The following is a 57,113-nucleotide window of genomic DNA, read 5'->3' as shown; positions in this document are numbered from 1 at the left end:
CTGTCATAGCCGCGATACTCAAGGCGTTTGAGCGCCTCAACCAACAGAGGGGCGGCTTCGTGATTGCCCAGAACGCCTACAATTCCACACATTAGGATTGCCCCTTATCTTTTTGTTTCTTATCCTTTTTGGCGCGCAGCATCTCAAAAAGTTTGCGCGCCATGTTGGGTTTGTTGACCTGTTCAGCCCGTGCCAGCGCCAATGCGCCATCCTCGACCGGCTTCGTGATGACAGAACCGCTTGCGGTCATCGCGTCATCGCCTACGGTGACTGGAGCGACCAGCATGGTGTTTGACCCGATAAAGGCGTTTTTGCCAATTGTGGTCTTGTGTTTCATCACGCCATCGTAGTTGCAGGTGATGGTGCCCGCACCGATGTTTGCCTTTTCGCCAACATGGGCGTCGCCCACGTAAGAGAGGTGATTGACCTTCGCGCCTTCGTCGATGATGGCGTTTTTGGTTTCGACAAAGTTGCCGATCTTGACGTCTTCGGCCAGTTCCGTGCCCGGACGCAGTCGTGCGTAGGGGCCGATGATGCCACCGCGAGAGACATGCGCCCCTTCAAGGTGGCTAAAAGCACGGATGCGCGCGCCGCTTTCCACGGTCACTTCCGGGCCAAAAAATACATGCGGCTCAATCACCGTGTCGCGGCCAATCACCGTATCAAGGCTGAGCCAGGTGGTGGAGGGATCAACCAAAGTGACCCCATCTTCCATCAGTGCCGCGCGGGCACGTGCCTGAAAGGCGGCCTCGGCCTCGGCCAAATGTGCGCGGGAATTCACGCCCATGGTTTCACTTGCGTCGCAGGACACAGCGGTTGCGGTCATGCCAGCGTCATTCGCAGCTTTCACCACGTCGGTCAGGTAGTATTCGCCCGAGGCATTGTCGTTGGATGTGGCATCCAGCAGGTCAAACAAAACTCGACTGTCGGCCAGCATCACTCCGCTGTTGCAAAAACTGATCTCGCGCACCGCTTCGCTGGCATCGGCGTATTCGACGATAGCCTTCAGGGCGTCGCCCTCCATAACCAAACGGCCGTATTTTTCCGATGTCTCTGCCTCAAACCCCAGCACAACCACCGCGTGATCCTTGCGCGCAGCACACATGTTTTCCAGCGTATCGGGCTGAATGAAAGGCGTATCACCATAAAGCACGATGACGTCGCCCTCAAAGCCCGCCAATGCGTCTTTTGCCACCATCACCGCGTGGCCGGTGCCCTTTTGTTCGGCCTGCAAAACAACTTTTGCCTCTGGATCATAGGCTTCGGCTGCGGCTTTCACGTCGTCAAACCCATGGCCCGCCACAACCACCGTGCGCTCTGGCATCAATGACGCGCCCGTCCGCATGGCATGCACCAGCATTGGCGCCCCCGCAATTTCGTGCAAAACCTTCGGCAGGTCAGAGTTCATCCGGGTGCCTTTGCCTGCGGCAAGGATGACGAGGGCGATGCTCATATGTTTTCTCTTTGTAATTGGTCTGCGCTCGTTTTATCCGGTTGGCAGAAGGGCGCAAGGGATTGCGCTATCAAAGAAGGTTGCGAGTTGTAACAGCCATTGCAGGGTATGGGCGGGTTTTCGCCCTGATTGCAACGGCCTGAGGGCGTCAGAAAGCGGGCAGGATGAAATCGGTAATTTTTGATCTGGATGGAACTTTGGCGGATACCTCCGGCGATTTGCTGGCCGCGGCCAACCATTGTTTTCGTGAGATGGGACATGGTGACGTCTTGCAGCATGGGGATGATGCAGGCGTGGCCCTGCGTGGCGGGCGCTTCATGCTGACGGCGGGTCTCAAACGTGTCGGGGCCTATGATGTCGATACGGTTGATCGCTATTATCCGGTGCTACTCGCGGCTTATGGCGAGGCCATCGCGGAACACACCACGCTTTACCCCGGTGCGATGGAGGCTGTCGAACAACTGAAAACGCTGGGTTTCGCTGTTGGCGTTTGTACCAACAAGCCCGAAGGACTGGCGCGGCAATTGCTGACCGAACTTGATGTTCTGGAGGCGTTTGGGGCCTTGGTCGGTGCAGACACGCTGCCTGTGCGCAAGCCTGACCCGGCCCCTTTGGTTGAAACTGTTCGGCGGCTTCGTTGTGATCCGCGCCAATGTCTTTTGGTGGGCGACAGCGACACCGACCGCAACACGGCGCGCGCGGCGGGCGTTCCGTCGGTTTTGGTCACCTTTGGCCCCAGCGGAGAAGATATGGCTGCATTGGAGCCAGAGGCCCTGTTAGAGGACTATGCCGCCCTGCCGAAAGTGGTTCAGGCATTGCTTGGCCCTATGTCCATCTAACGTCTGGACATTCAAAAGACTGGATTTCGAATTCTAGAATGGGAGATGCGCACATTGACGCCCATCACCCCAACCCGCAGAGTGACACAATGACAGAAGTATTCACCGGCAGTTTCACCCAGCAGGAGCCGATCCCAGAAGAGGGCATCGAAGCCGCGCTGAAGGTCATGCGTTCGGGCCGGTTGCATCGTTATAATGTGGCAGCGGGCGAGGCGGGCGAAACCGCTTTGCTTGAAAAGGAATTCGCGGATCAGCTTGGTGTGAAATACTGCCTCGCGGTCGCCTCTGGCGGCTACGCGATGGGGGCAGCCCTGCGCGCCATGGGCGTGGCACCGGGCGCGCGCGTTTTGACCAATGCCTTTACATTGGCCCCGGTGCCCGGCGCGATCGCCTCGGTCGGGGCCGTGCCGGTGTTTGTAGGCGTCACTGAACAATTGGTCATAGATTTGGACGATCTGGAAGCCAAAGCCGATCAGGCTGAGGTCTTGATGCTGTCGCATATGCGCGGGCACCTCTGTGACATGGATCGTTTGATGGAGATCTGCCGCGCCAACAATATCCGCGTGATCGAGGATTGCGCCCACACCATGGGGGCCAGTTGGCGCGGCGTCGCGTCAGGTCTGTGGGGCGATATGGCCTGCTATTCGACGCAGACCTATAAACACGTGAATTCGGGTGAAGGTGGGTTCCTTGTGTCCAACGACCCGGAGTTGATGGCCAAGGCGACCATTCTGTCCGGTTCTTATATGCTCTATGGGCGCCATTTGGCAGCACCTGATCCTTCCTATTTTGAAGAGATCAAATACCTGACGCCCAATGTTTCGGGCCGTATGGATCATCTGCGTGCCGCCATTCTGCGCCCACAGTTGCGTAATCTTGCTGCCCAATGCGCTGCGTGGAACGCGCGGTATGACACGGTGGACACTGGGCTTGCCGACACGCCCGGACTGACGCGGATCGCGCGGCCAGAAGAAGAGACCTACGTTGGATCGTCGATCCAATTTCTGCTGCTGGACTGGGAAGAAGCCAAAATTCACGAGGTCATTGCCCGCTGCGCCAAACGCGGTGTCGAACTCAAATGGTTCGGCGGCAAAGAACCTGTCGCCTTCACCTCGCGCTATGACAGCTGGCGCTATGCCCCGTCAGAACCGATGCCAAAAAGTGACCGCGTCTTGAAAGGCGTGATCGATATGCGCATCCCGCTGACCTTCTCGGTTGACGGCTGCGCCCTGATCGCGCGGATCATCAAAGCCGAAGTCAGCGCGGTGTATCAGGCTTCGTGACGCACGAAGGTTTCTAAGCGCATTCCAGTCGACTCTCTCAGCAGTAGGCCGGCGTGACGTGACGTCTCGGCCTGTTGTCGTTTGCAAAGAACGTCGCGTCGCAATCGCCGCTCGGACTTGCGCGGGCGGGCTCTCGTCTCGTATAAAATGAACAAACGTTCAATAACGGGGTTGCCCATGTTTATGCACACACTGAATTTCGATCTTGGCGAAGAGGTCAACGCGCTGCGCGAGATGGTGCATCGCTGGGCCCAAGACCGCGTGCGCCCAATCGCGCAAGAGGTTGACGCGAAAAATGAATTCCCAGCGGAACTTTGGACCGAAATGGGCGAGCTGGGGCTTTTGGGTGTGACCGTGCCCGAAGAATTCGGCGGTGCAGGCATGGGTTATCTGGCGCATGTGATTGTGACCGAGGAACTCGCGCGGGCTTCGGCCTCTGTATCGTTGTCTTACGGCGCGCATTCGAACCTTTGCGTGAACCAGATCAAATTAAACGGCAATGCCGAACAAAAGGCGAAATACCTGCCCAAACTTGTGTCTGGTGAACATGTCGGCGCACTGGCGATGTCGGAAACCGGGGCCGGATCTGACGTGGTCTCGATGCAGTTGCGGGCCGAAAAGAAGAACGACCGCTATGTGCTGAACGGCAACAAGTTCTGGATCACCAATGGCCCCGATGCGGACACTTTGGTTGTTTATGCGAAAACCGATCCAGAGGCAGGGTCCAAGGGCATCACGGCCTTTCTCATCGAAAAAGACATGACCGGTTTTTCGACCTCCAAGCATTTCGACAAACTGGGGATGCGCGGGTCAAACACCGCTGAACTGATCTTTGAAGACGTCGAAGTCCCGTTTGAAAACATTCTGGGCGAAGAGGGGCGCGGCGTGCGTGTTCTGATGTCCGGTCTGGACTATGAACGGGTGGTTCTGTCTGGCATCGGCACCGGCATCATGGCGGCGTGTCTGGATGAGGTCATGCCCTATCTGGCAGAGCGTAAGCAGTTTGGTCGCCCTATCGGGGACTTCCAACTGATGCAGGCTAAAATCGCCGATATGTACACCAAGATGAACTCAGCCCGTGCCTATACCTATGAGGTCGCAAAGGCCTGCGATCGGGGTCAAGTGACGCGTCAAGATGCTGCGGCCTGTGTGCTTTATGCCTCGGAAGAAGCCATGGTTGTCGCCCACCAGGCGGTGCAGGCCATGGGCGGCATGGGCTTTATGAATGAAACCCCAGTCAGCCGAATTTTCCGGGATGCCAAACTGATGGAGATCGGCGCAGGCACCAGCGAAATCCGCCGGATGCTGATCGGTCGCGAATTGATGGGGAAGATGGCGTAAACGCCAAAGAAATGAATTTTCAGGAGGTTACGCCGTGAAGTTGAATTCAAGTGCGATGCCATCATCCGAAGCGTTCAAGGCCAATGTTGCGGGCCATATGGAAGCGCTGAACGTCGTTTCTGAGGTCGCGCAAGCTGCTGCCTTGGGCGGCGGAGAGCGGTCGCGAGAGCGTCACATTAGCCGGGGCAAAATGCTGCCACGCGAACGGGTGGCAAACCTGCTTGATGCCGGTTCGCCTTTCCTAGAGGTCGGTGCGACAGCGGCCCATGGCATGTATGATGGCGCGGCGCCCTGTGCGGGTGTCGTGGCCGGGATTGGCCGGGTGCATGGCCAAGAAGTCATGGTGGTCTGCAACGATGCCACCGTGAAGGGCGGCACCTATTATCCGATGACCGTCAAGAAACACCTGCGCGCGCAGGAGATCGCCGAGGAATGCAACCTCCCCTGCATATACTTGGTGGACAGTGGCGGGGCGAACCTCCCCAATCAGGACGAGGTTTTCCCCGACCGCGACCATTTTGGCCGGATTTTCTACAATCAGGCCCGGATGAGCGCGAAGGGTATTCCGCAGATTGCAGTTGTGATGGGGTCTTGTACGGCGGGCGGTGCTTACGTGCCCGCGATGTCTGACGTGACCATCATTGTCAAAGAACAGGGCACAATCTTTTTGGCCGGTCCGCCGTTGGTGAAAGAGGCGACAGGTGAGGTTGTCTCTGCCGAGGACCTTGGCGGTGGCGACGTCCATACACGGCTATCAGGTGTGGCGGATTATCTGGCCGAAGATGACGCCCATGCGCTGGCTTTGGCGCGACGGGCTGTTAGCCACCTCAATCGTGCGAAGCCCACGACCGTCAATTGGCAAAGCCCCGAAGACCCTGCTTATGACCCGGCTGAAATCTTTGGTGTGGTGCCTGCTGATTTGCGCACGCCTTATGACATCCGCGAAGTCATCGCGCGGGTCGTGGATGGTAGCCGGTTTGATGAATTCAAACCGCGCTTTGGCGAGACTTTGGTGACCGGCTTTGCCCATGTCAAAGGCTGTCCGGTTGGGATCGTCGCCAACAATGGCGTGCTGTTTAGCGAAGCAGCGGTCAAAGGCGCGCATTTTGTGGAACTTTGTTCGCAACGCAATATCCCCTTGGTTTTCCTGCAGAATATCACGGGCTTTATGGTTGGCCGCAAATACGAAAGTGAGGGCATTGCGCGTCATGGTGCAAAGATGGTGACCGCTGTAGCCAGCACCAATGTGCCCAAGATCACCATGTTGGTCGGCGGTTCTTTTGGCGCAGGCAACTACGGCATGTCGGGGCGCGCCTATTCGCCTCGGTTCCTGTGGACCTGGCCGAATTCGCGGATCTCGGTGATGGGCGGCGAACAAGCCGCGGGTGTTCTGGCGACAGTCAAACGCGACGCGATTGAGCGGCAGGGCGGCAGTTGGTCCGCGGATGAGGAAGCGGCCTTTAAGCAACCGACAATTGACATGTTTGAACGTCAAAGCCACCCGCTTTATGCCTCGGCCCGGCTTTGGGACGACGGCATTATCGACCCACGCAAGACCCGCGATGTTCTGGCGCTGTCGCTGAGCGCGGCACTCTGTGCACCGATCAAACCGACGAAATTTGGTGTGTTCCGGATGTAAGCCGTTTGGGGGTTTGCCCCCAGACGCAGCCAAGCTGGGGGCCAGCCCCCAGACCCCCGGAGTATTTATGGAAAGATGAAATTCAGAGAGCCTGAAATGGACCTGAGGAGACGCCGATGTTTGACAAGATTTTGATCGCCAACCGTGGTGAAATCGCCTGCCGCGTGATGGAAACCGCGCGAAATTTGGGCGTGAAAACTGTTGCGGTATATTCGGATGCTGATGCGGGGGCGAAACACGTCGCGATGGCCGATGAAGCCGTGCATATCGGCAGCTCTGCCCCAGCGGAGAGCTATCTTAAGGGTGATGTGATCATTCAGGCGGCGTTGGGCACGGGCGCGCAGGGGATTCATCCGGGCTATGGGTTTCTGTCTGAAAACCCCGATTTTGTCGATGCGGTCGAGGCAGCGGGCCTGACTTTTATTGGTCCTTCCGCCAAGGCCATTCGCGCCATGGGCTTAAAAGATGCGGCCAAGGCTCTGATGCACGAAGCAGGCGTGCCGGTTGTGCCGGGCTATCACGGCGCCAATCAGGACGCCGGCTATTTGCAGGCGCAGGCGGATGAGATTGGGTATCCGGTCTTAATCAAGGCCGTTGCTGGCGGTGGTGGTAAAGGCATGCGTTTGGTTGAGCGCGCTGCGGATTTCTCTGACGCGTTGCAATCTGCGCAGAACGAGGCGACGACGGCCTTTGGTAACCCGGACGTCTTGATCGAGAAATACATCCAGCAACCGCGTCACATCGAAGTGCAGGTTTTTGGCGATGGCCAGACGGCAGTGCACCTGTTTGAACGCGATTGTTCCTTGCAGCGACGTCACCAAAAGGTCATCGAAGAAGCCCCCGCGCCGGACATGCCGTTGGATGTGCGCGAAGCGATGGGGCAGGCCGCCGTGCGCGCGGCAGAAGCCATCGGTTACAAAGGCGCAGGGACGGTGGAGTTCATTGTTGATGGCTCCGAAGGCCTGCGCACGGATGGCTTTTGGTTTATGGAGATGAACACCCGCCTGCAGGTGGAACACCCCGTGACGGAGTTGATCACCGGTGTCGATCTGGTGGAATGGCAGCTGCGCGTGGCCTCTGGGGAGCCGATCCCTGTGGCGCAAGAGGACCTGACGATCAACGGTTGGGCCTTTGAGGCGCGGCTTTACGCAGAAGATGTGCCAAAGGGCTTTCTGCCTGCAACCGGCACACTCAGTCATCTCGCCTTCCCGGAAGGTTGCCGCGCTGACAGCGGTGTGCGCAGCGGGGACACGATCAGCCCTTTTTATGACCCGATGATTGCCAAGGTGATCGTGCATGGGCCGTCCCGTGCGGCGGCGCTCTCCAAGATGCGGCAGGCGTTGGCGGGATGCGAAGTGGCGGGCACCGTCACCAACCTTGCCTTCCTCGGCGCGCTTTGTGCCCACGACGGTTTTGCCAAGGGTGAAGTCGACACCGGTCTGATTGCGCGGGATATTAATGCGCTGACCGCGATGGAGGCGGTCTCAGCAGAGATCACAGCCCAAGCGGCTTTGGCCGTGTCAGGCGTGTTGGACAAGCCTGCCGATGCACCGGGGTTTGTTCTGTGGCGCCCATTGCGCCATCGGGTCTATTTACGTCAAGGAGAGGAAGATATCACGACCAAGATCAAAGTCCTCTCTGAGGATCAAGTCGCGGTGGAGGTGGATGATAAAGAAGTTGTCGCCCAACGCACGCCAACCGGCTGGCGCATGGGGGGCAAGCGCGTCGCGCAGTCTGTTGTTGCAGGCGGTAAAGTCACCGTGTTTGAAAACTATGGCGTCGCCTTTAATGTGGTAGATCCTTTGGATCGTGCCGCCGCTGGTGGGGCTGCGGGCAATATTATTGAGGCCCCGATGCCGGGGCTGGTGAAAGCGGTTTTTGTCAAAGCGGGGCAATCCGTGACGGAAGGGGATCGTCTGGCGATCCTTGAAGCGATGAAGATGGAGCATTCGCTGCTGGCCGCGCGCGATGGGACCGTTGCAGAAGTGCTGGCCGAGGCAGGTGCGCAAGTGGAAGCCGGGGCGGCGCTGATCCGGCTGGAGGATGAGGAGGCTTAGGCCATGATCACGCTTCACCATGTGGCGGCATCTCGGTCGTTTCGCACGCTTTGGCTGCTTGAGGAATTGGGGCTGCCTTATGCGGTGAAACACTACAAGATCACCGATGGGTCCTTGCGTGATCCGGGCTTTTTGGCGATATCTCCTGCAGGGCGTGTGCCCGCGTTGGAAGTTGACGGAAAGGTCATTTTCGAAAGCGCGGCGATCACGCAATATCTTTGCGAATCCAGACCGTTATCGGGGCTTGCTCCGAAGCAGGATGAGGCGGAGCGGGTTGATTATCTGCAGTGGCTTTCCTTTGCCGAAACGCAAGCCAGCATCATTGCGTCGTTGAATTTGCAGATGGTCTTTTTGCGACCGCCTGCAGAGCCCTCTGTCGCGGTGTTGAAGTTGGAAGTCGCCCGCCTGAAGCTGACATTGCGCCCGCTCGAAGAATTGTTGGGTCAGCAGGATTGGCTACTTGCCAGTGGCTTTTCGGCGGCAGATACGATGTTGGGGTATAATTTGACGGCGGTGCCGTTTTTTGTGGACCTAGCAGATTTCCCAAACATCCGCGCCTATGTTGAACGTATGCAAGCACGTCCGGCATTTCAGCGTGCCAGAGCACAAGACGGGGCGCAGGAATTCTATTCTAAACCGTTCTATTCACCTGAGGATTATGCGTAAAATGCCTGAATTTGTTGAGATTTTCGAAGTTGGTCCTCGGGACGGGTTGCAAAACGAAAAGGCGCAGATTGCAACAGAAGATAAGATTGCATTGGTGGATTGCCTCAGCGCTGCGGGCTTCAAACGCATTGAAGTGGCGAGTTTTGTTTCTCCGAAATGGGTGCCGCAAATGGCGGATTCTGGCGCGGTTTTAGCCGGGATCAACCGAAAATCCGGCATTTCCTATGCGGCGCTGACACCGAATATGAAGGGCTTTGAGCGCGCGGTTGAGGCCAAAGCGGATGAAATCGCGATTTTTGCTTCGGCTTCCGAAGGGTTTTCCAAGGCCAATATCAACGCGTCCATTGCCGAAAGTTTGGAGCGTTTTGCGCCTGTGGCAGCGGCGGCACAGGCGCAGGGCATTCCGGTGCGTGGCTATGTCAGCTGCGTGACGGATTGCCCCTATGATGGAAAGACCGACCCATTGGATGTCGCGCGGGTCGCGAAGGCACTGCTTGATCTTGGCTGTTATGAAATTTCATTGGGCGATACGATTGGGCAGGGCACACCTGAAAGAATTCAAGCGATGTTGAAGGCCGTCATCGATGTCGTGCCTGTCACACAATTGGCTGGGCATTATCACGATACCTCTGGTCGTGCCTTGGACAATATCGAGACGTCGCTGGAGCTAGGGGTGCGGGTCTTTGACGCCGCTGTCGGGGGTCTTGGCGGTTGCCCCTATGCGCCGGGGGCGGCTGGGAATGTCGCGACCGAAGCGGTGGATCAACGACTGATCGCATTGGGCTATCAAACGGGGCTTGATGCGGCCATCATTTCCAAAGCAGCGGACATGGCACGCGCAATGCGGGCAGGGAGCTAGGATAGATATGTACAATACAATTTCCATTTCGACCGATGCGCGCGGTGTCGCTACTTTGACTCTGGATCGGGCTGAAAAGCACAATGCGATGTCCGCCGAGATGATGCGCGAATTGACCGAGGCCGCGAAGGCGCTGGGTACTGACAACAAGGTGCGCGTTGTGGTTCTGACGGGTGCCGGCAAATCCTTTTGCGCGGGCGGTGACCTCGGCTGGATGAAAGAGCAGATGGCCGCTGACCCGGAGACGCGCTTTGTTGAGGCGCGCAAACTGGCAGAGATGCTGCAGGCGTTGAACACACTGCCAAAACCGCTGATTGGCCGCCTGCAGGGGAACGCTTTTGGAGGTGGGGTTGGTATGGCCTCTGTCTGCGATGTGGCTATTGGCGTCGAGAGCCTGACTATGGGGTTGACCGAAACCAAGCTGGGACTGATCCCGGCGACCATCGGCCCTTATGTTCTGTCGCGTATGGGCGAGGCCATGGCGCGGCGCGTCTTTATGTCGGCGCGGCTTTTCGAAGCGGCGGAGGCTGTGACACTGGGCCTATTGGCCAAGGCGGTCCCAGCAGAGGACTTGGACGCCGCCGTTGAGGCCGAAGTCACCCCTTATCTGGCCTGTGCACCTGAGGCCGTCGCACGTGCCAAGGCGCTAGCGCGTCGCTTGGGACCTCGGATTGATGACGCAGTGATTGACCACACGATCTCTGAGCTTGTGGCCTGTTGGGATGGCGATGAAGCGAAAGAAGGCGTGGGCGCATTCTTCGAAAAGCGCAAAGCCGCTTGGGTGCAATAAATCTCATGTAGGGCCGCCATCGCGGCCTTTGTTATCGCCTAGGCCGTGCAGCATTCGTCCACGCATTGGGGAATCGAGTGTCAGTACGGCCTAGGGTGTACACCAAGGCGCGGTCTCAATTTTTTGCAAATTTTTAACCGGTGTTGCCGGGGTGGCGGCTTGCGAGCGCATCAGAACCGGATTGAAACCGGCTTTATTTGTGGGCGAAAGGCGCCTTGGTGTGGGTAAATTCAGGTTTCAAGGGCTTGCAGTGCCGGACATAGCAAAAGCGTCACACCCGGGCCAGATTTGGTTGACCCCACCCAAGGGCAGGGGTAAACCCGGCATGATCTGTACAGCCATCTGAAATGCCGTTTGTCCCGGTGACATGCCGCATGAAAGGAGCCACCCGTGGAAGAGATGCTGAGGGAATACCTTCCCATCCTCGTCTTTCTGGCCATCGCAATCGCCTTGGGCCTCGTTCTAATCCTTGCTGCTGTCGTTGCCGCTGTGCGCAACCCGGACCCTGAAAAGGTTTCAGCTTATGAGTGTGGATTTAACGCCTTTGACGATGCCCGCATGAAATTTGATGTGCGGTTCTACCTCGTGTCGATCCTCTTTATCATCTTTGACCTAGAAATCGCGATGTTGTTCCCTTGGGCTGTGGCTTTCAAAGACATCAGCATGGTGGGCTTTTGGTCCATGATGGTGTTCCTTGCTGTTCTGACCATCGGCTTTGCCTACGAATGGAAGAAAGGGGCTCTGGAATGGGAGTGATGACCGGAGTCAATACGGCTGGCGCTGACAAAGAGGTCGCGACGCAAGCCCTGAACGCAGAGTTGCAGGACAAAGGTTTTCTGCTGACCTCGACCGAGGACATTATTAACTGGGCGCGTACCGGCTCGTTGCACTGGATGACCTTTGGTCTGGCCTGTTGCGCGGTAGAGATGATCCAGCTGTCGATGCCACGCTATGACCTTGAACGCTTTGGCACCGCGCCGCGTGCATCCCCGCGCCAATCTGACCTGATGATCGTGGCTGGCACTTTGACCAACAAAATGGCCCCCGCGCTGCGCAAGGTTTATGACCAGATGCCAGAGCCGCGTTACGTGATCTCTATGGGGTCCTGCGCGAATGGCGGTGGCTATTATCACTATTCCTATTCCGTTGTGCGCGGCTGTGACCGTGTGGTGCCGGTCGATGTCTATGTGCCAGGCTGCCCGCCAACGGCAGAGGCTCTGCTTTACGGCATCCTGCAACTGCAACGTAAGATTCGCCGCACGGGGACATTGGTACGATGAGCGACGCCCTGAAAGAACTCGGTGCCCTGATCGAGGCCAAACGCGCCGATTGTGTGTTGGCTTGGGATGTGACCCACGGCGAGTTGAACGTGGATGTGGCTCCCGCCAACATTGTTGGCTTTATTGACTTCCTGAAAACCGATGCGACCTGCAAATTTACGGTTCTTGTCGATATCACGGCAGTTGACTACCCAGATCGCGTCAAGCGGTTTGACGTTGTCTATCATCTGCTGTCGATGCACCAAAACCACCGCATTCGCCTGCGCGTGTCGATCCGCGAAGACGAGATGATCCCATCCGTGACAGGCGTGCACCCCGGCGCGAATTGGTTTGAACGTGAAACCTTTGACATGTTCGGCATCATCTTTACTGGCCACCCGGACCTGCGCCGTTTGCTGACAGACTATGGTTTCCGCGGCCACCCGCTGCGCAAGGATTTCCCGACCACGGGTTACACCGAAGTGCGCTATGATGACGAGCTGAAACGCGTTGTCTACGAACCCGTCAGCCTGCCGCAAGAATACCGCCAGTTTGATTTCATGTCCCCATGGGAGGGCGCGAATTACATCCTGCCGGGCGATGAGAAAGAGGGGGCGAAATAATGGACGGCTCCAAGTTTGATGACGGCAGCGTTGACGCGCTGCAGGGCGAACAGAAAATTCGCAATTTTAACCTGAACTTCGGCCCGCAACACCCTGCGGCACACGGGGTTTTGCGTCTGGTTCTGGAACTGGATGGCGAAATTGTCGAACGTTGCGACCCACACGTTGGTTTGTTGCACCGTGGCACCGAAAAGCTGATGGAAAGCCGCACCTACCTGCAGAACCTGCCGTATTTTGACCGGTTGGATTACGTCGCCCCGATGAACCAGGAACACGCTTGGTGTCTGGCCATCGAAAAGCTGACCGGCACCGAAGTGCCGCGTCGTGGCCAGTTGATCCGCGTTTTGTTCTGCGAAATCGGCCGGGTGCTGAACCACTTGATGAACGTGACCACGCAAGCGATGGACGTTGGCGCGCTGACACCGCCGCTTTGGGGGTTTGAAGATCGCGAAAAGCTGATGATCTTCTATGAACGGGCCTGCGGTGCGCGTCTGCACGCGGCTTATTTCCGTCCCGGCGGAGTGCATCAGGATATCAACGACAAGCTGATTGATGACATCGAAGAATGGGCCATCACGTTCCCCGCGCGTCTGGATGATATCGACGGTCTGCTGACCGAGAACCGGATTTTCAAGCAGCGCAACGTCGATATTGGCGTTGTAACCGCGAAGGACGTTCAGGAATGGGGCTTCTCGGGCGTTATGGCGCGCTCTGCGGGCCTTGCATGGGATCTGCGTCGAGCGCAGCCCTATGAATGCTACGACGAGTTTGAATTCCAAGTGCCTGTCGGCAAAAACGGCGACTGCTATGACCGCTACCTGATGCGCATGGAAGAGATGCGTCAATCGGTGTCGATCATCCGCCAAGCCATTGTGAAACTACGCGAAGCGACAGGCGACGTTCTGGCGCGCGGTAAAATCACGCCGCCAAAACGGGCTGAAATGAAGACCTCGATGGAAAGTCTGATCCACCACTTCAAGCTTTACACCGAAGGTTTCCACGTGCCTGCGGGCGAGGTTTACTGCGCGGTCGAAGCGCCAAAAGGCGAGTTCGGTGTTTATCTGGTGGCCGATGGCACCAACAAACCCTATCGCAGCAAAATCCGCGCGCCGGGCTATGCACACCTGCAAGCCATGGACCACATTTCCAAAGGCCACCAATTGGCCGATGTCGCTGCCATTATCGGCACGATGGACATCGTGTTTGGGGAGATCGATCGCTAATGCTCCGCCGTCTTTATCACGAACAACCGGACAGCTTTGCTTTCACACCGGCGAACCAAGCTTGGGCCGAAGCGCAGATCACCAAGTATCCCGAAGGCCGTCAGGCCTCTGCTGTGATACCGCTTTTGTGGCGCGCACAGGAACAGGAAGGCTGGGTCACGAAGCCCGCGATTGAGTACATCGCGAACATGCTGGATATGGCCTATATCCGCGTGCTTGAGGTGACCTCTTTCTACTTTATGTTCCAGATGCAACCGGTTGGGTCCGTTGCGCATTTGCAGATTTGCGGGACGACGTCCTGCATGATCTGCGGTGCCGAAGACCTGATCGCAGTCTGCAAAGAAAAAATCGCCGCAAACCCACATGAATTGTCTGCTGACGGGAAATTTAGCTGGGAAGAGGTTGAATGTCTGGGCGCTTGTACAAACGCGCCAATGGCACAAATCGGTAAGGACTATTATGAAGACCTGACCGCCGAAGGCCTCGCCAAGATGATTGACGATATGGCCGCTGGCCAAGTGCCTGTGCCGGGGCCTCAGAACGGGCGCTATGCGGCAGAGCCATTGTCTGGCCTGACCTCCTTGACCGAATACGACAGCGGCAAGACTAAGTATAATGCGTCTGCACAGCTTGCGACTGATCTGGGTGACAGCATCAAGCGCATCGACGGTTCTGAGGTGCCTTTGACCACGCCATGGATTGGCAAAGATGGCAAGGTTGCAGGCCGCGATGCCGCTGACCCAACGCCCGCTGTGCCTAAGCCTGCGATGCCTGCCGCAAAGCAAGCTGAACTGCGCAAGAAAATGGCGGAGGAAACCACCGCCAAGCCAGATGTCAAACCGGCCGCAGAGCCAACCACACGCGAAGATGTCGCTGAAAAGCAGCCAGAGGTGCTGGACGCTGCGCGGGACGGGCAGGCAGACGATCTTAAGCTGCTCAAAGGTGTGGGGCCTAAGCTGGAACAGACTCTGAATGAGTTGGGATTCTTCCACTTTGATCAGGTCGCCGCTTGGGGTCCCGAAGAAATCGCTTGGGTCGACAGCCGGTTGAAGTTCAAAGGCCGTATCGAACGCGACGGCTGGATTGAACAGGCGAAAATCTTGGCCGAGGGCGGTGATACAGAATTTTCAACCCGGTCTAAAAAAGGTGACAAGGCCGGAGAGTAACAAAGGTGACGGGGACAGAACAGGATCAGAAATTGGCGCGCAAGGGGCGTATGGTCAGCCTTGTGATTGCCGGGACGCTGATTGTCTGGATGGCCCTTCAAATCGTGTCACCAATGATCGGATTGCCAGGCCGCTATGCCTTGCTGTTTGATTTTGCGGCACTGGCGGCCCTGTTTTGGGCGCTGGTCAACGGGTATCAACTTTGGCGCGCGCGCCAGAGTGGTGATGGAAAAGAAGAAGGGTAAAACGGGATGCTCAAGGATCAGGACCGTATCTTTACCAACCTATACGGCATGCACGAACGCACTCTTGCGGGCGCGAAACAGCGTGGTCATTGGCATGGCACGGCGGGCATCATCGAAAAAGGCCGCGATTGGATCATCGACAATATGAAGGCCTCTGGTCTGCGTGGTCGTGGCGGCGCGGGCTTCCCGACCGGTTTGAAGTGGTCCTTTATGCCCAAGGAAAGCGACGGGCGTCCGGCATACCTCGTGATCAACGCGGATGAATCCGAACCGGGCACCTGCAAAGACCGCGAGATCATGCGCCACGATCCGCATACGCTGATCGAAGGCGCGTTGATCGCCTCCTTCGCGATGAATGCTCACACCTGCTACATCTACCTGCGCGGCGAATATATCCGCGAACGTGAAGCGCTGCAGGCCGCTATCGACGAATGCTATGATGCTGGTCTTCTGGGCCGGAACGCCGCCGGGTCTGGCTGGGACTTTGACGTCTTCCTACACCACGGGGCCGGGGCTTATATTTGCGGTGAAGAGACTGCGCTGATCGAAAGCCTTGAGGGCAAAAAAGGCATGCCGCGCATGAAGCCGCCGTTCCCGGCTGGCGCGGGTCTATATGGCTGCCCGACCACTGTGAACAACGTGGAATCCATCGCGGTTGTGCCAACGATCCTGCGGCGCGGGGCCGAATGGTTTGCGGGCTTTGGCCGGGCAAACAATGCAGGTACCAAGCTTTTTGCGATCTCAGGCCATGTGAACAACCCATGTGTGGTTGAAGAAGCCATGTCGATTTCCTTTGAGGAACTGATCGAGAAACACTGCGGCGGCATTCGCGGCGGTTGGGACAACCTACTGGCGGTTATTCCGGGCGGCTCCTCTGTTCCTTGTGTGCGCGGTGAAAACATGCGCGACGCGGTCATGGATTTTGACTACTTGCGCAATGAGCTTGGGTCGGGTCTCGGTACGGCGGCTGTGATTGTCATGGACAAACAGACAGACATCATCAAAGCGATCTGGCGTTTGGCGAAGTTCTACAAACACGAAAGCTGCGGCCAGTGTACGCCATGCCGCGAAGGCACTGGCTGGATGATGCGCGTGATGGATCGTCTGGTGAAAGGCGAGGCTGATCTGGAAGAGATCGACATGCTTTGGGATGTCACCAAACAGGTCGAGGGCCACACCATCTGTGCATTGGGTGACGCGGCAGCTTGGCCAATTCAGGGTCTCATTCGCAATTTCCGCGAAGAGATCGAAGACCGCATTAAAGCTAAGAAAACCGGTCGCGTCAGCGCGATTGCGGCGGAGTAAATCGGATGCGGGGCGCGATCATTCTTCTTCTTACGGCAGCGGTGGCCACCTCTGCCTGCTCGCGTCTGAAAAAGGACGATGGCGTCCGCTTTGACGGGCAAAAGTTCCGCATTAAGGCCACCAAAGCCAGCCGCGATGATCGCAGCATGTTTGTCAGCACGGCGGCACCGGCCTCCAATTCGATTGAGGGCGCGCGCGAGGCTGCTGCCTATGGCGGCACTCGCTATTGCATTGAGCAATACGGCACATCCTTGATTGCATGGGCCCATGGCCCAGAGGCAGAGCCACTTTTTGACGGCGACCGTTTGGTGCTGGAAGGGCAGTGTAAGTGGTGAGCATGCCATTGGCATATCAGGGCGCACGTTCAAAGCGAGGCCCAGCCGCTGGTCGGCAATTCCGCGCCAATTCGGGCGTGACGGAAGGCTGTTATTGCATATCAGCCGCTCAGATCTTTGATCTGAGCCAGGCAGGGCGTCAGGATGACGCCTTCTTTGGCATGAGCGGAGAAACGATATGCGCATGATTTTGATTGCAGGCCTGATGGCAACCACCTTGATGACCAGCGCCAGTGTGGCGCAGGCCAAGCGGCCATTGGAAGAGGTGACCAGCATCACCGAGGGGCTTTTGTGGATTGGCATCGCCGATGAAATCCGTAAAACCTGCCCCAATATCTCGGCACGGATGTTCAAAGCGCTGAACCGCATCAACAATATTCATGCCGAAGCCAAATCTTTGGGCTACACGAAGACCGAAATTGATAGCTTCCGCAAAAGCGCCGCCAACAAGGCAAAGCTGCGCCGTCGCGGAGAGGCCTATCTTGAAGCAAATGGGGTTGTCTTGGATGACCCGGAAACCTACTGCGCGCTTGGCCGTGCGGAAATCGCAAAATCGAGCCAGATCGGCGCGCTGTTAAGGGCGAACTAACTATGTCTGACCTACGCAAGATCATTATTGACGACACCGAAGTGGAAGTGAACGGCGCGATGACGCTGATCCAGGCCTGTGAAGAGGCCGGGATCGAAGTGCCGCGTTTCTGCTATCACGAACGTCTGTCTATTGCCGGTAACTGCCGGATGTGTCTTGTCGAGGTTGTGGGCGGCCCGCCCAAACCCGCTGCGTCCTGCGCGATGCAGGTGCGTGATTTGCGCCCCGGTCCGGAAGGCCAGCCGCCGGTTGTAAAAACCAACTCGCCCATGGTCAAAAAGGCCCGCGAAGGCGTGATGGAATTCATGCTGATCAACCACCCGCTGGACTGCCCGATTTGCGACCAAGGTGGCGAATGTGATTTGCAGGATCAGGCGATGGCCTATGGCATGGCGGGCACACGTTTCAAAGAAGCCAAGCGCGCGGTCGATGATCTGGATCTGGGGCCATTGGTGGCCACCACCATGACCCGCTGTATTTCCTGCACGCGCTGCGTGCGGTTCACCACCGAAATTGCAGGCATCACCCAGATGGGACAAACCGGTCGTGGCGAAGACGCTGAAATCACCAGCTATCTGAACCAGACGTTGGACAGCAACCTGCAGGGCAACATCATTGATCTTTGCCCGGTGGGTGCGCTGACGTCGAAACCCTACGCCTTTACCGCGCGTCCTTGGGAATTGACCAAGACGGAATCCATCGACGTGATGGATGCCTTGGGGTCAAACATTCGGATCGACACAAAAGGTCGCGAAGTTATGCGCATTCTGCCGCGCAACCATGACGGCGTGAATGAAGAGTGGATTTCGGACAAGACCCGTTTCGTTTGGGATGGCCTGCGCCGTCAGCGATTGGATCGCCCGTATGTGCGCGAAAACGGCAAATTGCGTCCGGCCTCTTGGAGTGAGGCGCTAACCAAAGCCGCCGAGGCCATGAAAGGCAAAAAGGTTGCTGGCCTCGTTGGCGATCTTGTCTCGACCGAGGCAGCCTATGCGCTTAAGGCGCTGGTCGAAGGGCAGGGCGGCAACGTCGAATGCCGTACTGACAATGCGCGTCTGCCGATTGGCAACCGTTCTGGTTACGTGGGTACCGCCGCAATCGAAGATATCGACAGCGCCAAAGCCATCATGTTGATTGGCACAAATCCGGAAGTCGAAGCCCCAGTTCTGAACGCCCGCATCCGCAAGGCGTGGCTGAATGGTGCAAAGATTGGTGTGGTGGGCGAAAAGCTCGACCTGTCCTACGAATATTTCCATATCGGCGAAGACCGCAAAGCGCTGGAAGGCCTGTTGGGGCCAAACACCAAAGACGCCCTGGGCAAAGAAACCCTTGTGATTGTCGGCCAAGGCGCATTGCAAGAAGCCGACGGTCTCGCGGTTCTGGCGCATGCTCAGAAATTCGCGGAAATGACGGAAAGCAAGTTCATGGTTCTGCACACCGCAGCGTCCCGCGTGGGCGCAATGGACGTGGGTGCAGTGACCGAAGGCGGTTTGCTGGCGGCCACAGACGGTGCAGAGGTGATCTTTAACCTTGGCGCGGATGAGGTCGAGATCGATGCAGGTCCATTTGTGATCTATCAAGGGTCGCACGGTGATCGCGGTGCAAACCGCGCGGACGTGATCCTGCCTGCGGCGGCTTACACCGAAGAAAACGGTCTTTTTGTGAACACAGAGGGCCGCCCTCAGTTGGCGATGCGCGCGAATTTTGCGCCGGGTGAAGCCAAGGAGAACTGGGCGATCCTGCGGGCACTGTCGGCTGAACTTGGCGAGGCGTTGCCTTTTGACAGTTTGGCACAGCTGCGCACGGCGATGATCAAAGAGGTGCCGCACCTGAAGAAGGTCGATCAAGTTGTTGAAAACGAATGGCAACCGTTGGAAATGGACAAGCTGGGTGATGCGACTTTCCGCACAGCGATCAAAGATTTCTACCTGACCAACCCCATCGCGCGCGCAAGCACTTTGATGGCGGAACTCTCTGCCAACGCCAAGGCGCGTGGCGAAGCAAAGATCGCAGCGGAATAACTCGGAAGTCAGACCAGAACATGCAAAGCCTTCTTCATATCACCGCAACGACACTGGCCGCCGCCAGCCTGTCGGGCTGCGTGATGCAAGACGCGCCTGCATCGGATGTCGATCTGACTTTCGCGCCGATCTACAAAGGCGTGCGCACCGATCTGCTGGATGGCGATCTGGTGAATTTCCACGTGGAAATGCAGGGCGCGCGAAGCGGGGCAGACGTTCATGCCTACGCCGCCTGTGCCGCCGCGCAATATGCGTTGATCCGCGGCTATGGCTTTGCGCGCCACGTGCGCACGACAATTGAAACACGGGCAGACGTCTGGACTGGGGACGCGGTTTACACCGTCTCGGCCAGCTTGCCCCGTGGTCTGAAAACCATCGACGCCGAAGTTGTGGTTTCAGACTGCGCTGAAAATAGAATACCCACGGTGTGAGGACATATGGCTGACTTCTTTACCACCCCCCTCGGACTAGGCGTCCTGATCGTCGCCCAGGTTCTGGCCGTCGTTGGCTTTGTGATGATCTCGCTTTTGTTCCTTGTTTATGGGGACCGCAAGATCTGGGCGGCTGTGCAAATGCGGCGCGGACCAAACGTGGTTGGCGCGTGGGGCTTGCTTCAGACGGTCGCCGACGCGCTGAAATACATCGTGAAAGAGATCGTGGTACCAGCAGGGGCGGACAAAACTGTCTTCCTGCTTGCGCCGCTGACCTCCTTTGTTCTGGCGATGATCGCTTGGGCGGTGATCCCATTCAACGATGGCTGGGTGCTGTCAGACATAAACGTGGCGATCCTTTACGTCTTTGCGGTTTCTTCGCTGGAAGTTTACGGCGTGATCATGGGGGGCTGGGCATCGAACTCGAAATACCCGTTCCTTGGCTCTCTGCGCTCTGCGGCACAGATGATCTCTTATGAGGTTTCCATTGGCCTGATCATCATCGGTGTGATCATCACCACTGGCTCCATGAACTTCGGCGACATCGTAAAAGCGCAAGACGGCGACTACGGCTTCTTCAGCTGGTACTGGCTGCCGCACTTCCCGATGGTCTTCTTGTTCTTTATCAGCGCTTTGGCGGAAACAAACCGTCCGCCGTTCGACCTGCCAGAAGCGGAATCCGAATTGGTCGCTGGCTATCAGGTCGAATATTCCTCAACACCCTTCCTGCTCTTCATGGCCGGTGAATATATCGCGATCTTCCTGATGTGCGCGCTGACAAGCCTGCTGTTCTTCGGCGGTTGGCTCTCCCCAATCCCGGGTCTGCCAGATGGCGTTTTGTGGATGGTTGGTAAAATGGCCTTCTTCTTCTTCATCTTCGCGATGGTGAAGGCAATCACACCACGCTACCGCTATGACCAGCTGATGCGCATCGGTTGGAAAGTCTTCCTGCCGCTCTCGCTCGTTTGGGTGGTTGTGGTGGCATTCCTCGCAAAATTCGAAGCTTTCGGCGGTGCCTATGCACGCTGGGCGATTGGAGGCTGATCGGTGCGGTTGGCTACACACATAATTTCCGGAGTAGTTTTCTGGTTGTGTTCTCTCTCCAGCGCGCACGCTGATATGAGCCCGCGCCAATTTGTTCTTGGTAGTTGCCCAGAGCAATTGAAGGCCGTTGAAGCTACATTTAAAGGTTCCGAGAAGTATAGCCGAGCTGAAGACAATCCGATGATCCTTAGGTTTTGGAACCAGGATCAAATTGCTAAGAAAAAACATACATTGATCCCAAACAGTGAATCAAAAGCTCTCATGGCAGTAACTGGTCTTGCTTCCCTGAGTATAGCGAACGCCGCTAAAAGCGTTCACAAAGTAAATGCTCCGATTCCTGTTTTCGCCGACATGCTGGATCGTCAAGAAAGTCTATTGAACTGTTTACTTGAAAAGGCACACGACTTCCCCGAGGAAGCGAAATTTTTTGTTAGACACGCTAAATACTGCCAATTTTCAGAGACTCTGTCAGAATTTTCCCATGTTTTCCGAAATGGCAATCCAGAAAAACGAACTGCTGAAGAAATCTTCATAGCAGCCAACAACCCTGATCCTCTTTGTCGAGATCCAAAGGGAGCTAGAAAACAATGACCCAGATCGACTATACCCGCGCTGCCAAATATTTCCTGCTGGCGGATTTCGTCAAAGGCTTCAAGCTGGGGTTCAAATACTTCTTTGCCCCCAAGGCGACGTTGAACTACCCGCATGAAAAGGGGCCACTGTCCCCACGTTTCCGCGGCGAACACGCGCTGCGGCGTTACCCGAATGGCGAAGAACGTTGCATCGCGTGCAAGCTTTGCGAGGCGATCTGCCCGGCGCAGGCGATCACCATTGACGCCGAGCCGCGCGAAGATGGCAGCCGCCGCACCACGCGTTACGACATCGACATGACCAAATGCATCTACTGCGGCTTCTGCCAGGAAGCCTGCCCAGTGGATGCAATTGTCGAGGGGCCGAACTTTGAATTCGCGACCGAAACCCGCGAAGAGCTGTTCTATGACAAGGCGAAACTGCTTGAGAACGGCGAGCGCTGGGAAGCCGAAATCGCGCGTAATCTGGAACTGGATGCACCTTACCGATGACCGACTCTTCAAACCCATTCGAACAGATGATCAAGCAGTATCAGGACATGGCGAAATCCATGAACCCTGCGCTTGAATCATTCACGCCCAAAGGGTTTGAAAACCTGTGGCCAACGATGCCCAAAGACATGATGGAAATGTTCTTTGGCAACACCTTGAACAAAGACGGTCTGGATGCCAAAACCCGCCTGCTGCTAACGCTCGGTGCGTTGACGGTGTTGGGCGGTCAGGCCGAGGCGCAAATTCGTATGACCGTGCGCCACCTGCTGGAAGCGGGCGCAACAAAACAAGAAATCGTCGAGACCATTGGCCAGATGTCAATGTTTGCCGGCATCCCCGCCATGACCAAAGTGATGGAACTTGCACAAGAGGTCTTGGACGCAAGCGAGGAAGAAGACACATGACAATTGCAGCGCTGGCATTTTACCTCTTTGCCTTCTGCGTGATCGCAGGGGGGCTGTTGACCGTGATCAGCAAAAACCCGGTGCATTCGGTGCTTTGGCTGATCTTGGCCTTCCTCAGCTCGGCAGGCTTGTTTGTGCTGCTGGGTGCCGAATTTGTCGCCATGCTTTTGGTCATCGTCTACGTCGGTGCGGTCGCGGTGCTGTTCCTGTTTGTCGTGATGATGCTGGATGTGGATTTTGCCGAACTGAAGGCAGGCATGGCGCAATATATGCCCATCGCGATCCTGATCGGGATTGTGCTGCTGATGCAGTTTGGCCTTGCCTTCGGCGCTTGGGAAGAAGCCGAGCAAGCCGCTGACCTGCGTCAGGCGGTGGCACCCGAAGGGGTAGAGAACACCGCCGCGCTGGGTCTGCTGATCTATGAACAATATTTCCTTCTGTTCCAACTTGCCGGGCTGATCCTGCTGGTCGCGATGATCGGTGCGATTGTACTGACCATCCGCCACCGCCGCGACATCAAGCGCCAGAATGTGCTGGAGCAGATGTGGCGTGATCCAGCGGATGCGATGGAACTGAAAGACATTAAACCGGGGCAGGGCCTGTAAGGGCCTCACGGAAGAAGAAAGACCGAGGGACACACTAATGATCGGACTTGAACATTACCTGACGGTGGCGGCGACGCTTTTCGTCATCGGCATTTTCGGGCTCTTCCTGAACCGGAAGAACGTCATCATCCTTTTGATGTCGATCGAACTGATGCTGCTGGCGGTGAATATCAACCTTGTGGCCTTCTCCAGCTTCCTTGGGGATTTGGTGGGGCAGGTGTTCACACTCTTCGTTCTGACCGTGGCCGCCGCCGAGGCCGCCATTGGCCTTGCGATCCTTGTCAGCTTCTTCCGCAACCGTGGCACCATCGCGGTTGAAGACGTCAACGTGATGAAAGGCTAATTGAGCATGGAAACGATCATCCTCTTTGCGCCTCTTGTCGGGGCGATTATCGCCGGGTTCGGCTGGCGTTATATTGGCGAAACCGCCGCGCAATATGTGACCACGGGCCTGTTGATGCTGGCCGCGCTGCTGTCTTGGGTCGTGTTCCTGACACATGGCGCAGAAACCCAGCACATCCACATTCTGGATTTCATCCAATCCGGCACGCTGGATACCAGCTGGTCGATCCGTCTGGACCGCCTGACCTCTGTGATGCTGATCGTGGTCACCACGGTTTCCGCTCTCGTGCACCTCTATAGCTTCGGCTACATGGCGCATGACGAGAATTTTGGCAAAGATCAGCACTATAAAGCGCGTTTCTTCGCCTACCTCAGCTTCTTTACCTTCGCCATGCTGATGCTGGTGACAGCCGACAACCTTGTCCAAATGTTCTTTGGCTGGGAAGGCGTGGGCGTCGCATCTTATCTGTTGATTGGCTTCTACTGGAAGAAGCAAAGCGCGGGTGCGGCAGCGATCAAAGCCTTTGTGGTGAACCGCGTTGGCGACTTCGGCTTTGCGCTGGGGATCTTTGGTCTCTTTATGTTGACCGACAGCATTGATTTTGACGTGATCTTTGCCTCCGCACCGGAACTGGCTGAAACGACAATCCGCTTCCTCTGGACAGACTGGAACGCCGCGAACCTGTTGGCCTTCCTGCTGTTTGTCGGCGCGATGGGGAAATCGGCGCAGTTGATCCTGCACACATGGTTGCCCGACGCGATGGAAGGCCCGACGCCGGTGTCTGCGCTGATCCACGCCGCGACCATGGTGACCGCAGGTGTGTTCCTCGTGTGCCGCATGTCTCCGCTGATGGAATATGCGCCGGAGGCGACCGCCTTTATCACCTTCTTGGGGGCAACCACCGCTTTCTTTGCGGCAACCGTGGGCCTCGTACAAAACGACATCAAACGCGTGATCGCTTATTCAACCTGTTCGCAACTTGGCTATATGTTCGTGGCGGCGGGTGTGGGTGTTTATTCCGTCGCGATGTTCCACCTGTTCACACACGCCTTCTTTAAAGCGATGCTGTTCTTGGGGGCGGGCTCGGTCATTCACGGCATGCACCATGAGCAAGACATGCGGAACTACGGCGGGCTGCGTAAGAAGCTGCCGTATACCTTTTGGGCGATGATGCTGGGCACGCTGGCCATCACCGGCGTTGGCATCCCGCTGACACACATTGGTTTCGCGGGCTTCCTGTCCAAAGACGCCGTGATTGAAAGCGCCTATGCGGGCACTGCCGGTGGCTATGCCTTCTGGATGCTGGTCATCGCAGCGCTGTTCACCAGCTTCTATAGCTGGCGCCTGATCTTCCTGACCTTCTACGGCAAAGCGCGCGGTGACAAACACACCCATGACCACGCGCATGAAAGCCCGAAGGTGATGTTGATCCCGCTTGGCGTCCTCTCGTTGGGTGCGGTCTTTGCCGGGATGATCTGGTACGAAAGCTTCTTTGGCCACGACGTGAACAAGTTCTTCGGCATCAAAGGCGGTGATCACCATGTGGAAGCCTCCCATGAGGAAAGCGACGACCACGCGGCGGCGGACACGCATGCCTCAGCCGATGAGCACGCTGATGATCATGGCGACGATCACGCGGCTGACACAGCGGCGGATGATCACGGCGCAACCGGTCTGGCACATGGCGAAGCCCCACAGGGCGCGATCTTTATGCACCCGGACAATCACGTGCTGCATGATGCGCACGATGTGCCAAAATGGGTCAAAGTCAGCCCATTCATCGCAATGCTTTTGGGCTTTGTAACCGCGCTTTGGTTCTACATCTGGAACCCAGAGATGCCAAAACGCCTCGCCGACAATATGCGTCCGCTTTACCTGTTCCTGCTGAACAAATGGTACTTTGACGAAATCTACGATTTCCTCTTTGTCCGCCCAGCCAGCGCGATTGGCCGCTTCCTGTGGAAACGCGGTGATGGCAACACGATTGACGGCTTCCTCAATGGCGTGGCCATGGGCATCGTGCCCTTCTTCACCAAACTGGCCGGTCGCGCGCAGTCTGGTTACATCTTCACCTATGCCTTTGCGATGGTGATCGGGATCGCGGTTCTGATCACATGGATGACGCTCAGCGGAGGAGCGCACTGATGGATAACCTTCTTTCCATTGTCACTTTTATCCCCGCGATTGCAGCGGCCATCCTGCTGGTGTTCCTGCCGGGCGGGGAAAGCAAAACCGCTGCGCGCAACGCGAAATGGGTGGCGCTGATTGCAACCGTGATCACCTTCTTGGTGTCGCTGTTTATCTTGGCGGAGTTTGATCCAAACGACACTGGCATGCAGTTCGTTGAAGAACGCGACTGGCTGCTCGGTCTGAAATACAAGCTGGGCGTTGACGGCATTTCTGTTCTTTTCGTGATGCTGACAACCTTTATGATGCCGCTGACCATCGCGGCATCGTGGGACGTCAAGGTCCGCGTCAAAGAATATATGATCGCCTTCCTGTTGCTGGAAACCCTGATGCTGGGCGTCTTTATGGCGCTGGATCTGGTGCTGTTCTATCTGTTCTTCGAAGCAGGCCTGATCCCGATGTTCCTGATCATTGGCATCTGGGGCGGCGCGAACCGCATCTACGCGAGCTTCAAGTTCTTCCTTTACACCTTCCTCGGCTCCGTGCTGATGCTGGTGGCGATGGTCGCGATGTTTGCCGATGCAGGTACAACCGACATTCCAACGTTGATGAACCACAGCTTTGCCTCTGACAGCCTGAACATCCTTGGTGTTCACGTGGTGGGCGGCCTGCAAACGCTGCTGTTCCTCGCCTTCTTCGCGAGCTTTGCAGTGAAAATGCCGATGTGGCCGGTGCACACATGGTTGCCCGATGCGCACGTGCAGGCCCCAACGGCGGGTTCTGTTGTTCTGGCGGCGATCCTGCTGAAAATGGGTGGCTATGGTTTCCTGCGCTTCAGCCTGCCGATGTTCCCGGTGGGGGCAGAGGTGCTGACCGATCTGGTTCTGTGGATGTCGGCCATTGCGATTGTTTACACATCGCTCGTCGCGCTGGTGCAAGAAGACATGAAAAAGCTGATCGCATATTCATCGGTCGCCCACATGGGCTATGTGACCATGGGTATTTTTGCAGGCAACCAGCAGGGCATTGACGGCGCGATCTTCCAGATGCTGAGCCACGGCTTCATCTCTGGCGCGCTCTTCCTCTGTGTGGGCGTGATCTATGACCGCATGCACACCCGCGAGATCGACGCTTACGGCGGCCTTGTGAACCGCATGCCGGCCTATGCGCTGATTTTCATGTTCTTCACCATGGCCAATGTCGGCCTGCCGGGCACCTCTGGCTTTGTCGGCGAATTCCTGACCCTGATGGGCGCCTTTAAGGCCAACACATGGGTGGCGGCGATTGCCACATCCGGCGTGATCCTGTCTGCGGCCTATGCGCTGTGGCTCTATCGCCGTGTTGTCATGGGCGAGCTGATCAAAGAAAGCCTGAAGACCATCAAAGATATGACCCAACGCGAAAAGTGGATTTTCGCGCCACTGGTCGCCATGACACTGATCCTTGGTGTTTACCCGGCGCTTGTCACCGACATCATCGGCCCGTCGGTCGAAGCGCTGATCCATAACTACGAAACCGCCTTGGCGCATGCACCTGCTGCGAACCAAGTTGCCGCGACACACTGAGGGAGCGTGCCACGATGATCTCTGCTGATCTGAATATCATCCTGCCGGAAATCTTCCTGGCTGTGTATGCGATGCTGGCGCTGATCGGCGCGGTCTATACCGGGAAAGACGGGCTTGCGCCTTTGCTCACCTGGGTGACCGCAGCCGTGCTGGCCGCCGTGGGCGTCTGGATTGGAATGAATGGCGAAGGTACCAACCTCGCGTTCAATGGCATGTTCCAAGACGACGGGTTTGCACGTTTCGCGAAGGTCGTGATCCTGATCTCTGCCGCTGCAGTCCTGATTATGAGCCAAGAGTATATGCAACGCCGCGGGCTGCTGCGGTTTGAATACCCTGTGCTGGTGGTGCTGGCGGTTGTCGGCATGATGATGATGGTCTCTGCGGGCGATCTGATGGCGCTTTATATGGGCCTAGAGCTGCAATCGCTGTCGCTTTACGTCATCGCCTCCCTGCGTCGGGATTCAGTGAAATCCACCGAAGCAGGTATGAAGTATTTTGTACTTGGTGCGCTGTCCTCCGGTTTGCTGCTTTACGGGTCCTCGCTGGTCTACGGCTTTGCGGGCACCACGAACTTCGCAGGTATTATCCAAGCGGCAGGCGAGGGGCACACCTCGCTTGGTCTGCTCTTTGGTTTAACATTCATCGTGTCGGGCCTTGCCTTCAAGGTGTCCGCCGTGCCGTTCCACATGTGGACGCCAGACGTTTACGAAGGCGCGCCAACGCCGATCACAGCGTTCTTTGCAACCGCACCAAAAATGGCCGCCATGGCGCTTTTCGCGCGGGTTGTGCATGACGCCTTTGGTGGTGTTGTCGGCGACTGGCAGCAAATCATCGCAGCGCTGTCGCTGCTGTCGATGTTCCTTGGCGCGGTCGCTGCGATTGGCCAAACCGACATCAAACGCCTGATGGCTTATTCGTCTATTGCGCATATGGGCTACGCGTTGATGGGCCTAGCGGCGGGCACGGCCTTTGGCGTGCAGGCGATGCTGATCTATATGGCGATCTATGTGACAATGAACGTTGGCACCTTTGCTTTCATCCTGTCGATGTCGCGCGATGGCCAGCCGGTCACCACGATTGATACGCTGCACATGTATTCCAAGCGCGAACCGGGCAAAGCATTGGCGGTGCTGATCCTGATGTTCTCTCTGGCAGGAGTGCCGCCGCTGGTGGGTTTCTTTGGCAAATTCTATGTGCTGCGCGCGGCCTATGATGCCGGACTGGCGTGGCTGGCAATTGCCGGTGTGATCGCGTCTGTGATCGGGGCCTTCTATTACCTGCGGATCGTTTTCTACATGTATTTCGGAGACGAAGGCGAAACGCTCGACAAAGACCGCAACCCGGTTCTCTATGGGATGCTGATGGCCTCTGCCGCGATCATCGGTCTGGCGTGGCTTCCGGGGTTGAACCTCTTGGGGGTTGAGGCGATTGCCGAGACCGCCGCTGCGGCTCTGTTGAACTAAGCTTTTCAGAAAGATGAAAATGGCGCGCCTTTCTGGCGCGTCTTTTTGTTAAGATGCCTTCGGCGAGAGTATTTTTGCAAAGGTGAAACAGGGGTGCGCTATGACTGACTGGCCCACAGGATATGGACGCCGGGTTCTGGCAGAGGTCGACAGCACCAACGCGGAAGCTGCGCGGATCGCGCCGACTTTGGCCGGGCCAGAGTGGATCTTGGGCCTGCGCCAGACCGCTGGGCGGGGCAGGCGGGGCCGGGATTGGCGCTCGCAAGAGGGGAACTTTGCCGCGACTTTGGTGCTGCAACCCAATGAAGCGCCAGATGTGATTGCACTGCGCAGTTTTGTGGCCTCGCTTGCGTTGTTTGATGCTTTCGTGGCGGTGACCGCGCGACCAGAGGCGTTTTCGCTGAAATGGCCCAACGATGTCCTGCTGAATGGCGGCAAGGTCGCGGGTATTCTTCTGGAAAGCGCAGGCTTTGCGGGCGGCAGACCCAGCCATATCGCCATCGGGATTGGCGTGAACCTCGCCCAGGCGCCCGACGCTGCCCAACTTGAAGCGACCGCCACGCGGCCCGTTTCTTTGATTTCCGAATGCGGCGCGCAGGTCGATCCAGAGACCTTCCTTGATGTGCTGGCACCGGCCTATGCCCATTGGGAGCATCAATTTGTGACCTATGGGTTTGAGCCGATCCGCACCGCATGGATGGCCCGCGCCGCCCGCATTGGCGAGGTGATCACCGCCCGCACCATGCGCGAGGAATACGTGGGGACCTTTGACTCTGTGGACAAATCCGGCAATCTGGTGTTGAAGACTGCCCAAGGTGCCGTGTCTATCCCGGCAGCAGATATCTTTTTCTAAGGCGGGTGCCTATGCTTCTGGCGATTGACTGCGGCAACACCAATACCGTGTTTTCCATCTGGGACGGAGAAACCTTTCTTTGTACCCTGCGCACTTCAACCCATCACGCGCGGACGGCAGATGCCTATTTCACGTGGTTTTCGACCCTTGTGAACCACTACGGGATCAAGCTTGATATCACCGATGTGATTATCTCCTCTACTGTGCCGCGCGTTGTGTTCAACCTGCGGGTTTTTGCGGATCGGTTTTTTGGCTGCCGGCCCTTGGTCGTTGGCAAACCCGAATGCCTCTTGCCGGTCGACGTGCGTGTCGATGCGGGAACGCAGGTTGGCCCGGATCGTTTGGTCAACACTGTGGCGGGGTTTGATCGTCATGGCGGCGATCTGATCCTTGTTGATTTTGGCACAGCGACCACTTTTGACGTTGTGGCTGCGGATGGGGCGTATATTGGGGGGGTGATTGCGCCGGGTGTGAACCTCAGCCTAGAGGCCCTGCACCAAGCCGCCGCCGCCTTGCCGCATATCGATATTGCCAAGCCGCAGAACGTGATTGGCACCAACACCGTTGAGTGTATGCAATCCGGGGTGTTCTGGGGTTATGTCGGTCTCGTCAGAGAGATTTGCGACCGTATCAAGGCCGAACGTGATCGGCCGATGAAAGTGATTTCTACGGGGGGGCTCGCCCCGTTGTTCCAACAGAGCTACGCGTTGTTTGACGCGTTTGAAGATGACCTAACGATGCACGGGCTGACCGTGATCCATCAATATAATAAGGACAACTGACACATATGAGCAGTGACCGTTTGATCTACCTACCCCTTGGCGGGGCGGGTGAAATTGGCATGAACGCCTATGTCTATGGCTACGGGCCACAAGGCAAAGAACGCCTGATCCTTGTCGATCTGGGCGTAACATTTTCCGATATGGAGACCACGCCGGGCGTCGATCTGATTTTCCCGGATATGACCTGGTTGATCGATAACAAAGACCGGCTTGAAGCGATTTTCATCACCCATGGCCACGAAGACCACATTGGCGCGATTGGCCAGTTTTGGGAAAAGCTGGGGGCGCCGGTTTATGCGCGCGCCTTTACGGCCAACCTCGCGCGCCACAAAATGCGCGACCAAGGCCAGCCGGATGAAGCAATCCGCACCGTTTCAGCCTGGCCTGAAGTGACCGCCGCAGGCCCCTTTAATGTCGGCTTTCTGCCGATTTCCCATTCCATCCCCGAAAGCGCGGCCTTGGTGATCGACAGCCCCGACGGGCGTGTCATTCACACCGGGGATTTCAAACTGGATGAGACGCCGATTGTCGGCGAAGCCTTTGACCCAGACCTGTGGGCCTCTGTTGCCAAAAAAGGCGTGAAGGCGCTGGTCTGTGACTCAACCAACGTGTTTTCGCCCCATGCGGGCCGGTCCGAGGCCACGGTGGGTCCAGAGATTGAAAAACTGGTCGCTGCAGCGCCTCAGATGGTGGTCGCGACAACCTTTGCGTCCAACGTCGCACGTGTGAAAACCTTGGCAGAAGCGGGAGAACGGGCAGGTCGCTCGATCTGTCTGATGGGACGTGCAATGCGGCGCATGGTCGAGGCGGCGATTGAAACCGGAGTTCTGAAGGACTTCCCAAAGGTGATCAGCCCTGAAGACGCCAATAATATCCCGCGCGAAAACCTGATGTTGCTGGCGACCGGCTCACAAGGCGAACGTCGCGCCGCTTCTGCGCAGCTGGCGCGCGGCAAACACAATGGCATCACGCTGAAAGAGGGCGATATGTTCCTTTTCAGTTCCAAAACCATTCCGGGCAATGAAAAAGGTGTGATCCGCATTATCAACCAATTCTCTGAAATGGGCGTTGATGTGGTGGATGACAGTTCCGGCCTGTATCATGTGTCTGGTCACGCCAACCGGCCTGATCTTGAGCGCATGCATGACATCGTGAACCCTCAGATGGTGATCCCGATGCATGGCGAACACCGCCATTTGCGCGAACACGCCAAGCTGGCTGAAAGCAAAGGCCGCCAAAGCGTGGTTGCCGTGAATGGGACCATGCTGGATCTGTCCGGCAATGCCCCAAAGGTGACCGAGTTTGTTGAAACGGGCCGCACTTATCTGGATGGCTCGGTCAAGATCGGCGCGCTCGATGGCGTTGTCCGCGACCGTATTCGCATGGCGCTGAACGGCCATGTGATTGTGAATGTCATTTTGGATGAAGATGACGAACCACTTGGTGATCCATGGGTCGATCTAATGGGGCTGCCAGAACAAGGCAGCAGCTTTGCGCCGCTGGTCGACGTGCTGGAAGAAGACCTTTCGCAGTTCATGGGCCGCGCAGGTCAGAAAACGCTGGCGGATGACGATAAGCTGGAAGAAGGGCTGCGTCGCGTCGCGCGCAATTCCGCGCGGGATGAGATCGGCAAGAAACCGGAATGCACGGTGATTATCAGCCGGTTGAGTTAGGGGTAGGCCGGGCTTCAGCCCGGCAAACTGAATGACAAGATAGCCGGGCTGAAGCCCGGTCTACGTCAGTCCATCACCTGCGCGTCAACCAAGCGAAATAGCTGGGATGAATATTCATCCTCAACAAAGCGCAGGGTGCCTTCAACAGTCACCTGCGCGAACTCCGGTGTCTCGGCAATAGGGCGTTTCAGCTGTACTTCTAAGACCGGCCCATAGCCTTCGCCGCTGCCACAAAACGGGCAGTTCTGCGGGTCATCCACCAGCAAGAATGACATGAAAAAGGGCTGCGCTTCGACGGGTACGACATAGCCCGTGACCTTCACCGTCATGCCATCTTGCAAGGACGGTGGGTAATCTTTCTTCCAGGTGAAATCGGACTGTTCCACCGACATCGCTTGGGCAAATTGGTTCCAGGCCACTTCAGGCGATGAACCCAAAGCGGCCTGGGGTGCAATCCAGCCTAAGGTCAGGCTAGTGATTATGGCCAGCGTGCGCGTGGTTGTTTGCGTCGTGGTCCAAAATTTCAACATGCAGGTCAACCTCTCCAAAGGGTTCAATCAAAACGGTCACCTCTATTTCGTCACCTTCATGCAGGTGCGCAGAGACGCCGTTTAGCCGAATGAACACCGTTTCCGGCCCAAGGTCAAAATCTTCGCCCGGCGTCAGTGGAAAAGCGCCGAGGTCCACCGCAGTACCACCCGCTTTAGTAGAGGCGGCCATGACATTGGCGGACTGAGAGATTTCGGATTCTACGCTCACCAATGTCGCGGGGGTTGCGCCATTGTGCTCAATCTCGAAGAAGACTTGAACGGAATTGCTGCCTTCTTCTGGTGCGCGCGCCCATCCATGAAGCAAGCGAACCTCGCCGATCTTGGCGACGTGATCATCGTCTTCGGCAAAGGCAGGCGGGGCCATCAAAAAGGCAGTCAGGGCGATCAAGGATGCAAGGCGCATAGGTCTCTCCGTTTGTCTTGAGGGTATGTTATACCATAACAAGTAACGGTTCTATGACAGCCAGCGATAAATGCGGAAAACCGCGCAATTAACTTGCGCGGCGTTCGTCGAAACTTAGAGCAATAAAGCTTGGCAGGTGATCGCCCATGCCAACAACATTTGAACCACTGTCACGACCGCCACGTCCACGAGAGGATTTGCGGTTCGTGTTGCGCGCAGGTTTGGGAGTATCCTGTTGGACCTCGTCGTTGCGCGCCTCTTGTTTGCGTGGTTCTTGCTTGGGCTTGTCGTCTGCTTTCGCGCGCGCTGCGGGTTTTTTCTCTTTCAGTTGCCCCGGCACTTCGATGCGCGGGATATCTTTCTGGAGAAGCTTTTCGATGGCCTCGAAATTCTTTTCGTCGCGCGGCACACAGATCATGACGGTCTTACCGCTGCGGCCGGCACGGCCGGTCCGGCCAATCCGGTGCACGTAATCTTCGGCGTGGCTTGGCACGTCAAAGTTAAACACATGGGTCACATCAGGAATATCAAGACCGCGTGCAGCCACATCGGAGGCCACAAGGAAACGCAGCTCTCCAGAGCGGAAAGCGTCCAGCGTCTTCGTCCGTTGGGACTGGTCCAGATCACCGTGAATAGGGGCCGCATCCAGCCCGTATTTCTTCATCGACTTCGCACAGATATCAACATCGGACTTGCGGTTGCAAAAGATGATCGCGTTTGTGCAGGCGTCGCCTTCTTGTTTGATCAACTCGCGAAGAACACTGCGTTTTTCGCTGCCTTCGCGATCACGGCGCGAGGCTTTGAACATCACAACGCCCTGTTCGATGTTCTCAGACGCGGTTGCCTGACGCGCGACTTCAATGCGCACCGGGGCCGACAGGAAGGTATTGGTGATCCGCTCGATCTCTGGCGCCATGGTGGCCGAGAAAAAGAGGGTCTGGCGTGTAAAAGGCGTCAGGCCGAAAATGCGTTCGATATCGGGGATAAAGCCCATATCCAGCATCCGGTCGGCTTCGTCGACAACCATGACTTTCACGTCAGACAAGATCAGCTTGCCGCGTTCGAAATGGTCGAGCAGACGGCCAGGTGTGGCGATCAGAACATCGACGCCTTTGTCGATGATCGCCTCTTGCTCCTTAAAGCTGACGCCGCCAATCAGTAGCGCTTTCGTCAGTTTCAGGTGCTTTGTGTATGCGTCGAAGTTTTCTGCCACCTGTGCAGCCAGCTCTCGGGTTGGGCACAGAACAAGGCTGCGAGGCATGCGCGCGCGGGCGCGGCCTCGGGCCAGCAGAGAAATCATCGGAAGGGTGAAACTTGCCGTTTTCCCGGTTCCGGTTTGCGCAATACCCAGCACGTCTTTGCCTTCAAGGGCAGGGGGAATGGCACCGGCTTGGATGGGGGTTGGGCTTTCATAGCCCGCTTCGGCAACAGCTTTCAGAACTTTTGGGTTCAGATTCAGGTCGGAGAACTTTGTCATGCGTATCCGTGGTTTACGGACAAATTCACGCCCGTACATCTAGGTGGATCGAGCCCTTTTGGCCCCGCGTTACAACGCGGTCGTGATCCTTGGCTGTCCCTTAAAGCATTCAGAGGTATGCGTCAACGATGGCGCGGACTTGATCGCGTCATAGGCGCGGTTGTTTACATATTGGAAACAAATTTAAACAAAATCAGGAAAGTAGCGCTGCTGTTTTGCTCCAAGATCAAGCCGATATTTGCGCAAATAGCCTGTTTCCTGCAGCGCCGCGCGCAGGCGCGGTGTCGCAAGGCAAACTTCTTCGAAAAAGGCGCGCAGGTCACCTGTGCCGTCTTCCGTCAGAGATGTGAACAGTTTGTGGCGCTGGATGCGACCGGACAAGGGATCAAGCGTTTGCTCCAGATCAGACCGGTAGGACCCGCGTTCTAGTCGAAACGCCATGACCTGCAGCCATTTTTCCCAGTTCTCGATGTGGCGATGACAAAGTTCCATATCCGCACTGACCATATCATTCAGGTCATCTGATTTGTTTTCAAAGGCGCGATGGATCCCAAACTTAACATCGCTGAGACCAGTGCGAACAAAGATCTTGCCCACCACGTGGCTGACAAACCCGCTTTTCAGAACGCCGCCGAAGTGTGGGTAAAGCTTTTGCTCTAGCGCGCGCCCCTCAGGGCCTCCGGGCAAGCGTGCTTTGCAATAGGTTGTTGATGGGTCGATATCGGTTAGCCCATCGATGCAGAGCGATTCTGTCGGTCGTACCCGCGAGACCGGCAAGTCATCTGGGCAGGCTGCCAGACTGTCGGCGACCGAGTGCTCCGGGCACAGAAATTCGTCCACATCAATGTGGCACAGCCAATCTAAATGCTTGGCACGCCGGTAATAGTAGGACGCATTGCGCACCTGCCGGACCTGGTGTTTCACCGGTCTGCGGCCCATCGTGCTTTTCCAATGATCCAGATCGGTAGAGATCACCTTGACGTTGGGATGACCAGACAAGGCTTTTGCCGTGCGCTTGTTGCTGTCATCCAGAAAGACCGCAATTTCTGCTGCGCCAAGATCAAGGTGGTACGCCACAAATTGCAGAACGTCTTCGGTCGGGGCTTTGATCGTGCTGACGACGCCCCATCGTGGGGGCGTCATAGTAGCACCTCAAAATGCGACGCGCTGACTTCATTGCGGTGACTATGAGGTCGTTGACTGCTCATACGTAGCATCCGCTTTGGGGTGTAGAGTATTGAAAAATATAATCTAAACACCATATTTCGCGCGGGCCTCATTGCCTGTGGCCCGCAAGAGCCACCTATACCATCATCTCTTTTGTAGCGGTCAATTTCACGTCTGGGTAGTCCCTTGCGACGCGATCAATGTCCCATTGCAGACGTGTCAGATACACGATGTCACCGTCATGGTCGTGGCTGATGTGCTGCTTGTTGGCCTCGGCAAATTTTTCAACAGCGGCCTTGTCGCCACTGACCCAGCGGGCGGATGTGAACTGGCTGGCTTCAAAGCGCACGGGTAGGCCGTATTCCAACTCAATCCGGCTGGCGAGAACCTCAAACTGCAAAGCACCGACGACGCCCACGATAAAGCCCGACCCGATGGAGGGCTTGAACACCTTCGCAGCGCCTTCTTCGGCAAACTGCATCAGCGCTTTCTCAAGGTGCTTGGCTTTCATCGGATCGCCCGCCCGCACGCCTTGCAGCAGTTCCGGCGCAAAGGACGGGATGCCGGTGACGCGGATCGCTTCGCCTTCGGTCAGCGTATCGCCGATGCGCAACTGACCGTGGTTTGGAATACCGATGATATCCCCCGCCCAGGCCTCTTCGGCCAGTTCCCGGTCAGAAGCGAGGAACAACACAGGGTTCGAAATCGCCATCGGTTTTTTGCTGCGCACATGGGTCAGTTTCATACCGCGTTTGAAGTGGCCCGAGGCCATGCGCACAAAGGCCACCCGGTCGCGGTGCTTGGGGTCCATATTCGCCTGAACCTTAAAGACAAATCCGGCGACTTTCTTCTCTTCGGGTGCAATCGCGCGCGGTGATGCGGACTGCGGCTGAGGTTCTGGGCCGAAGTTCGCGATGCCATGCATCAGTTCCTGAACGCCAAAGGAGTTGATCGCAGAGCCAAACCAGATCGGGGTCATGTGTCCTTCAAGCACAGACTGCGGGTCAAGCTGCGGCAGCAGCTCTTTCGCCATCTCCACCTCTTCTAGGAACTTCTCTAGCAGCTCAGCTGGGACGTGTTCCGCCAGTTTCGGATCATCCAGCCCGTTGATCTCGACGCTTTCCGCGACCTTGTTGCGGTCGGCGCGGTCCATCAACTCCAGCCGGTCACGCAGAAGGTCGTAACAGCCAATGAAATCGCGCCCTACACCGATAGGCCAAGAGGCGGGCGTGACGTCAATTGCAAGGTTTTCCTGTATCTCGTCGATGATCTCAAATGTATCGCGGCTTTCGCGGTCCATCTTATTACAGAAGGTCAGGATCGGCAGGTCGCGTAGGCGGCAGACTTCAAACAGCTTCTGCGTCTGGCTTTCCACACCCTTCGCGCCATCAATCACCATGACGGCCGCATCGACAGCAGTTAGCGTACGATAGGTGTCTTCAGAGAAGTCAGAGTGGCCCGGAGTGTCGACCAAATTGAAGCGGAAGCCGCTGAAATCAAAAGACATTGCAGAGGCCGAGACCGAAATGCCCCGGTCCTGTTCCATCTTCATAAAGTCCGACCGCGTGCGGCGCGCTTCGCCTTTGGCGCGCACCTGACCCGCCATCTGAATAGCGCCACCATACAGCAGGAACTTTTCAGTCAGCGTGGTTTTACCGGCGTCTGGGTGCGAGATGATCGCAAAGGTGCGACGACGCGCGATTTCGGGCGGCAATTCTGGGCGGTTTGATGCGGTGTTCGACATGAGCGCGCATATAGCGCCCGCGCCTTAGTGGCGCAATGGCAGATGCGCTTCGCCCGACGCGGCCCGACGTAGGACCGCAGCGGCATTGCGGCGTTGCAACAGAGCACGATCAGATTGGGCTGCGGGCACCGTTGTCAGCCCCGGCTGGCTTTGACTGAACCGCGCCACAAGCCCCTTGGGAAGGACTGGCTCTGTGCGCTGGGTCACTTGCATGGTTTCGGCGGCGATCCCCTCGGCATAGACGAATTGGTGATCGTCCAGCAGCAATTGGAAATAATCCACAAAGCCGCCGTTTTGCACGTGAACGTCTTGCCCGTTCAAAAGGTGGCGCGCGGTCACCATAACCTCGGCGCGACCGGCCTCTATGTGATCTTGGCGCTGGTAGACAAATAGGCGGTGGTTCGGATGCAGGATCAACGGGCGTAGGTTGTTCAACACGCCCTTTGCGATGACGACAGGCGCGAACGGACCCGAAGCGCGCTGGGTCGAGCGGCCAATCCAGCGGATCGGCTGCGCACCGGCGTCGCGGGTCAACACCATGTCGCCTGCGCGCAGCGTATCGATTGGCCGCTGGGTGCCATCCGCCATCGTGATATGTGTGCCACGTGTGAATGACATGCAATGGGTCAGGGCAAGGCGGCGGTGCGCGTTCTCGCGGTCGATGCCAACCAGACGGTATTCTTCCTTTGGCGAGAAATCAGAGAAGCCATGTACATAGATCGCTGCAACGCTGCCTGCATCGCTTACCTCAACAAAGACCAGTGCCTCCACCGTGTCTCCGCAGGTCCGCATCAAAGTCAAACAGCAATCCAGATAAAGCCCAGCAAAGGCGGTTCCGACAGATGAGGTCGGCGCGATACGGAAGTGCCCGTTTGTGTCAGGCGTGAGCGCAAGAGAAGACTGGCGCGCTGCTTGCCGCAGCGCATAGCTGTCGTCTAGGGTCAGATCGGTGGCAAATGACAGTGCATCACCTTCATTTGCCCCATGCACAACCCGCAGATCGTCGGCGCGATAAACAGGAAGCTCCTGCGCGATAGGTTTTTGCTGTGGTCCTGCGTCGAACATGCCCTGTCCCTTTTGTCTTGCTTTCCTACGGTTCTGCTGACCAATTATGGCAAGATGAGGGATCGGCCTCGGCAATTTGCTGGCCTTCTCGCGGTAAAACAGCGAAACAAATCAATGAAAGGGAGAGCGACATGGATCTGGGAATACGCGGAAAACGGGCTTTAGTTTGTGCCAGTTCAAAGGGGCTTGGCCTTGGCTGTGCAGAGGCCTTGGCCGAAGCGGGCGTGGACTTGATCATGAACGCGCGCGGCGCTGAGGCGCTGGAAGCCGCCGCTGCAGACATTCGCACAACTTACGGAGTTCAGGTCGAAACGGTTGCAGCCGACGTAACAACACCCGAAGGGCAAAAGGCCGTCTTGGATGTCGCCAAAGGTGTCGACATTCTGGTGACAAACGCCGGTGGACCACCTCCGGGTATGTGGACGGATTGGGACCGTGAGGATTTCATCAAGGCGCTGGATGCCAATATGCTCGCCCCGATTGCGCTGATGAAGGCGCTTTTGCCGGGGATGATCGACAAGGGGTGGGGGCGCGTGGTCAATATCACCTCGGTTTCCGTCAAGGCCCCGATCCCCGTGCTTGGCTTGTCCAATTCGGCGCGCGCGGGCCTGACGGGCTATGTTGCCGGAACCGCACGGCAAGTGGCGGGGCAGGGTGTTACGATCAACAACCTGCAACCGGGTATCCATGCGACCGACCGCGCGGTGTCATTGGACAAAGGTGCAAGTGCCGCCGCTGGTGTGTCCTATGAAGAGGCGCAGAAACAGCGCTATGCTTCCATTCCAGCAGGCCGCTACGGCACGCGGCAGGAATTTGGCGCGACATGCGCGTTTCTGTGTTCCCAACACGCGGGCTTTATCGTCGGGCAGAATATCCTGCTGGACGGCGGCGCAACCAACGCAACAATGTAATGGCAAGGGGTACGGGCGTGTCGCAGGGATTTTCACTGGCCGATCATCTGTTTAACCAAGACAGCATCTCTGAACTTGCGGCAGAATATGCGGCGGCCCTGCCGGATTTTGATGCGCCGGGCTTCACGCATGAGGTCCTCAGCCGTTTCCCGGACCTCGCGTTGCTGGAACGGTTGGAGTGGATTGTCGATTGCCTTGAATCCCGCCTGTCAGATGATTTCCCCACCATGGCGGATCAACTCGAAGCTGCCATGGTGCCAGAGCTTGACCCCAAGCAAACAGACGATGATTTTGGCCGCTTCATACATGCGCCGCCCGGCTATTTGGCAGTCCGGCACGGTTTGGAGCACCACCGCGACCGGGCGCTGGACCTGATCTATGAAACCACCAAACGCTTTTCGATGGAGTGGCCGATCCGCCCCTTCCTGAACCGCTGGCCCGAGGAAACACTGGCGCGGCTGAAGCTTTGGGCGACAGATGAAAACTATCACGTGCGGCGGCTTGTGTCGGAAGGCACGCGGCCCAAACTGCCTTGGGCCAAAAAACTGACGATGGAGCCGACCACGCCGCTGCCTTTGCTGTACATGCTGCACGCGGACCCAACCCGTTATGTCACGCGATCAGTGGCTAACCATTTGAACGATATTGCAAAAACGCACCCGGATTTGGTGGTGGAAACACTGGCGCGCTGGAAAACTCTGGGCCAGCAAGAGGCCAAGGAACTCGATTGGATGACCCGCCATGCGCTGCGCACCCTGATCAAACAGGGGCATGAGGGGGCGATGGATCTGCTGGGGTTCAAGGCGGACGCACCTGTTAGCCTAAAGCGTCTGACGCTTGGTGACACAACAGTTGCTGCCGGGCAGGCTCTGACCTTTGATGTCGAACTAGAAGCGACAAAGCGAAGCCCGGTGATCATTGACTACCTGATCCATTTTCAAAAAGCGGGCGGTAAACTGTCGCCGAAAGTGTTCAAGCTGAAACAAGCGGTGTTGAAACCGAATACGCCACAGGTCTTTGCCAAAAAACACGTGCTCAAAGCCAATGCCACTACGTTCAAACTGCATCCGGGCGCGCATAAGCTGGTGATCCAAGTCAATGGCCGCCACCTTGGCGAAGCGGATTTCCAAGTCACGCTCTGACACACCGATTTTCACAATCGCGTGGGGCTATGTCACAGTGCTGGCTTGCAAAAATCTTGGCTGCTAAGTCGATCCTAAGACTTAGCAGAACAGGACAAATCCATGCAGGCCACAGCGGTTATCGCCCTCTTTGCCATTATTGTACTCGCGAGCCTGTATATGGCCCCACGTCGCGCGACCGTTGACGGATTTTTTTCCGGCACAGGACACGCGGGGCAGGCGCCCGGCCTCTGGACCTTGGTTCTAAGCCAGGTGACCACATGGATTTTTGCACGCTCGCTGATGAACGCGGCGATCCTTGGGTTCTTTTATGGGATCGCCGGCGTGCTGGCCTACGCGGCATATTACGGCTCTTTTCTGACCGGCGGGTTTATCGTTGGACGCATGCGGTCCAAGGGCGCGCGGTCGGTGCAGGATTGGTTGCGCAATCAATTCGGCGCGGTTGGAACAGGGTGCTACAACGTTGTGATTGCCCTGCGCCTGCTGTCCGAGGTCTTTGCCAACCTGATCGTTGTTGGTCTGATCTTTTCTGCCGCCTTGCCAGAGGTCGGATTTGCCAAGGAAGGCAGCATTCTGATCGTGGGTATCCTTGCGCTGGCCTACTCCGCTTGGGGCGGTCTAAGCGCCGCGCTGCGCACCGATGTCATGCAGATGACGCTTTTCTTGGTGGTTTTCGCCGTGGCGTTTCTTGCCCTCGTGCTCAGCCCCGGCTTTAGCCTTGGTGCGGTGTTGACCGCAGAAGGCGCATCCGGGCAGTACAATGGTTGGGTTCTGCTGATCGTGGCTTTCCTACAAGTCTTTTCCTACCCGGTGCACGACCCGGTGATGATGGATCGCGGTTTTCTGGCGGATGAGGCGACGACCCGCAAAAGCTTTGTGCATGCCTTCTGGATTTCTGCGCTCTGCATCATCGCCTTTGGCTTCTTTGGCATTCAGGCCGCGTTGGATGGGGCCGCCTATGAGGGCGAGTTGATTGGCACATGGGCGACCGTCTTGCCAATGTGGGTCTTTGTGCTGCTGCTTGTGTCCTTGCTGGTTTCTGCGCTTTCGACGCTGGATAGCGCGTTGTCCTCTGCTGCACGGCTGGTGGTTGAAGAACTCGGTCTGGCCCCGAAAACCCTGAATGGCGGACGGTTGTCCATGCTGGTCTTTGCCGTGGCGGGTGGGGCGTTGACCCTGTGGGGCAACCAGTCCTTGTTTGATGCGGTGGCAGTGTCGGGCACGGCGAGCATGTTCCTGACGCCTGTGATTGTTGCTGCGCTGCTGGGACGTCGTCACGTAGCGCAATGGGCCTATCTGGTCAGTTTCGCGGCGGCTATTCTGGGTGCGGCTGCGTATTTCCTGCGCAGCAATGAGGCCGTGGCCGCGCTTTTGGTTGACGGCCACAAGTACGAACAGCTTCTGCAAATCTGTATCGTAGTGCTGGTTGTGGGCTTTGTTGCAGTCTTCGCAGGTTCGCGCAGGGTTGAAGCCTAAGCAGACGCCTGTTACACCCGGTCAAAATCCGATGGTTTTCATCGGGCATTGACCGGGCATTGCAAGAGGCCGCTGTGAGCGTACAGGTTCCGACCCAATCACCCCCGCGGCTTGAAGTACGCAATCTCTACCGTCAATACGGCAATCGCACGGTTGTGGATGACGTATCCCTCAGCATTGAACCGGGGCAAGTGACTTGCCTTTTGGGCCCATCTGGCTGCGGGAAATCCACAACCCTACGCATGATCGCGGGCGTCGACATGCAGGACCGGGGCGAGATCTATGTTGATGGCAAGCTGATCTGCGACACGGTCTATCGAGTGCCCCCAGAGCGCCGAAAAATCGGCCTTATGTTTCAGGATTTTGCGCTTTTTCCGCATATGAGCGTCGCTGACAACGTGGCGTTCGGATTAAAGGACTCGGCCCCCAAGAAACGGTTGCGGGTCGAGGAACTGATGGAAAAAGTAGGCCTGTCCTGGGCCATCGACCAAGCGCCGCATCATTTGTCGGGCGGCGAACAGCAGCGCGTGGCTTTGGCCCGCGCCTTGGCCCCACGCCCGCGCATTATGCTGATGGATGAACCCTTTTCGGGTTTGGACAATCGTCTGCGCGACGACATCCGCGATGAAACATTGGCGCTATTAAAGGACGAAGACACTGCCGTATTGCTGGTGACCCACGAACCCGAAGAAGCGCTGCGGATGGCCGATGAAATCGCGCTGATGCGGGATGGCCGGATTGTGCAGCAAGGCTCTCCCTACAATATCTACAACGCGCCGGTAGATCGCGAGGCGATGGCCTTTTTCAGCGATATCAACATCATTCGCGGCACAAGCAATGGCGCGTTGACCGATACGCCGTTTGGGCAGTTCCTGACACCGGGCTGTGCCGAAGGGGCTGCTGTTGAAATCGTCATTCGCCCTCAGCATTTACATCTGGATTTCGACCGCGCTGGACAAGGGCCAGCCCCAACCGCAGCCCATGGTCAGGCCGCTTTGGGCATCGTCGAACGCGCACGGTTTATGGGCACCGAAAGCCTTGTTGAATTCCGTATGGACTATGACAACAGCAAACTGAAAGCGACGGTGCCGAATGTCTTTATGCCCAAACCGGGCATGCGGTTTTGGCTTACGTTGCGGCGTGACAGGTGCTTTGTCTTTCCTGAAAAAGCAAAATAATATCAATGCGTTCTACGCGAGACTTAAGGCTCAAAGTCAACAGGAACGCCAAAGGGTGGCTTGTCCAATGTGGTCCCTGTCAGCGCATGCATGAAGGCCACAAGGTCCGCAATCTGCTGATCTGAAAGATCGCGCGGTGTGATGTCGAGTTTCGCGGCCTGCCGCTCCATTTCATAGCGGTCGGACTGCACAACAAAATCAATCGCGGCAAGCCAAGGCACCTCTGGCAGGTTTGCCATATCCCGGCTCCACGCCAGCCGCGCGCCGGCCGGGTCAATGTGATGGCGAATGATGCCTTCCAGATCAGGATAGGCTCCGTTGTGGCCGTAGGGGGCAGTCAAAGCCACGTTGCGCAACATCGGGGTGCGGAACCGATAGGCGTCATCTAGGTCGTCACTTTCGCCCATACGTCCGACGTCACGCACCATCGGGTCAAAGCGCCGGGTGCGTCCGGGGCCAAAGGCGGGCAGGCCAAGCGCATGGAACTTTTGATCGCTCATCAACGATCCTGAATGGCAGTCGCTGCAGCCAGCCTCGCCATAAAACAGCGCCATCCCCGAAAGTTGCTGCGCCGTCAAAGCCTCAAAATCTCCCGCCAGATATTGATCAAATGGGCTGTCGATACTGCGCCATTCCACGGCTTGAAAGGCCGCCAAAGCATTGGCGATTTCGGTGATCGCGACCTCTTCGGGCGCATCAATGTGATCAAACGCTTCAACAAAGCGCGCGCCATAATCCCCCGTTATGCGCACCGTTTTCGCAATGATCGGCCAAGGCGCATCAATCCGGTCGTGCACGGCCCCCGCGACCTGATTTTCACCGGGGTTACCGGCCATTTCAAACTGCGCCACCAGTGGAAAGATTGCCTGCGCCGCCAAAAGCGAATTCAATCCCTTTGGCAGCCATTCCTCGGCAGGGGAATTGAACCCGTTTCCATAGTCATCCGACAGGCTCAGGCGACCGTCGTGAAAGAGCGTGTGCAGGTCTTTTGCACCTAGATTCCAAAGTGGCGGCGCATTGCGTGGAATGCGCTTGCGAATGCGGTCGGCACCCATGCCAGCGGTGCGATCTGGACCGAGGCCAACACCCCCTTCGCCAATACCCAAAGATAGCCCATCGCCGGTGCCGTGATCAGGATGATGACAGGTCCCGCAGCTAATATTTCTGTTCCCTGACAATATTTTATCGTAAAATAGATCACGCCCTAGTGCCGCCTGTTTCATGTCAAACGGCAGGAAATCTGCGTCCGTCAAAGGGGCCGGAAGATCGCTGGCCATAGCTGGCAGAGCCACTAGAAATGAGAGACCAAAAACATGCGCGCGATAGCTTTTGGATTGGCCCTTTTGGGAACGCCGGTGATGGCGGAAATTGAACATGCCCGTGACCTTATGGAAGAGGGGAAATTTCAGCAAGCCTACGAAGAACTCTGGCCTGCGGCGCGTTCTGGCAATGCCGACGCCGAGGAGTTGATCGGCGTAATGTATGCCATGGGGCTTGGGGTAGAGCGTGACGATCAGCGCGCGTTTGAATGGTATTTGCGCAGTTCGCTGAAAGGGCATCCCGGTGCGCAATCTGGGATCGGCTGGTATTACGAAATCGGGCGCGGCATGCCTGCGCCGGATCTGGTGCGCGCCTATATGTGGTACACGCTGTCGGCCATCGGAGGCGACCCGGATGCTGCGATCTCTTTGGAAGAGGTCGTGAAGAAAATGACGCCGGAACAGATCGAAAAAGCGCATGTGCTGGTGAATGACTACAAGGTTTGGATGTATCCCTTCCGCTAAGGGAAAAGGGAAAAGGGCGAGGCACTTAAAGTGCCTCGCCCCAGATCAATGCACGTGGCTTATTGCACGTCGACCGCGCGCGCCGCTGCAACAGCAGCTTCTGCTTCGGCAACCGATGCGTTCAGCGCGTCAAAGATGACCTCACCATTGGCAACGTTGGATTTGAACCAGTCATAAACCGGCGCTGCCGCTTCCTTGAACATCGCCTTTTCTTCTGGCGTTGGCACGTAAAGGTCACCACCGCCCGCGACGAACTCTTCGTAGGCTGCGATTGATTTACGCTTTGGTGACGCAAAAGTCGCCTGCTGCAGCTGATAGAAGCCGTCGCTGACAACTGCGCGCAGGCCTTCCGGCATGTCCATCAGTTTTTCATTGTTCATGAACCACAGGGCACCCATGTAGGCGTGACCGTCCAGCGTGATGTACTGCAGACCAGCATCAGGGAATTTCATACCCATGATGTCTGTGATGCCGTTTTTAGAGCCTTCAACAACGCCGGTTTGGAACGACGTGAACAGCTCTGGCCATGGGATCGGGGTCGGGGAAGCACCAAGGGCTTTCACCAGCTCTTGTGGCAGGTCCGCAACCACGGTCCGGATTTTCAGACCTTCCATGTCAGATGGGGTCTGAACACGGCGCTTGGTGTTGGCAAAGTTGCGCCAGCCGCCGGTGTTACCAACCGTCATCAGGCGGATCATGCCGCCGGAATCTTCCATCACCAGACCCTTCAGCGTGTTGGAAAACTCGCTGCCGCTCGCCAGAGCGGTTTCCGCAATCCGGTCGTCCGCCATCAGGTAGGGCAGGTCAAGCACCTGCACATAGGGGAAGATGCCAGACACGCCGCCAGAGGTGCCCACATAGACGTCAATCGTGCCGTCCCCGACGCCCTGCAGACATTCAGCGCCGTTGGAACACAGTTGTGTGCCCATGAAGATTTCGACTTCGATTGCGCCGTTGGATGCGGCTTCGACGTAGTTTTTGAAGACGACAAGACCATCATAGTCTTCGTCGTTTTCATTGGCGTTGGCGGTTGCGCGGATCGAATAGTCCGCCGCGCTTGCCGCGGTCACCCCGGTGGCTGCCACAAGTGCAGCGACCGAAAGTGTTTTCAGAGTTTGTTTGAGCATAGTTATTCCTCCCTGTTACTCAAAAACCTAGTTCGCAAATCCCGTCAGACGCGGGACCGTCATGGATATTGCTGGGATATATGTGATTAAGAAAATCACAGCAATTTCAACAGCTAAGAAGGGCAAGATCGCCTTGGCGATGGTCTCTACCTTCTCTCGTGAGACCGCAGCAGCCACAAAGAGGACAAGCCCCATCGGCGGCGTCGCAAGACCCACGGTCAAGTTCACACTCATAATGATCGCAAAGTGGATCGGGTCCACGCCGAGGTCGATAAAGATCGGCCCCAAAATCGGCCCCAAGATGATGATCGCCGGGCCTGCATCCAGGAACATACCGACGATGAACAGCAAGAGGTTGATCAGGAACAGCAGGACCAATGGGTTCTCACTCAGGCTCAGGATGAACTCGGCAAGAATCTCTGGTGCGTGGCTCAGGCTTACGACCGTCTTAAAGGCCATCGCGGCACCGACCAGCAGCAGAACAACCGCGGAGGTGATGCCAGCCCGGATCAGAACGTCTGGCAGGTCCTTAAAGCTCATGGTGCGCAGAACACCAAAGGCCACGATCAAGGCATAGGCCACGGCGACAGCCGCCGCTTCGGTCGGGGTAAAGACGCCCGCCAGAATGCCGCCAAGGATCAGAACGGGTGTTTGCAATGGCACCACGGCACGTTTGCAGACCATACGGAAGTCATGATTGACCACGCGACGCAGGCCCAACATCAAACCATGGGTCACAAGAATGCCACCAAGGTAGGCCAGCCATTTTGCTGTGCTGGTCGCCTCTGCGCCGAGTGGCACGAATTGCGCCAGCAGAAGACCGATGTTCAGACGCACAAGCACAAAGGAGAACCAATATTCCAGCGGGCCGAGATTGATGCCCGTCAGCACCACACGCTTCGCAGGGGGCAGGTTATAGCGGTCAGCGGTCAGTCGGACCATGACCATCAGACCAACGCCCACCATAATGCCCGGTACGATCCCGGCCAGGAACAGCGCGGCGACGCTTTCACCCATGACATAGGCATAGATGATCATAATGCCCGAGGGCGGAATGATCGGTCCGATCACGGAGCTTGCCGCCGTAACGGCTGCTGCAAATTTGCGAGTGTAGCCTTGTTTCTCCATCGCAGGGATCAGCATGGACCCGAGCGCAGAGGTATCTGCCACGGCAGATCCAGACAGGCCCGCAAAAAGGATCGAGGACAGGATGTTCACCTGCGCCAGACCACCACGCAGGTGCCCCATCAGCGCTTGGGAAAACTCCACCAAACGAATGGTGATCCCGCCGCGGTTCATCAATTCCCCCGCCAGCATAAAGAAGGGGATCGCCATCAGCGGGAAACTGTCCATCCCGTTGTAAAGATTGCGATAAAGCAGGGTGATGTCTTTTTCCTGACCGTTCATCCACAGAAGGATGCCGGGGGCCGCAAGCAGACCAAAGAAGACCGGCAGGCCAATGGTCAGGAAAATCAGGAATACGGGTAAGAACCAAATTAGCATTATTCTGCGCCTCCCATGTCGGCTTCGTCGATTTCAGGCAGACGATCACGTCCACCCATCAGCCCTACGAGGCTGCGCAGTAAGAGTTCGATATTGACCGAGATCAGCAGCACGATGCCCACAAACAAAGACATCATCATCCAGCTGCGCGGGATGCGGAACCATTCGTCAAATGTGATCGAGGTTGGCAGATAAAGCGATGCCGTGGCAAAACGCCCGCCAAAACCGGTGACTTCGCCGTAGCCGATATTCACCGACACCAGCAGTACCACCATCGAAATCGACAGCAGAAACAGGTTTAGGATATCACCAACCCGTTTGGGCAGCAGATCCGGCACCGTTTCAATCGCCACGAAGCCGCCACGCCGAAAGGCCGTGGGGGCCATCAGCCCCATCATCCACAGCATGCCAAAGCGCGCCGCTTCATCCGGCCAGGGCAGGGCGTTATTCAAAAGATAGCGATAAAAGACCTGAATCAGGATTGCCGCGACCATAAAGGCCACCGCAATACATCCAATGCCACGTCCAATCTTTAGGACGAAGGCATTGATCACATGCAACGGTGTTAACACCGCCAATAATCCCCCCATGAGGACCTCCCTATGTTTTAGGCCCGCCTCCTCAAGCGGGCCGTGCGCTTATGACTGCGCGAACTGGCCGTATTTTCCGGCATAAAAGGCCAATGCGTCTCCCTCGCGCATTTCGGCCCGCAGAACTTCTCCGAGAATGATCTTGTGGTCTCCGCCTTCAAAATGCGCGCTGCGTTTGCATTCAAACCGCGCCAGCGCATTGGCAATGACCGGCACCCCCTCGGCATTCACCTCATGTGGTAAATTTTGCAGCGCAAATGCATCTTTTGCAAAGCCCCAGCAGAGCGAATCCTGCTCTGCCGCCAATATGTGAATGGCGTAGTGTTCGGCCTTGTCAAAATACGGAAACCGCCGAGATGTCTTGCTCGGCGACCAAAGCACCATGGGCGGGTCCAGTGAAACAGACGAAAAACTATTGGCGGTGATGCCAACCGGCCCGTCCTCTGACATCGCGGTCACAATGGTTACGCCGGTCGCAAACCGCCCAAAGGCATCGCGCAGCAGGCGGGTGTTCTCGGCGTCTGGTTTAAAACTGGTCACTGGCATATTCATTATGGAACCTCTTTGCCGAGCGCGGCCTCGTACAGACGATACCAGCTTTCCCGGTCCAGTTTCACTTTCAGCGCATCAGAGATTTTGCTGATACGGTCGAGGTTGTTGGTGCCCATGACGGGCAGGATCTTGGCCGGATGGGCCAGCAGAAAGGCGACAGCCACCGCCGCACGGTCCACACCAAAGGCATTTGCGATTTCATCCATCACGGCGCCCATTTGCCCAGTGTTGCCGATCAGGTTACCGCCGCCCAGAGGGGACCACGCCATGACAGCATCGCCCTGACGCTGGTGAAACGCCAGATCGCCATTTGTGAAGGGGCTGATTTCACCCAAAGACAGTTCGATCTGGTTGGTCACCAGCGGTGTTTTCATGGCCGATTGCAGCAACTCCCAGTCCCAAGGACGGAAGTTGGAAACGCCGACGTTCTGCACCTTGCCAGAGGCCACGATGTCATCCAATGCGGCCCCGGTTTCGTTGTGATCCATCAGAGGGTCGGGACGGTGGATCAGCAGAAGGTCGATTTGCTCAATCCCCATCGCATCCAGCGAAATGTCGACAGATTTCTCGATGTGGGCGCGCGAGGTGTCGTAGTATTTCACCTTGGCATCGGAATAGCGGCCAATCGGCGCGACGATATCGCATTTGGTCACAATTTCCATCTGGTCGCGCAGGGCAGGGTTCGCCTTTAGTGCACCACCCAAAACCGCCTCGGCCCCGTAGTCGCCGTAAATATCTGCCTGATCAAAGGTAGTGATCCCTTGTTCCAGACAGGCTTGGATCTTCGCTTCCACATGGGCAGGCGAGGTGTCTGTGTCATCGCCCAAACGCCACATGCCATAGACGATGCGGCTCATGTGGAGGGAGGAAGAGAGTGTAATGCGATCCATTAGCGGCGGACTCCGTTGCCGAGGGGTGTTGCGGGTGTTTCTGCTGGCACACGGCCATATTCATGCGGCAAGGAACAGGTTTTCAACTGCGGTAGAACACGGCTGCCAAAATGCTTGGCCTCGTCGATATGCGGGTAGCCCGAGAAGATGAAGGCACGGATGCCCATCTTTTGGTAGGCTTCAATTTTCGACAGAACCTGATCGGTTGACCCGACCAGTGCCGCACCACAGCCCGACCGCGCCCGGCCCACGCCAGTCCAGAGGTTGGGTTCAATATAGCCGTATTTGTCGGCCAGCTCACGGTTCTTCGCTTGATGGCTGACACCCAAAGAGCCTGAATCCAGCGCGCGTTCGCGGATCATGCGGCCGTATTCATCATCCAGTTTGGACGTGATGTAGTCCGCATATTCCTGCGCTTCTTTTTCGGTGTCGCGCACAATCATGTGGACGCGCAGACCGTAGTCCAGCGTGCGGTCGTATTTTTCTGCGACCGCGTGCACCGCTTTCATCCGGCCTTCCAGCTCTTCCATCTTTTCAGGCCACATCAGGTAGACGTCGCAATGCTCGCCACACAGATCGAGCGCGGACGGAGAATAGCCACCAAAGTAAAGCAGCGGGCCGCCGTTTTGCTGATAGGGCTTCACCGGATCAGTTGTCAGGCCTTTGAAGTTGTAAACTTCGCCTTCGTGGTTGATTTCGTCCTTCGTCCACGCCTGACGCAATATCTGCACAACCTCGCGCGAACGCTGATAGCGATAGGCGCTCTCTTCCTTTTCGCCGGGGAAGTCAGAGCTGATGATATTGACGGTCAACCGGCCCTTCAGCATGTGATCCAGCGTCGCGATGGTGCGCGCCAGCATGATGGGTTGCACCTCGCCACAGCGAACAGCCGCCAGAAGATTGATCTTATCAGTGATCGGGGCGCAACCCGCCACGAAGGACAGCGTGTCCTGTCCAACTTGGTAAGAAGACGGGCAGAGGATGTTCCGAAACCCTTGCTCTTCGGCGACCTTCACAATGTCAGAGCAATGCTCCCAAGAGCTGCGCAAGTCGCCATCTGGCACGCCAAGGAACTCATAGTCATCTGAACAAAGCGCCGAGAACCAGGAGACTTCCGCCGCCTGCAGGTCAGGGGATGTTATCGGAATGACAGTCATTTCTTTTCCTTTGGCTTGCCTTCACTTGAGACTTAGTTAAACATCCAAACAAAGGTGCATCAATGGTGTATCAATTATTTTCCGCAGGGTGAAAGGGATGTATCAATTTGTCCAATCACAAGCGTAACGCACTGCCTGTCTACATTCAGATCGCGGAGTTGATCATCCGCGATGTCAGTTCCGGTCGTCTGACAGACGGCGACCGTCTGCCGCCCGAAAGAGACATGGCAGCGGAATTCAACACCTCTGTTGGCACGCTCCGCAAGGCGCTTGCAGAACTCACAAATAAAGGACTTTTGGAGCGAATTCAGGGGTCTGGCAACTATATTAAGACCGGGCAGGTAAGGGACTCTGTCTATGGGATGTTCCGCCTTGAACTGCCCGAAGGCGGAGGATTGCCGCGTGCCGACATCCTGTCTGTGGCGACCCTAACAAAGCCCTCTGACCTGCCGCGATTTGGCTTTGCAGATCGTGCCGCACGCATCCGTCGACTGCGCTATTTGAATGATACAATTATCGCGGTCGAGGAAATCTGGCTCGACGAATCGGTAGGGGTGGTTACGGCAGATGCGCTGTCTGATTCCCTCTATCGCTATTATCAAAAGCAGCTTGGCTTCTGGATCACGCGCGCCGAAGACCGCGTGAGCATCGGAAATGTGCCGGATTGGGCACCGCAAAGTTTCACAAGATCACCGGGCACCCCGGTGGGATATATCGAACGTTTCAGTTGGGCAGACCAAGACCTGCCCATCGAATTCTCTAGAACATGGTTTGACACGGATCAGGCGCTCTATGTGCAGCGCCTGAAATAAGGGAGTACGGCATGACCCGTGACATCAAATATGGCATCATCGGCTGCGGCATGATGGGCCAGGAACACATGCGCAATATCGCCTTGCTGGAAGGGGCGCGTGTGGCTGCGATCTTTGAACCAAATGAGATCATGGCAAACGCGGCCAAAGCGATTGAGCCAAACGCCGCACTTTGTGGCTCTCTTGAAGAGCTGTTAGATCGGGACGATCTGGATTGCCTGTTGGTTGTCAGCCCGAACCACATGCATGTGCCGCAACTGGAAACCATCGCCGCACGCAACCCGCTGCCTTTGCTGATGGAAAAGCCGCTGTATACGGACCCGGCGGATGAGGCGAAGCTGCTGGCTTTCCGCGAAAGCTACCCCGCGCCGATTTGGGTTGCGATGGAATACCGCTATATGCCTCCAATCCAGACCTTTGTTGAACAGGTGCAAAAGGCCACCGGCGGCGTGAAAATGCTGACCATCCGCGAACACCGATTTCCGTTTCTGGAAAAAATCGGCAACTGGAACCGCTTCAACAAGAACTCTGGCGGCACTTTGGTGGAAAAATGCTGCCACTTCTTTGATCTCATGCGCCTGATCATCGGGGCAGACCCCGTGCGGATCATGGCCAGCGCAGGGCAAGAGGTGAACCACCTTGATGAAAACTACGATGGCGAAGCTTCAGACATTTGGGACACCGCCTATGTGATGGTTGATTTCGCCAATGGCGCGCGCGGCATGCTAGAGCTTTGCATGTACGCCGAAGGCAGCACCTTTCAAGAAGAGATCAGCGCCGTGGGACCAAACGGCAAGATCGAAGCACTGGTGCCGGGGCCGGGGCGGTTCTGGCCGACCCACCTCGGAGAGCCGCCGGTGTCGCAGGTCATCATCAGCCCGCGTACTCCTAAGGGGCCGCAGACGGTCGAAATCCCCGTGGACCCAACCATTCTGGACGCCGGTGATCACAATGGCTCGACATTCTACCAGCACGTCAAATTCCTTGAGGTCGTGCGCGGAACGGGCGCGCCTGAAGTGTCATTGATGGACGGAATTCAAGCGGTGAAAATGGGGCTGTTGGCACAGGAATCAGCCACAGAAGGATGTGCGAAAACCTTCTAATCTGGCCTGAGGTTTTACACGAAGTAACGCGCGCAAGTCATTGCGCGCGTTATTTATTGTGCAGGTGTATGTTCTAAGTCGTCGGTTGGGCGCAGCACCAGCCATATCAGTGCACCACCCGCCAGAACAAGGAATGGCACCATCGCCAGATTGACCGCATTCCAACCCTGAACTGCGTCTCCGCCAGAGCAGTTCATCAGCCCACCAGAAGCCAGCGATGCCATTGTGACGCCGCCAAAAACAATCAGGTCATTCATACCCTGCATCTTGCCGCGTTCACTGGGCGTGTGGGACATGGTCAGCATTGTTGTCGCGCCGATAAACCCAAAATTCCAACCGACCCCCAGTAAGATCAGGGCGATAAAGAAGTTCTCAAGCGCCACACCCTGCATCGCAACGCCGCCAGCGCAGGCCAGGATCACCAGACCCAAAGCAACGATTTTCTCCGCCCCGAAACGCGCAATCAGATGCCCGGTAAAGAACGACGGCGCAAACATCGCCAGCACGTGCCCTCCCACGATGTCTGCCGCATTGTTTTGAGTGAATCCACAGCCAACCACCGCCAAAGGGGTAGAGGTCATCATCAGGTTCATCAGCGCATAAGACACAGTCGCGCAGATCACAGCGACAGCGATTTTGGGCGTCGTGATCAACTGCCACCGAGAGCGGCCTTTCGCGGCGTCATCCACATCGTCGGCGCGCTCTCGCACGTCCAGAAAGCAAAACAACAGTACGCCCACAAGGTTCAGAACGAACACCGCCGCATAGGTGCCCATGAATGGGATCACCATTGCATCCGCTGTGACCTTCGCGATCTGAGGCCCGATAATCGCCGCTGCCAAGCCCCCCGCCATCACGTATGAAATGGCCTTGGGCCTGAATGCTTCCGACGCGCTATCGGCAGCCGCAAAGCGGTAAAACCCATGCGCGCTCATATAGATTCCAGTGAAAAGGCTGCCGATCAGAAACAGCGTGAAACTGCTGGTATATAGCCCATATGCCCCAACCGCGGCCCCAATGGTGCCACCCGCCGCGCCGACAAAAAATCCTGCGCGTCGCCCGTGTTTTTGCATGAAATTCGACATCGGCGTCGCGGACACCATCGACCCCAAAACGATGAACGATATCGGCAAGGTCGCAAAGCAGACGTTGCTCGCCAGTGACTGCCCGGCCAGCCCGCCAATGGTGAAAATCATCGGCATTTGCGCGCCAATCAGCGCCTGTGCGAGTACAAGAATAAAAACGGTGCGCTTCGCGCGACGATCATCAATCACATCAGTCATGCGAAATGGCTAGTCTGGTTTTCCTCCTATGAAAAGGACTTAGATCAAAGAAACTGAACCAATCCGTTCACAATTCGATTTTGCGCATGAAACGGATTTGACAGACCCGCGTGGATCAGGAAAAAACCGGGCCAAAAGGACCAAAAGCACCATGGTCGGACGGATTATCACATCAGAGGCCTGCGTGGCCGAAGGCGCCGCGTGGCTGGCCGATCAGGACGCCCGATTCCATCAGGCGCTAGAACTCACCGGCCCCTTGCCAACACGTCTGCGCAAAGACGGGTTTGATCAGCTGCTCAGCGCCATTGTCTCTCAACAAGTCAGCGTCGCTGCCGCCCGCGCCATTTGGAAACGCATGAAAGACGCAAAGCTGACCGGGCCGCGCAAAATCATGTGGGCCAGCGAAGAAGAATTGCGCGCCGTGGGGCTGAGCCGCCAAAAGATACGCTATGCCAAAGCGCTTGCCGAAGCGCGCATTGATTTCAAAGGTTTACGCGATAGACCGAATGCGGAAATTGTCAAAACCCTCACCCAAGTCAGCGGCATCGGCGTCTGGACCGCAGAAATCTATGCCATGTTCAGCCTTGGCCGCGCCGATGTCTTTGCCCCCGGCGATCTTGCTTTGCAAGAAAGCGCGCGCATGCTGTTTGGCCTTGAAAAACGCCCGGCCGAAAAGCAACTGCGCCAAATGGCCGAAGCATGGTCCCCATGGAGATCGGTTGCAGCGCGGCTCTTGTGGGCCTACTACCATGTTGAAAAGCAAAGGGAAGGCATCGCATGACTCGGGTTTTGAACACGCTCCGCAAAGAACCACTGTCCGGCGACACACGCTCGGTCGTTGTCTTTCTGCATGGCTACGGCGCCAATGGGCAGGACCTGATCGGTCTGGCGGACCCGCTGGCGGAACATCTGCCCGACACGCTGTTTCTGGCCCCCGACGCGCCCGAAACCATCCCCGGAATGCCGATGGGGCTGCAATGGTTCCCGATCCCTTGGATTGACGGTTCATCCGAAGAAGAAAGCGAACGCGGCATGACCGCCGCGGTCGAAGACCTGAACGCATTTTTGGATGCGATGATGGTCGACGAAGACGTGCTGCCTGAACAAGTTGTTCTGTTTGGTTTTTCCCAAGGCACCATGATGGCCCTGCACGTCTCCCCCCGCCGCGAAGACCCGGTGGCCGGCGTCGTCGCTTTCTCAGGCCGCCTGCTGCGCCCCGAGCTTTTGAAAGATGAAACCGTCAGCCGCCCACCGGTCCTGCTGGTGCACGGCGACCAAGACGATGTTGTCCCCGTGCAATCCCTGCCGCAAGCCGCCGAAGCCCTGCAAGAGGCAGGTTTCAAAGACATCTTCGCCCATATTATGAAAGGCACCGCGCATGGCATTGCGCCCGATGGGCTGAGTGTCGCGCTGGCCTTTATGCGGGATAAGCTGGGGTTGTAGGGGCGACGACGTAGGCAAGCTGACGTTTTTAATTGGGTGCAGCGAATGACTGTTTTGAGCCGATTCTGTTGAAAAACAACGTATTGCGAGCGCAGAAAGTGGCGGCCTGAATGTAGCGTGAGCGCCTTTCTGATCAGGCTGTTCGGGGTTTCTGCGGTGCGGGAAAGATCTTTGCCAGTTTACGGAGGTTCTGGGCGGTTGCAGCGAGAAGGAATTCGTCATTTGCGCCGCATGGTCCACGTAATCGGAGGCGGCGCAACCCGAGAATGCGTTTGAGGTGAGCAAAGAGCATCTCAACCTTCTTTCGGAGCTTCATTGATATCTCGTATTGGCGGGTCTTGGCAATGTCGCGGGCCACCTGGCGAGCGTCTTCGTGTTCTTCCCGGGTGATTTTGCGGGCATCGGCGTTAGGGCAGCACTTGGGCTTGGATGGGCAGGCCTGGCAGGTTAGCTTCAGCGCGCGATAGCGAGCTGTGCCTTTGCCGGTCGGGCCGCGGTTCGGGTCTGAGTAATTGCGCCGGAACTGTTTTAGGGCATGTCCCTCGGGACAGATGTATTGATCGTTCTCAGCATCCCATTCGAAGTCGGCGCGGGTCCATGTGCCATCGTTGCGCCCGGATTTATCAAAAACAGGAATGTGCGGTGCAATCTTGCGGTCAACCAGCCAGCCCAGCATTGGCCCGGTGCCATAGGCCGTGTCAGCGATCAGGCGTTCAGGGTGCAGATCGAACTTGGCCTTCACCCGCTTCAGCATGGTCTTCGTCGATCCAACCTCAGCCTGCCGGATCGATCGCGTCGCCTCCACATCGACGATAACCCCGTGATCGGTGTCGATCAGATAGTTGTCGGAATAGCTAAAGAAAGCAGGGCCTTTACGTGCCGCCGTCCATTGGCTGGCGGGGTCGGAATGGGAGGTGAACTTCGGTTGCACCTTGCTGGCGGCACCGAATGCAGCTTCATCCAACGTGTCGAGATATTCGCGAACGGCGCGAGGGGCATCGGCCGGGTCGATGTCGGAGGCGTCCCACTCTTCCTTGGGTGTCGAGTTCTGCTTGTTGGCATCCGCCTCGATAAGGCTGGCATCAATTGCCATGCGCTGCCCGCTCACCAGACCCTCCGCGATGCAGCGCGCCACAGTCGTCTCGAACAGATGACGCAGCAACTCACTCTCGCGGAACCGACCATGGCGGTTCTTGGAAAACGTCGAATGGTCTGGAACGCGGTCCGTCAGATCGAGACGACAGAACCAGCGATAGGCGAGGTTCAAATACACCTCTTCGCAGAGCCGCCTTTCGGATCGGATGCCAAAGCAATAACCCACCAGAAGCATCCTGATCAGCAGCTCGGGATCAATCGAGGGGCGGCCTGTGTGGCTGTAGAAGTCTGTAAGATGCGCACGGATGCCAGCCAGATCGACAAACTGGTCAATCGACCGCAGCAAATGGCTCTGAGGCACGTGATCTTCCAGCGAAAACTCGTAGAACAGCGATGCCTGCGCTTCCTGCCTCGGTCCCATCATCGTTCAATCCCCCGTCTTATACGGAATTGAATCACCGGCTTCGGTCTCGATCAAGGGCGAGTTTTTCAACGAAATAAGCCCAAATTTCCTAATACTGCACGATCGACGAACGGGTGCGAAGCACACACAGCTGACACTGCTCCTAGTGCGACCTTTACCAAACCAGACCTA

The 57,113-nt window shown here is 56.9% G+C and carries 57 protein-coding genes (1 of these 57 running past the window's edge); 40 read left to right on the top strand and 17 right to left on the bottom strand.

Features of this window, described 5'->3' with window-relative positions; translation table 11 throughout:
• A protein-coding gene (gene glmS, locus BUA39_RS16060) for a glutamine--fructose-6-phosphate transaminase (isomerizing) (protein ID WP_072794244.1) crosses the window boundary here: on the bottom strand, positions 1-92 show its 5' portion. 1,732 nt of this gene lie to the left of the window's left edge; 92 of the gene's 1,824 nt are visible here — the first part of the coding sequence; its start codon is at positions 90-92; the stop codon falls past the left edge of the window.
• Complete coding sequence (gene glmU, locus BUA39_RS16055) at positions 92-1,453, bottom strand: bifunctional UDP-N-acetylglucosamine diphosphorylase/glucosamine-1-phosphate N-acetyltransferase GlmU (RefSeq protein WP_072794243.1); 1,362 nt, start codon at positions 1,451-1,453, stop codon at positions 92-94. The genes glmS and glmU overlap by 1 nt, the downstream gene beginning before the upstream one ends.
• A 164-nt stretch (positions 1,454-1,617) precedes the next feature.
• Here glmU and BUA39_RS16050 point away from each other — a divergent pair, with 164 nt between their 5' ends.
• The 31 genes from BUA39_RS16050 (at position 1,618) to BUA39_RS15895 (ending at position 32,065) form a co-directional block, all read left to right on the top strand.
• On the top strand, positions 1,618-2,292 hold the full coding sequence (locus tag BUA39_RS16050) for an HAD-IA family hydrolase (RefSeq protein WP_072794242.1): 675 nt from the start codon (positions 1,618-1,620) through the stop codon (positions 2,290-2,292).
• Between the two features lie 89 nt (positions 2,293-2,381).
• Positions 2,382-3,575 (top strand): DegT/DnrJ/EryC1/StrS family aminotransferase, encoded by a 1,194-nt coding sequence (locus BUA39_RS16045; RefSeq protein WP_072794259.1) that lies wholly within the window; start codon positions 2,382-2,384, stop codon positions 3,573-3,575.
• 177 nt (positions 3,576-3,752) lie between these two features.
• Positions 3,753-4,916 (top strand): isovaleryl-CoA dehydrogenase, encoded by a 1,164-nt coding sequence (locus BUA39_RS16040; protein ID WP_072794241.1) that lies wholly within the window; start codon positions 3,753-3,755, stop codon positions 4,914-4,916.
• 34 nt (positions 4,917-4,950) lie between these two features.
• A complete protein-coding gene (locus tag BUA39_RS16035) occupies positions 4,951-6,555 on the top strand; it encodes a carboxyl transferase domain-containing protein (RefSeq protein ID WP_072794240.1) in 1,605 nt (534 codons plus the stop codon).
• 116 nt (positions 6,556-6,671) lie between these two features.
• Positions 6,672-8,612, top strand: coding sequence for an acetyl-CoA carboxylase biotin carboxylase subunit (locus tag BUA39_RS16030; protein WP_072794239.1), 1,941 nt, complete (start codon positions 6,672-6,674; stop codon positions 8,610-8,612).
• A gap of 3 nt (positions 8,613-8,615) precedes the next feature.
• Positions 8,616-9,278: a glutathione S-transferase family protein gene (locus tag BUA39_RS16025; RefSeq protein ID WP_072794238.1), complete on the top strand. Its 663-nt coding sequence runs from the start codon at positions 8,616-8,618 to the stop codon at positions 9,276-9,278.
• Between the two features lies 1 nt (position 9,279).
• Positions 9,280-10,137 carry a hydroxymethylglutaryl-CoA lyase gene (locus BUA39_RS16020; protein WP_072794237.1) on the top strand — a complete coding sequence of 286 codons (858 nt, stop codon included), beginning with the start codon at positions 9,280-9,282 and terminating at the stop codon, positions 10,135-10,137.
• Between the two features lie 7 nt (positions 10,138-10,144).
• On the top strand, positions 10,145-10,927 hold the full coding sequence (locus BUA39_RS16015) for a crotonase/enoyl-CoA hydratase family protein (RefSeq protein WP_072794236.1): 783 nt from the start codon (positions 10,145-10,147) through the stop codon (positions 10,925-10,927).
• Between the two features lie 390 nt (positions 10,928-11,317).
• Complete coding sequence (locus tag BUA39_RS16010) at positions 11,318-11,683, top strand: NADH-quinone oxidoreductase subunit A (protein ID WP_072794235.1); 366 nt, start codon at positions 11,318-11,320, stop codon at positions 11,681-11,683.
• Positions 11,674-12,207 (top strand): NuoB/complex I 20 kDa subunit family protein, encoded by a 534-nt coding sequence (locus BUA39_RS16005; protein WP_278246333.1) that lies wholly within the window; start codon positions 11,674-11,676, stop codon positions 12,205-12,207. The genes BUA39_RS16010 and BUA39_RS16005 overlap by 10 nt, the downstream gene beginning before the upstream one ends.
• Positions 12,204-12,809: an NADH-quinone oxidoreductase subunit C gene (locus tag BUA39_RS16000; RefSeq protein WP_072794233.1), complete on the top strand. Its 606-nt coding sequence runs from the start codon at positions 12,204-12,206 to the stop codon at positions 12,807-12,809. Before BUA39_RS16005 ends, BUA39_RS16000 begins: the two co-directional genes overlap by 4 nt.
• Positions 12,809-14,032 (top strand): NADH-quinone oxidoreductase subunit D, encoded by a 1,224-nt coding sequence (locus BUA39_RS15995; RefSeq protein WP_072794232.1) that lies wholly within the window; start codon positions 12,809-12,811, stop codon positions 14,030-14,032. Before BUA39_RS16000 ends, BUA39_RS15995 begins: the two co-directional genes overlap by 1 nt.
• Positions 14,032-15,198, top strand: a complete 1,167-nt coding sequence (locus BUA39_RS15990) for an NADH-quinone oxidoreductase subunit E (RefSeq protein WP_072794231.1) — start codon at positions 14,032-14,034, stop codon at positions 15,196-15,198. The genes BUA39_RS15995 and BUA39_RS15990 overlap by 1 nt, the downstream gene beginning before the upstream one ends.
• A 5-nt stretch (positions 15,199-15,203) precedes the next feature.
• A complete protein-coding gene (locus BUA39_RS15985) occupies positions 15,204-15,443 on the top strand; it encodes a DUF5337 domain-containing protein (protein ID WP_165610544.1) in 240 nt (79 codons plus the stop codon).
• A 6-nt stretch (positions 15,444-15,449) separates the two neighbouring features.
• Positions 15,450-16,748: an NADH-quinone oxidoreductase subunit NuoF gene (nuoF, locus tag BUA39_RS15980; protein WP_072794230.1), complete on the top strand. Its 1,299-nt coding sequence runs from the start codon at positions 15,450-15,452 to the stop codon at positions 16,746-16,748.
• A gap of 5 nt (positions 16,749-16,753) precedes the next feature.
• Entirely contained in the window at positions 16,754-17,083 is a 330-nt protein-coding gene (locus tag BUA39_RS15975) for a hypothetical protein (RefSeq protein ID WP_072794229.1), read from the top strand.
• Positions 17,084-17,261: 178 nt separating this feature from the next.
• Entirely contained in the window at positions 17,262-17,672 is a 411-nt protein-coding gene (locus tag BUA39_RS15965) for a DUF5333 domain-containing protein (RefSeq protein WP_072794227.1), read from the top strand.
• Positions 17,673-17,674: 2 nt separating this feature from the next.
• A complete protein-coding gene (gene nuoG, locus BUA39_RS15960; protein ID WP_072794226.1) occupies positions 17,675-19,693 on the top strand; it encodes an NADH-quinone oxidoreductase subunit NuoG in 2,019 nt (672 codons plus the stop codon).
• A gap of 20 nt (positions 19,694-19,713) precedes the next feature.
• Positions 19,714-20,124: a hypothetical protein gene (locus BUA39_RS15955; protein WP_072794225.1), complete on the top strand. Its 411-nt coding sequence runs from the start codon at positions 19,714-19,716 to the stop codon at positions 20,122-20,124.
• Positions 20,125-20,130: 6 nt separating this feature from the next.
• Positions 20,131-21,168: an NADH-quinone oxidoreductase subunit NuoH gene (gene nuoH, locus BUA39_RS15950; protein WP_072794224.1), complete on the top strand. Its 1,038-nt coding sequence runs from the start codon at positions 20,131-20,133 to the stop codon at positions 21,166-21,168.
• Positions 21,169-21,243: 75 nt separating this feature from the next.
• Entirely contained in the window at positions 21,244-21,759 is a 516-nt protein-coding gene (locus BUA39_RS15945) for a hypothetical protein (RefSeq protein WP_131814612.1), read from the top strand.
• On the top strand, positions 21,756-22,250 hold the full coding sequence (nuoI, locus tag BUA39_RS15940) for an NADH-quinone oxidoreductase subunit NuoI (protein WP_072794222.1): 495 nt from the start codon (positions 21,756-21,758) through the stop codon (positions 22,248-22,250). The genes BUA39_RS15945 and nuoI overlap by 4 nt, the downstream gene beginning before the upstream one ends.
• A complete protein-coding gene (locus BUA39_RS15935) occupies positions 22,247-22,654 on the top strand; it encodes a carboxymuconolactone decarboxylase family protein (protein WP_072794221.1) in 408 nt (135 codons plus the stop codon). The genes nuoI and BUA39_RS15935 overlap by 4 nt, the downstream gene beginning before the upstream one ends.
• Entirely contained in the window at positions 22,651-23,259 is a 609-nt protein-coding gene (locus BUA39_RS15930; protein ID WP_072794220.1) for an NADH-quinone oxidoreductase subunit J, read from the top strand. Before BUA39_RS15935 ends, BUA39_RS15930 begins: the two co-directional genes overlap by 4 nt.
• A gap of 37 nt (positions 23,260-23,296) precedes the next feature.
• Positions 23,297-23,602, top strand: a complete 306-nt coding sequence (gene nuoK, locus BUA39_RS15925) for an NADH-quinone oxidoreductase subunit NuoK (RefSeq protein WP_072794219.1) — start codon at positions 23,297-23,299, stop codon at positions 23,600-23,602.
• Between the two features lie 6 nt (positions 23,603-23,608).
• The gene (gene nuoL, locus BUA39_RS15920) at positions 23,609-25,747 is read left to right on the top strand and encodes an NADH-quinone oxidoreductase subunit L (protein ID WP_072794218.1); all 2,139 of its coding nucleotides are present in this window, start codon (positions 23,609-23,611) and stop codon (positions 25,745-25,747) included.
• Complete coding sequence (locus BUA39_RS15915) at positions 25,747-27,294, top strand: NADH-quinone oxidoreductase subunit M (protein WP_072794217.1); 1,548 nt, start codon at positions 25,747-25,749, stop codon at positions 27,292-27,294. Before nuoL ends, BUA39_RS15915 begins: the two co-directional genes overlap by 1 nt.
• 14 nt (positions 27,295-27,308) lie before the next feature.
• Positions 27,309-28,757, top strand: coding sequence for an NADH-quinone oxidoreductase subunit NuoN (nuoN, locus tag BUA39_RS15910; RefSeq protein ID WP_072794216.1), 1,449 nt, complete (start codon positions 27,309-27,311; stop codon positions 28,755-28,757).
• A gap of 100 nt (positions 28,758-28,857) precedes the next feature.
• Positions 28,858-29,610 (top strand): biotin--[acetyl-CoA-carboxylase] ligase, encoded by a 753-nt coding sequence (locus BUA39_RS15905; RefSeq protein WP_072794215.1) that lies wholly within the window; start codon positions 28,858-28,860, stop codon positions 29,608-29,610.
• Positions 29,611-29,621: 11 nt separating this feature from the next.
• Complete coding sequence (locus tag BUA39_RS15900) at positions 29,622-30,392, top strand: type III pantothenate kinase (protein WP_072794214.1); 771 nt, start codon at positions 29,622-29,624, stop codon at positions 30,390-30,392.
• 5 nt (positions 30,393-30,397) lie between these two features.
• Positions 30,398-32,065 (top strand): ribonuclease J, encoded by a 1,668-nt coding sequence (locus tag BUA39_RS15895; protein ID WP_072794213.1) that lies wholly within the window; start codon positions 30,398-30,400, stop codon positions 32,063-32,065.
• Between the two features lie 65 nt (positions 32,066-32,130).
• Here the strand turns inward: BUA39_RS15895 and BUA39_RS15890 are convergent, their stop codons facing one another.
• From BUA39_RS15890 to BUA39_RS15865, 6 genes are all read right to left on the bottom strand, one after another.
• Positions 32,131-32,451: a hypothetical protein gene (locus tag BUA39_RS15890; protein ID WP_165610543.1), complete on the bottom strand. Its 321-nt coding sequence runs from the start codon at positions 32,449-32,451 to the stop codon at positions 32,131-32,133.
• A gap of 85 nt (positions 32,452-32,536) precedes the next feature.
• Positions 32,537-33,019: a copper chaperone PCu(A)C gene (locus BUA39_RS15885; protein WP_072794211.1), complete on the bottom strand. Its 483-nt coding sequence runs from the start codon at positions 33,017-33,019 to the stop codon at positions 32,537-32,539.
• A gap of 88 nt (positions 33,020-33,107) precedes the next feature.
• Positions 33,108-34,496: a DEAD/DEAH box helicase gene (locus tag BUA39_RS15880; protein WP_072794257.1), complete on the bottom strand. Its 1,389-nt coding sequence runs from the start codon at positions 34,494-34,496 to the stop codon at positions 33,108-33,110.
• Positions 34,497-34,679: 183 nt separating this feature from the next.
• Positions 34,680-35,639 (bottom strand): glycosyltransferase family 2 protein, encoded by a 960-nt coding sequence (locus BUA39_RS15875; protein ID WP_072794210.1) that lies wholly within the window; start codon positions 35,637-35,639, stop codon positions 34,680-34,682.
• A 160-nt stretch (positions 35,640-35,799) separates the two neighbouring features.
• The gene (locus BUA39_RS15870; RefSeq protein WP_072794209.1) at positions 35,800-37,407 is read right to left on the bottom strand and encodes a peptide chain release factor 3; all 1,608 of its coding nucleotides are present in this window, start codon (positions 37,405-37,407) and stop codon (positions 35,800-35,802) included.
• A 24-nt stretch (positions 37,408-37,431) separates the two neighbouring features.
• Positions 37,432-38,472, bottom strand: a complete 1,041-nt coding sequence (locus BUA39_RS15865; RefSeq protein WP_072794208.1) for a Hint domain-containing protein — start codon at positions 38,470-38,472, stop codon at positions 37,432-37,434.
• Positions 38,473-38,603: 131 nt separating this feature from the next.
• On the opposite strand from BUA39_RS15865, the gene BUA39_RS15860 reads away from it, so the two are divergent.
• The 4 genes from BUA39_RS15860 (at position 38,604) to BUA39_RS15845 (ending at position 43,179) form a co-directional block, all read left to right on the top strand.
• Positions 38,604-39,383: an SDR family oxidoreductase gene (locus tag BUA39_RS15860; protein WP_072794207.1), complete on the top strand. Its 780-nt coding sequence runs from the start codon at positions 38,604-38,606 to the stop codon at positions 39,381-39,383.
• Between the two features lie 17 nt (positions 39,384-39,400).
• Complete coding sequence (locus BUA39_RS15855) at positions 39,401-40,525, top strand: DNA alkylation repair protein (protein WP_072794256.1); 1,125 nt, start codon at positions 39,401-39,403, stop codon at positions 40,523-40,525.
• 102 nt (positions 40,526-40,627) lie between these two features.
• Positions 40,628-42,001: an SLC5/6 family protein gene (locus tag BUA39_RS15850; protein WP_072794206.1), complete on the top strand. Its 1,374-nt coding sequence runs from the start codon at positions 40,628-40,630 to the stop codon at positions 41,999-42,001.
• A 74-nt stretch (positions 42,002-42,075) separates the two neighbouring features.
• A complete protein-coding gene (locus tag BUA39_RS15845) occupies positions 42,076-43,179 on the top strand; it encodes an ABC transporter ATP-binding protein (RefSeq protein ID WP_072794255.1) in 1,104 nt (367 codons plus the stop codon).
• Between the two features lie 23 nt (positions 43,180-43,202).
• Here BUA39_RS15845 and BUA39_RS15840 read toward each other — a convergent pair whose 3' ends face one another.
• Positions 43,203-44,456 carry a cytochrome-c peroxidase gene (locus tag BUA39_RS15840; protein ID WP_072794205.1) on the bottom strand — a complete coding sequence of 418 codons (1,254 nt, stop codon included), beginning with the start codon at positions 44,454-44,456 and terminating at the stop codon, positions 43,203-43,205.
• A gap of 36 nt (positions 44,457-44,492) precedes the next feature.
• On the opposite strand from BUA39_RS15840, the gene BUA39_RS15835 reads away from it, so the two are divergent.
• Positions 44,493-44,963 (top strand): tetratricopeptide repeat protein, encoded by a 471-nt coding sequence (locus tag BUA39_RS15835; RefSeq protein WP_072794204.1) that lies wholly within the window; start codon positions 44,493-44,495, stop codon positions 44,961-44,963.
• A gap of 59 nt (positions 44,964-45,022) precedes the next feature.
• Here BUA39_RS15835 and BUA39_RS15830 read toward each other — a convergent pair whose 3' ends face one another.
• Genes BUA39_RS15830 through BUA39_RS15805 form a run of 6 tightly spaced genes read right to left on the bottom strand, consistent with a single transcriptional unit; the run spans position 45,023 to position 50,782 of the window.
• Complete coding sequence (locus BUA39_RS15830; protein ID WP_072794203.1) at positions 45,023-46,090, bottom strand: TRAP transporter substrate-binding protein; 1,068 nt, start codon at positions 46,088-46,090, stop codon at positions 45,023-45,025.
• Positions 46,091-46,117: 27 nt separating this feature from the next.
• Positions 46,118-47,593 carry a TRAP transporter large permease gene (locus BUA39_RS15825; RefSeq protein WP_072794202.1) on the bottom strand — a complete coding sequence of 492 codons (1,476 nt, stop codon included), beginning with the start codon at positions 47,591-47,593 and terminating at the stop codon, positions 46,118-46,120.
• Positions 47,593-48,183, bottom strand: coding sequence for a TRAP transporter small permease (locus tag BUA39_RS15820; RefSeq protein ID WP_072794201.1), 591 nt, complete (start codon positions 48,181-48,183; stop codon positions 47,593-47,595). The genes BUA39_RS15825 and BUA39_RS15820 overlap by 1 nt, the downstream gene beginning before the upstream one ends.
• A gap of 48 nt (positions 48,184-48,231) precedes the next feature.
• The gene (locus BUA39_RS15815; protein WP_072794200.1) at positions 48,232-48,735 is read right to left on the bottom strand and encodes a flavin reductase family protein; all 504 of its coding nucleotides are present in this window, start codon (positions 48,733-48,735) and stop codon (positions 48,232-48,234) included.
• Complete coding sequence (locus BUA39_RS15810) at positions 48,735-49,625, bottom strand: aldo/keto reductase (RefSeq protein ID WP_072794199.1); 891 nt, start codon at positions 49,623-49,625, stop codon at positions 48,735-48,737. The genes BUA39_RS15815 and BUA39_RS15810 overlap by 1 nt, the downstream gene beginning before the upstream one ends.
• Positions 49,625-50,782, bottom strand: coding sequence for an LLM class flavin-dependent oxidoreductase (locus BUA39_RS15805; RefSeq protein WP_072794198.1), 1,158 nt, complete (start codon positions 50,780-50,782; stop codon positions 49,625-49,627). The genes BUA39_RS15810 and BUA39_RS15805 overlap by 1 nt, the downstream gene beginning before the upstream one ends.
• Positions 50,783-50,883: 101 nt before the next feature.
• Here BUA39_RS15805 and BUA39_RS15800 point away from each other — a divergent pair, with 101 nt between their 5' ends.
• Both BUA39_RS15800 and BUA39_RS15795 read left to right on the top strand, forming a co-directional pair.
• Positions 50,884-51,594 (top strand): GntR family transcriptional regulator, encoded by a 711-nt coding sequence (locus BUA39_RS15800; protein WP_423219947.1) that lies wholly within the window; start codon positions 50,884-50,886, stop codon positions 51,592-51,594.
• An 11-nt stretch (positions 51,595-51,605) separates the two neighbouring features.
• Entirely contained in the window at positions 51,606-52,697 is a 1,092-nt protein-coding gene (locus tag BUA39_RS15795; protein WP_072794196.1) for a Gfo/Idh/MocA family protein, read from the top strand.
• 53 nt (positions 52,698-52,750) lie between these two features.
• On the opposite strand, the gene BUA39_RS15790 is transcribed toward BUA39_RS15795, so the two are convergent.
• Positions 52,751-53,980 (bottom strand): MFS transporter, encoded by a 1,230-nt coding sequence (locus BUA39_RS15790; RefSeq protein WP_072794195.1) that lies wholly within the window; start codon positions 53,978-53,980, stop codon positions 52,751-52,753.
• A gap of 151 nt (positions 53,981-54,131) precedes the next feature.
• Between BUA39_RS15790 and BUA39_RS15785 the strand changes: the two genes are divergently transcribed.
• Together BUA39_RS15785 and BUA39_RS15780 are read left to right on the top strand one after the other, a co-directional pair.
• Positions 54,132-54,761, top strand: a complete 630-nt coding sequence (locus tag BUA39_RS15785; RefSeq protein ID WP_072794194.1) for a DNA-3-methyladenine glycosylase family protein — start codon at positions 54,132-54,134, stop codon at positions 54,759-54,761.
• On the top strand, positions 54,758-55,423 hold the full coding sequence (locus BUA39_RS15780) for an alpha/beta hydrolase (protein ID WP_072794193.1): 666 nt from the start codon (positions 54,758-54,760) through the stop codon (positions 55,421-55,423). The genes BUA39_RS15785 and BUA39_RS15780 overlap by 4 nt, the downstream gene beginning before the upstream one ends.
• 133 nt (positions 55,424-55,556) lie before the next feature.
• Here BUA39_RS15780 and BUA39_RS15775 read toward each other — a convergent pair whose 3' ends face one another.
• A complete protein-coding gene (locus tag BUA39_RS15775) occupies positions 55,557-56,942 on the bottom strand; it encodes an IS5/IS1182 family transposase (RefSeq protein ID WP_072794192.1) in 1,386 nt (461 codons plus the stop codon).
• Positions 56,943-57,113 lie beyond the last annotated feature (171 nt).

Source organism: Cognatishimia maritima (genome assembly GCF_900129685.1).
GTDB lineage: Bacteria > Pseudomonadota > Alphaproteobacteria > Rhodobacterales > Rhodobacteraceae > Cognatishimia > Cognatishimia maritima.
This window is presented reverse-complemented; position numbering and strand designations above follow the sequence as displayed.

Bases quoted from the DNA above. Each gene is read 5' to 3' on its own strand.
- glmU (WP_072794243.1), bottom strand. From the start codon at position 1,453: ATGAGCATCGCCCTCGTCATCCTTGCCGCAGGCAAAGGCACCCGGATG.
- BUA39_RS16050 (WP_072794242.1), top strand. From the start codon at position 1,618: ATGAAATCGGTAATTTTTGATCTGGATGGAACTTTGGCGGATACCTCC.
- BUA39_RS16045 (WP_072794259.1), top strand. From the start codon at position 2,382: ATGACAGAAGTATTCACCGGCAGTTTCACCCAGCAGGAGCCGATCCCA.
- BUA39_RS16040 (WP_072794241.1), top strand. From the start codon at position 3,753: ATGTTTATGCACACACTGAATTTCGATCTTGGCGAAGAGGTCAACGCG.
- BUA39_RS16030 (WP_072794239.1), top strand. From the start codon at position 6,672: ATGTTTGACAAGATTTTGATCGCCAACCGTGGTGAAATCGCCTGCCGC.
- BUA39_RS16025 (WP_072794238.1), top strand. From the start codon at position 8,616: ATGATCACGCTTCACCATGTGGCGGCATCTCGGTCGTTTCGCACGCTT.
- BUA39_RS16020 (WP_072794237.1), top strand. From the start codon at position 9,280: ATGCCTGAATTTGTTGAGATTTTCGAAGTTGGTCCTCGGGACGGGTTG.
- BUA39_RS16015 (WP_072794236.1), top strand. From the start codon at position 10,145: ATGTACAATACAATTTCCATTTCGACCGATGCGCGCGGTGTCGCTACT.
- BUA39_RS16005 (WP_278246333.1), top strand. From the start codon at position 11,674: ATGGGAGTGATGACCGGAGTCAATACGGCTGGCGCTGACAAAGAGGTC.
- BUA39_RS16000 (WP_072794233.1), top strand. From the start codon at position 12,204: ATGAGCGACGCCCTGAAAGAACTCGGTGCCCTGATCGAGGCCAAACGC.
- BUA39_RS15995 (WP_072794232.1), top strand. From the start codon at position 12,809: ATGGACGGCTCCAAGTTTGATGACGGCAGCGTTGACGCGCTGCAGGGC.
- BUA39_RS15990 (WP_072794231.1), top strand. From the start codon at position 14,032: ATGCTCCGCCGTCTTTATCACGAACAACCGGACAGCTTTGCTTTCACA.
- nuoF (WP_072794230.1), top strand. From the start codon at position 15,450: ATGCTCAAGGATCAGGACCGTATCTTTACCAACCTATACGGCATGCAC.
- BUA39_RS15975 (WP_072794229.1), top strand. From the start codon at position 16,754: ATGCGGGGCGCGATCATTCTTCTTCTTACGGCAGCGGTGGCCACCTCT.
- BUA39_RS15965 (WP_072794227.1), top strand. From the start codon at position 17,262: ATGCGCATGATTTTGATTGCAGGCCTGATGGCAACCACCTTGATGACC.
- nuoG (WP_072794226.1), top strand. From the start codon at position 17,675: ATGTCTGACCTACGCAAGATCATTATTGACGACACCGAAGTGGAAGTG.
- BUA39_RS15955 (WP_072794225.1), top strand. From the start codon at position 19,714: ATGCAAAGCCTTCTTCATATCACCGCAACGACACTGGCCGCCGCCAGC.
- nuoH (WP_072794224.1), top strand. From the start codon at position 20,131: ATGGCTGACTTCTTTACCACCCCCCTCGGACTAGGCGTCCTGATCGTC.
- BUA39_RS15945 (WP_131814612.1), top strand. From the start codon at position 21,244: ATGAGCCCGCGCCAATTTGTTCTTGGTAGTTGCCCAGAGCAATTGAAG.
- nuoI (WP_072794222.1), top strand. From the start codon at position 21,756: ATGACCCAGATCGACTATACCCGCGCTGCCAAATATTTCCTGCTGGCG.
- BUA39_RS15935 (WP_072794221.1), top strand. From the start codon at position 22,247: ATGACCGACTCTTCAAACCCATTCGAACAGATGATCAAGCAGTATCAG.
- BUA39_RS15930 (WP_072794220.1), top strand. From the start codon at position 22,651: ATGACAATTGCAGCGCTGGCATTTTACCTCTTTGCCTTCTGCGTGATC.
- nuoK (WP_072794219.1), top strand. From the start codon at position 23,297: ATGATCGGACTTGAACATTACCTGACGGTGGCGGCGACGCTTTTCGTC.
- nuoL (WP_072794218.1), top strand. From the start codon at position 23,609: ATGGAAACGATCATCCTCTTTGCGCCTCTTGTCGGGGCGATTATCGCC.
- BUA39_RS15915 (WP_072794217.1), top strand. From the start codon at position 25,747: ATGGATAACCTTCTTTCCATTGTCACTTTTATCCCCGCGATTGCAGCG.
- nuoN (WP_072794216.1), top strand. From the start codon at position 27,309: ATGATCTCTGCTGATCTGAATATCATCCTGCCGGAAATCTTCCTGGCT.
- BUA39_RS15905 (WP_072794215.1), top strand. From the start codon at position 28,858: ATGACTGACTGGCCCACAGGATATGGACGCCGGGTTCTGGCAGAGGTC.
- BUA39_RS15900 (WP_072794214.1), top strand. From the start codon at position 29,622: ATGCTTCTGGCGATTGACTGCGGCAACACCAATACCGTGTTTTCCATC.
- BUA39_RS15895 (WP_072794213.1), top strand. From the start codon at position 30,398: ATGAGCAGTGACCGTTTGATCTACCTACCCCTTGGCGGGGCGGGTGAA.
- BUA39_RS15885 (WP_072794211.1), bottom strand. From the start codon at position 33,019: ATGCGCCTTGCATCCTTGATCGCCCTGACTGCCTTTTTGATGGCCCCG.
- BUA39_RS15880 (WP_072794257.1), bottom strand. From the start codon at position 34,496: ATGACAAAGTTCTCCGACCTGAATCTGAACCCAAAAGTTCTGAAAGCT.
- BUA39_RS15875 (WP_072794210.1), bottom strand. From the start codon at position 35,639: ATGACGCCCCCACGATGGGGCGTCGTCAGCACGATCAAAGCCCCGACC.
- BUA39_RS15870 (WP_072794209.1), bottom strand. From the start codon at position 37,407: ATGTCGAACACCGCATCAAACCGCCCAGAATTGCCGCCCGAAATCGCG.
- BUA39_RS15865 (WP_072794208.1), bottom strand. From the start codon at position 38,472: ATGTTCGACGCAGGACCACAGCAAAAACCTATCGCGCAGGAGCTTCCT.
- BUA39_RS15860 (WP_072794207.1), top strand. From the start codon at position 38,604: ATGGATCTGGGAATACGCGGAAAACGGGCTTTAGTTTGTGCCAGTTCA.
- BUA39_RS15850 (WP_072794206.1), top strand. From the start codon at position 40,628: ATGCAGGCCACAGCGGTTATCGCCCTCTTTGCCATTATTGTACTCGCG.
- BUA39_RS15840 (WP_072794205.1), bottom strand. From the start codon at position 44,456: ATGGCCAGCGATCTTCCGGCCCCTTTGACGGACGCAGATTTCCTGCCG.
- BUA39_RS15835 (WP_072794204.1), top strand. From the start codon at position 44,493: ATGCGCGCGATAGCTTTTGGATTGGCCCTTTTGGGAACGCCGGTGATG.
- BUA39_RS15830 (WP_072794203.1), bottom strand. From the start codon at position 46,090: ATGCTCAAACAAACTCTGAAAACACTTTCGGTCGCTGCACTTGTGGCA.
- BUA39_RS15825 (WP_072794202.1), bottom strand. From the start codon at position 47,593: ATGCTAATTTGGTTCTTACCCGTATTCCTGATTTTCCTGACCATTGGC.
- BUA39_RS15820 (WP_072794201.1), bottom strand. From the start codon at position 48,183: ATGGGGGGATTATTGGCGGTGTTAACACCGTTGCATGTGATCAATGCC.
- BUA39_RS15815 (WP_072794200.1), bottom strand. From the start codon at position 48,735: ATGAATATGCCAGTGACCAGTTTTAAACCAGACGCCGAGAACACCCGC.
- BUA39_RS15810 (WP_072794199.1), bottom strand. From the start codon at position 49,625: ATGGATCGCATTACACTCTCTTCCTCCCTCCACATGAGCCGCATCGTC.
- BUA39_RS15805 (WP_072794198.1), bottom strand. From the start codon at position 50,782: ATGACTGTCATTCCGATAACATCCCCTGACCTGCAGGCGGCGGAAGTC.
- BUA39_RS15795 (WP_072794196.1), top strand. From the start codon at position 51,606: ATGACCCGTGACATCAAATATGGCATCATCGGCTGCGGCATGATGGGC.
- BUA39_RS15790 (WP_072794195.1), bottom strand. From the start codon at position 53,980: ATGACTGATGTGATTGATGATCGTCGCGCGAAGCGCACCGTTTTTATT.
- BUA39_RS15785 (WP_072794194.1), top strand. From the start codon at position 54,132: ATGGTCGGACGGATTATCACATCAGAGGCCTGCGTGGCCGAAGGCGCC.
- BUA39_RS15780 (WP_072794193.1), top strand. From the start codon at position 54,758: ATGACTCGGGTTTTGAACACGCTCCGCAAAGAACCACTGTCCGGCGAC.
- BUA39_RS15775 (WP_072794192.1), bottom strand. From the start codon at position 56,942: ATGATGGGACCGAGGCAGGAAGCGCAGGCATCGCTGTTCTACGAGTTT.